Source organism: Campylobacter helveticus (assembly GCF_002080395.1).
Classification (GTDB): Bacteria; Campylobacterota; Campylobacteria; order Campylobacterales; family Campylobacteraceae; genus Campylobacter_D; species Campylobacter_D helveticus.
In genome coordinates, this window is record NZ_CP020478.1 from 739,079 (window position 1) to 794,169 (window position 55,091).

The following is a 55,091-nucleotide window of genomic DNA, read 5'->3' on the forward strand; positions in this document are numbered from 1 at the left end:
AGATTTTAAAAAAAGAAATTTTGCTTTTTAAAGCGAGAATTTCAAATCTTCAAAAGGATGATTTTTTGCAAAGTGAAGAAAATTTCGCCGACATTAGAGCTTTTGCTAGTGCGAGTGAAGAATATTTTTTACGCGATTTTGAAAATGCTTTGCTTAAAAATAATCTAGATTTAGAGCTTTTTTTTGAGAAATTAAATCTTAAAGCTTTTGCAAATTATGAAAATGCTTGTAAATTAAGTTTGAGTTTTTTTAGTCGTAAAATCAATGAGAGTCGCACATTTTACGAGCTTGATAGCTCTCAATTTTCTCTATACTATCCTAAAAAAAGTGAAATTTATGAGAGAGTTTTAAATGAGCTTAATGTTTATGAATTTGAAAATTTACTTATCGCAAAACCTGCAATTTTAAGAATCGTTAATACGCTTTTAGAGCAAAATTTAACTCTAATTTCACAAAAAAAAGTTTTGATTAGAGCTAAAAAAGAAGAAAATAATAAGCGTTTAAATTATATTTTAGCACTAGAAGAGAGGATTAAGGCTTTATGAAAAAATTAATTTTATTGATATTTTTAATATTTAATGGACTTTTGGCACAAGATATTGAAAAGGCTTTAAAGCTTTATGAGGGCAATAAATTCGCCAAAGCTTACGAGCTTTTTGAAAGTTTGTGCGAAAAAGATAGTCCAAGGGCTTGTTTTTCTTTAGGTTATATGAATGAAAAAGCCCAGGGCGTTCCAAGAGATATGAAAAAAGCGTATAAATTCTATGATAAGTCGTGTAAATTTGGATATGCGGTAGCTTGTTCAAATTTGGCTTTAAGTTTAGAGGAAAATGGATATAAAGATGAGGCAATTTTGGCTTACAATAGGGCTTGTAAGTTGGGTAATGCAAAGAGCTGTAATAATATCGCCTTGTTTTATGAGGAAGAAAGAGATAGTGAATTAAGCCTTTATTTTTACAAAAAATCTTGCGAATTAAAAGATGCTAATGCTTGTTATAAGCTTGGACTATTTTATGAGAAAGGCGAGTGGGTTAGACAGAATTTAAATACCGCTTTACATTTTTATTCTAAATCTTGCACTTTGGGTTTGGGTGAAAGTTGCTATATTTTAGGGAGATACAACCAGCTTGAAAAAAAAGATATGAAAAAGGCTAAGCGTTATTTTGGTATGGCTTGCGATAAAAAACATAAAGAAGCCTGTGTGGCATATAGGGAATTTAATGATAGGGGCATTGATATCCATTAAAATATAATTCCCAATTCCCTCCCTAATTTCATCTTCCCTTAAGTTTCTTTATGTATAATTTCAACTTTCACTTTCTAAATAGCATTACAACACTCTTAGAAAGGCGTTCTTTAACTTATCATTGTTAAGAGTCACAAGCAAGTTTTAATAAAAACAATTTTACTGAACTTGTTAAAGGGTAAAACAAATTTATCTTTTCTTTAGTGTTACTAATAAAAGAAATTAAAAATTATACTTTTTTAATTTTCCTAAGTTTATAAACTCATCTCTTAAATGATTTAAGGATTAGTTTAAAATAAAAGCTAAAGACAAGTTTCAAACTCACAGCTTAGTTTCTTTGATTAAGTGTTTGAATGCTTTCCGTCTTAAGATAAAGAGTTTTATCATTAAACTTTAGCAAGGAAGTGATGCGTTTTAGAATCAAACATAACACAATAAGTTTATTATGTTATAAAACTTTTTTAGTTTAAGGAAATAAGTTAAGGTAACTTCTAGTTAAGCTTAATATTTTATTAGGTTTGGCGGGGTAGGCCTTTAGCTTGCTTCTTAGTCAAGGCTTTGCCTTGACGCTAAAGAAGGTTAAAAGGTAAGCTACTAAGAGCGAATGGTGGATGCCTTGACTGGTAAAGGCGATGAAGGACGTACTAGACTGCGATAAGCTAGGTGGAGCTGTCAAGAAGCTTTGATGCCTAGATTTCCGAATGGGGCAACCCAATGTATAGAGATATACATTACCATAATGGAGCGAACGAGGGGAATTGAAACATCTTAGTACCCTCAGGAAAAGAAATCAAAAGAGATTGCGTCAGTAGCGGCGAGCGAAAGCGCAAGAGGGCAAACCCAGTGCTTGCACTGGGGGTTGTAGGACTGCAATGTGCAATAGGAAAGGTTAGCAGAACACTCTGGAAAGTGTAGCCATAGAGGGTGATAGTCCCGTATGCGAAAACCTAACCTTAGCTAGCAGTATCCTGAGTAGGGCGGAACACGAGAAATTCTGTCTGAAGCTGGGTAGACCACTATCCAACCCTAAATACTACTACCAGATCGATAGCGAACAAGTACCGTGAGGGAAAGGTGAAAAGAACGGCGGTGAGCCGAGTGAAATAGAACCTGAAACCATTTGCTTACAATCATTCAGAGCACTATGTAGCAATACAGTGTGATGGACTGCCTTTTGCATAATGAGCCTGCGAGTTGTGGTGTCTGGCGAGGTTAAGCACACGCGAAGCCGTAGCGAAAGCAAGTCTTAATAGGGCGCTTAGTCAGATGCTGCAGACCCGAAACGAAGTGATCTATCCATGAGCAGGTTGAAGCTAGTGTAAGAACTAGTGGAGGACCGAACCCGCTAGCGTTGAAAAGCTATGGGATGACTTGTGGATAGGGGTGAAAGGCCAATCAAACTTCGTGATAGCTGGTTCTCTCCGAAATATATTTAGGTATAGCGTTGTGTCGTAATATAAGGGGGTAGAGCACTGAATGGGCTAGGGCATACACCAATGTACCAAACCCTATCAAACTCCGAATACCTTATGTGTAATCACAGCAGTCAGGCGGCGAGTGATAAAATCCGTCGTCAAGAGGGAAACAACCCAGACTACCCGCTAAGGTCCCCAAATCTTACTTAAGTGGAAAACGATGTGAAGTTACTTAAACAACCAGGAGGTTGGCTTAGAAGCAGCCATCCTTTAAAGAAAGCGTAATAGCTCACTGGTCTAGTGATTTTGCGCGGAAAATATAACGGGGCTAAAGTAAGTACCGAAGCGGTAGGCTTGTGCTTAATCAAATTCTTTAAGATGAGGGCAAAAACCCTAACGAATTTAAGAAAGCTAAGAAGCTAGGAAGTTAAATGCAAATTTTTGTTTTAAATTTTAAGTTTTAACTTTTAAATTTGAATTGCAAAAAAACTTAACTTTGAAACTTAAATTTGAAAGAAAAATAATTTAAATTTGAAATTTCAAAAAAAATTTCAAAAACAAACTTAAATTCAAAGCTTCTTTCAAAAAAGTCAAGAAATGAAGAAGTCAAAAAGAAAAAATTCCACTAAAGAATTTGCTTAAGCGCAAGCGGTAGGAGAGCGTTCTATTTGCGTCGAAGGTATACCGGCAAGGAGTGCTGGAGCGGATAGAAGTGAGCATGCAGGCATGAGTAGCGATAATTAATGTGAGAATCATTAACGCCGTAAACCCAAGGTTTCCTACGCGATGCTCGTCATCGTAGGGTTAGTCGGGTCCTAAGCTGAGTCCGAAAGGGGTAAGCGATGGAAAATAGGTTAATATTCCTATACCAACATTAGTGTGCGATGGAAGGACGCTTAGGGCTAGGGGGGCTAGCGGATGGAAGTGCTAGTCTAAGGTTGTAGGTGCTTACACAGGCAAATCCGTGTGAGAATACACCGAGAACTCAAAGGCTTTTCAAAGTCTTCGGATAGCGAGAAGAACCCCTGATGCCGTCGAGCCAAGAAAAGTTTCTAAGTTTAGCTAATGTTGCCCGTACCGTAAACCGACACAGGTGGGTGGGATGAGTATTCTAAGGCGCGTGGAAGAACTCTCTTTAAGGAACTCTGCAAAATAGCACCGTATCTTCGGTATAAGGTGTGCCTCCCTTTGTATTAGAATTTACTTCGAAAGCAAAGAAGGTTACAACAAAGAGTCCCTCCCGACTGTTTACCAAAAACACAGCACTCTGCTAACTCGCAAGAGGATGTATAGGGTGTGACGCCTGCCCGGTGCTCGAAGGTTAATTGATGGGGTTAGCATTAGCGAAGCTCTTGATCGAAGCCCGAGTAAACGGCGGCCGTAACTATAACGGTCCTAAGGTAGCGAAATTCCTTGTCGGTTAAATACCGACCTGCATGAATGGCGTAACGAGATGGGAGCTGTCTCAAAGAGGGATCCAGTGAAATTGTAGTGGAGGTGAAAATTCCTCCTACCCGCGGCAAGACGGAAAGACCCCGTGGACCTTTACTACAGCTTGACACTGCTACTTGGATAAGAATGTGCAGGATAGGTGGGAGGCTTTGAGTATATGACGCCAGTTGTATATGAGCCATTGTTGAGATACCACTCTTTCTTATTTGGGTAGCTAACCAGCTTGAGTTATCCTCAAGTGGGACAATGTCTGGTGGGTAGTTTGACTGGGGCGGTCGCCTCCCAAATAATAACGGAGGCTTACAAAGGTTGGCTCAAAACGGTTGGAAATCGTTTGTAGAGTATAAAGGTATAAGCCAGCTTAACTGCAAGACATACAAGTCAAGCAGGGACGAAAGTCGGTCTTAGTGATCCGGTGGTTCTGTGTGGAAGGGCCATCGCTCAAAGGATAAAAGGTACCCCGGGGATAACAGGCTGATCTCCCCCAAGAGCTCACATCGACGGGGAGGTTTGGCACCTCGATGTCGGCTCATCGCATCCTGGGGCTGGAGCAGGTCCCAAGGGTATGGCTGTTCGCCATTTAAAGCGGTACGCGAGCTGGGTTCAGAACGTCGTGAGACAGTTCGGTCCCTATCTGCCGTGGGCGTAAGAAGATTGAAGAGATTTGACCCTAGTACGAGAGGACCGGGTTGAACAAACCACTGGTGTAGCTGTTGTTCTGCCAAGAGCATCGCAGCGTAGCTAAGTTTGGAAAGGATAAACGCTGAAAGCATCTAAGCGTGAAGCCAACTCTAAGATGAATCTTCTCTAAGCTCTCTAGAAGACGACTAGTTTGATAGGCTGGGTGTGTAATAGATGAAAGTCTTTTAGCTGACCAGTACTAATAGAGCGTTTGGCTTACTTTTATAAAGCATCACTTCCTTGTTAAGGTTTAAAGCCTTAAAGGGTAAAGAGTTTTATTAAAACTTGCTCTTAACATTGTTTTTTAAGTGTTTATCGCTTTGAAATGATTCTTGTTTGAAATTCTAAATTGAGTTTTTGCTTGGGTAAAGAATAAGGATTAAAATTGTAGAAGCTTTATTGTAATCTAAGCTAGGCAAAGACAGAAAAAATGAAGTCAAAGCTAAATGAAACTTGAGGCTTATAAACATTTAAATAACAATGTCCGTGATTATACAGATGTGGAAACGCCTTGCTCCATCCCGAACCAAGAAGCTAAGCACATCGTGGGTGATGATACTACGCCTTACTGGCAGGGGGAAAGTAGCTCATTGCGGACTTGTTGTTTAAAACTTACCGCGAATATTATGCTCTCTTTTTTTGAAAGGGATATGTCTTTACAAGCGCCAAAACACCGCTTAAACAACAACCTTTTTAACCAACTCAAAAATAAAACGCCGATATTTTAGATAAATTTATCTTAAATTATCCTTTATAAAATTTTTTAACATATTTTTTAAACTCCCATTTTAAAAGCATTTCAAGCACTTATTAGGGTGTTATCGCTTGGCTTTTCAAAAAAAGGGGGGGGGGGGGGTGTTAAAATCCGCCGATAAATTATAAGAATTTGCCCCAGCTATTTTTATCCAAATTCATTTTTTCATTTTACACCACTTTTAAATTTCTTAGCAAACTTGCCCTTTTGCAAGTCTTGCAAGGGTTTCACTTCTTATTTTCAAAGTTTTTAAACTGCCTTTCGTGTGGCGGAGGGGTGAGCAAACGAAGCGGGGCGAATTTGTAAAATGATTTCTCTTTCGTGTGTCGCGCGGAGGGTAAAATCACGAAGGGTAAATTCGCAAATGGCGTTAATCGCGTGTGCCGCTGAAGCTTGATTAAATACAAAGTTCAGTTTTGTGTGTAGGCAAAACGCAGATGAGAAAGCGAACTGCAAAGCATAAAGTATCACCACAGCCTTACGGACAAATTCAAAGCCTTAGCGAGTTCTTGCTTGTTTTTAAACCCAGCTTCCACAAAAAGCTTTTTAAAATTTTCTTTATCCATTTTTCACCCCTTTTTTTTAGTGAAGTAATGATAGCAAAATTACCTAATAAGTAAATAATAATAAAAGATTTTAAATTATGAAAGTTATTTAAAGTGTAATTTTATTTTAAATAAGTATAATTATACTATTAATTTACTTATTTTGTAAATTAATAAGGTGTCAGCAAGAGGTGCTTTAAGCTAACGCAAACTTTTTTAAATGAAAGGGCTTTTATGAAGTCAAAGAAGTTTAAAGGGTTTGTTTTATCGTTTAAAATGAAGCTCTTTAAAATCAAGCTTCAAATTAAACTTTACAAATAAACTCAGCCCCTATTATACAAGGGGCGAGTTTAATCCTCGCTTAATTTTTATTTCACTCCTCCAAAGCCCTCTTTAACGCCCTTTTCAAGTCCTCATAATTCTCAAGCTCCTCACGCATTTTAGCATTTTCAAGCCTTAGTCTTTCAAGCTCACTTTTTTCATCCCCAGCATTATCCTCCGCCACTTCTTTTAAGCTCTCAAAGCCCTTTTTTAAAGCCTCATCGTATTTTTTCGCCTTTATCGCCCATTCTAGCACGACCTTAAGATAAGGCGGAAATTTCACATCACCGCAGCCCCATTGCGTTACGCAAGAATACGACAAATTCAAAGCCTTAGCGAGTTCTTGCTTGTTTTTAAACCCAGCTTCCACAAAAAGCTTTTTAAAATTTTCTTTATCCATTTTTCACCCCTTTTTTTTAGTGAAGTAATGATAGCAAAATTACCTAATAAGTAAATAATAATAAAAGATTTTAAATTATGAAAGTTATTTAAAGTGTAATTTTAGTTATTGTTATAATCCCTTGTTTAAGCTGCTAGTTCTCGGTGGAGAAAGGTGGCTAAAATGCAGAGATGGATTAAGTTTATTCAGCTTTAATTGAAACATTAAGGCTCATTAAAGAGTTATTAAAGCTCTTTAAACCATTTTTGAAATTATAGAGTAGTCTTACTTAGCTCATTCTTAAACAATTTTACCGCCGAGTCTGTAAGACTACTCGGCTTCGCTTAATTCCTTAATTTTATTCATATTTATAACGCACCTTTGATAATGATAAAACAACATAGAATAAGCATTCAATATTTCAATTTCACTATTTACATAAGGCTTCGGTAAAGGCTTGATTTCCAAGAGTTCCTTAGGTATTTGCACCTTGACGAGCTCCACCTCTTTCACTACTTGCGTTTTGCTCGTTCCACAACCTATAAACCATAGTATTAAAAAGCTTAGTAAGATTATTCTCACCCTTTTCATACTCTTTATAAATATAGCGATTAACATATTCCACCCTTTCTTTAACCAGCTCTTTAGCCTCATTTGCACCTTTCACCGCTTCCATTTGTTTCCTATGCTCTAGCTTCATCGTTTCAATGCTTAGATAAAGCTTATTGTTCGCCTCTAAGCTTATGTTTAAATCACTTTCTGCCTTATCAAGTTTTGCATTTTGTGCGTCAAGTCTTAACCAAAGTCCTAAGATTATTGCCCCCGCTAAAGCCAAAGCAATATAAAAAGCCGTATTCCCTTTTAAAAAATTAAGTCCCGCATTAAGCCAAAACATCGCTAATTCTCTCTTTACACCATAAAAAAGTGCATTTTAAAGCGTGAAAACTAAGGCAAGAAGCATAAAAAAGCCAAGTTTTAAAGGCGTTACACTTTAATTCTTTCATCATCACCCTTAAAGCTTCATCGGCGATTTTATAATTTTGAAAATTAAAAGAATTTTTACATAAAAAGTCGTGCGTTAAAGCCGCACTAAAATACTCACTCTTAAAAGGGGGAAAAAAGCACCAAAAAAGGCGTGGAATACTTGCGCCGTCAGTTTTAAATCCCTTTTGTATGGTAAAGTTTAAGGTCGTGTTCTTAAGCCTTAAATCCTCGATTTTAAAGTCCTCGACCAGCTCAAACCTATCTTTTTCATAAGGCTTTACGATAACCCTTTTAAACGCATTCATTTTTCCCTTTCCTTAATCATTTGATTAACCCTTTCGCTTCTTGTGTGCGTTAAGTTTTCAAATTGCTTATTAAGTGCGGTTAAATCATTGTCTATTTTATCCAGCTTCCGATTTGCATTCGCACAATGCACCTCTATAAACTTCATCATTGAGCTATTATTGTCCTTTAAAGCCTTAGTCTGCTCTTTTGTAATTAAATTACTTTCATTTATAAGGCTTTTAGTTTCTTTAATGTTTTTAGTCTGCTCGTCAAGTTTAGCCAAATTTTGTCCTTGTTGCGTTTTAAACAAGTGCCAAGCTACATAACCAAGCGCCAAAACAACTAAGCCTAAAATAGCGCTCCCACTAAGGCTTCCTAAAATTTGCCCTTTTTCTATTGCTTCTAACGCTACATTATTCATCTATTAGCTCCTTATTCTAGTTCATCTTTTACAACTAATTCGACCATTTCTAAATTTACGCCTCGCATTAAGTGATAAAACTCTTTACACGCATCACGACTTCCACCTATGCTTTCATCACTTGCCTTAGTTCTGCCAAGTAGTATACACCCTTGCGTATCTTTGTCCGTATTGCCCCAGTGAATTAATATGTGTCTTTCATAAGGCACTAAATCATTATAAACATTTAGCATTTCATCGCTTTCATACCCAGTTATTTTTCTTAAAGTCGCCTCAAATCTACTTCCCGGGTGTCTTTTTAGCTTATAAACGCCCTCGGGTATCCTTAAATCTTTTCCACTTTCAAGCCCCGCTGTATCCTCTTGCAAACAAAAGCATTCAAAAATTAAGTCCCCACCCTCATCAAAACATTTAAACTTACCTATAACGCAAGTCTTACCTTGATACCGATTAATAATTTCTATTTTCATTTTTTATCCTTTTTAATTTAATTTTAAGTCCGCCCCAAAGTTAAAGCAAACTATGGATTTTCTCGCTATTTTCCCTTAAAGTCTCTAGCATTTCACCAAGCTCACCGTCAAACATATCCATTAATTCACCCTCACGCATTAAGCTTTCTACAATTTCCATATTTTCGGCGTTTAATTCGTAAATTTCGCTGATTATTCCTCTTGCTTTAACGATTTTATTTTTCATCATCGCCCTCACTTTCGCCCCTTAAAAAAATACTCTAAAAAAAGATAAACCACTGCAAAAGTAAAGCTGTAAGAAAACACGATAAGCCCAAATGCATAAACATCATTCATTTTAAGTCCATTGTATGCTTTCAAGCTCGTTTAAGTTTCTTGCTTTTTCGACTTTATCTTTTAAGGCTCTTGCTTTCATCGTGTTTAAATTAACACTTTCCGCCATTTTTGCGCCTAAAGCGATTAAATCTTGTAAAGTAAAATCCACCGCCTCATTATCCTTACTTATCCATTTAAAGCTTTGTGGAACTTGCTTAGTTATGCTAAAAAGTGAAGTCGTAGATGTTAAAAGGTTTCTATCCTTTTCCGCACTTTGAAACACCTTGCCTTTATACTCCACTCCACTTTCTATTGCCTCATCTCGTTTTTTGTCAATATCCGCTTTTTTATCCGCTTTTGCAAATAATAAAACTTCATCATTTGAAACCTTGCCACTTGTAGAAAATAGCCTAAAATAATCATTTAATAAAACTTCATTTTTACCCTTTAAAATGTTATAAACCGCCCTATAACCCTCTTTGTATTCATCACTTGTGAAAGTATTGTCCTCAATTTCATTTTGATTTAAAACCTTATTGCTTATCACTATAAGGCTATTAAGCTCTTTAATATGAAACCTAATGATTTCCTCGTTTAAAGTGTAATAAACGACCCCATTTTTAGCACTAACATAATTCATTTTGTCCCCTTAATTTGTGATTTCATAGCATATTCCCTGATTTGTAAGGGTATTTTTTGCAATATTAACACTTATAGTTAAGGCTGTATTTGCTTTTTCTTGTAAAAGCATAGTTCCCCCTTGATTAATGCTTATTTCAACATTTCCGCTTTTATTGTTAAGCATATTGCCATAACCCGAGCTTGCTATATTCATAAGCTTATTATTGCTCCCCTCAAAAACGCAATTATAAAAGGATATGTAACCAATATTAGAATAAAAGGTGTATTGATAATCGGCATTTTTGTTATTGATAATCTTACAACTATCAATCGAAAGCATTTTATAGCTTATCATTAAGTTTTCACCAGTGATTTCTAAGGCTAGATTTTTAAAAATAACTTGATTAACAACACAACCTTTAGAAAATGTTATTTTGTGCCTATAAGTATCCTCAGCCCCGTCTCCCGTAAAAACGCACAAAAAAGGAAAATTAAAAAATCCGCCCTCAAAAGTTAAGTCTTTTTTAATCCTAACCCTCACTTCATTAGAATTATAAGCGCCCACTTTTCTACTAAAAAACTTTAAAAACTCGGTTAAGTTCCTAAAATCATCATCGACCCCATCGCCAATAATGTATTCTTTATTTGCTTGTAGCTGGGAAACTGCTACATTTTTAAGCGTGTTATCATAGGGCGAGGACGGAGGGGCGGCGAGGGGCTTTTCCACGCGGGGTGAAAGTAGATAAAAATTAAAAAAGGATAAAAATGGGCTTAACAGGTAGAAGTAAAAAAAGAAGGAAAAGGTATTTTAACGAGGCGATGGCGAATTTTAATGCTATCAATGAAAAATACGCTCTAGGTATGAAACCACAAAGTTACGAATATATCGCTTGGGCAATTGCCGATGCAAAAACGGAGGCAAAAAAGGGGGTGTTTGGGGGAGGGGGGTTAATATTTTTTTAATTATTGCGAAATTAAGCTCCGTATAGTGCCACACAAACGCCCTCCCTCAAACCTTCATCAATAATAATAAGTTCCTCTTTATCAAAAAGGGCAAAAAGCAAAAGTGCACCACCAATTAAGTAATTTTTACGCATTTTACCCACCCAAAACTCAGCTTCATCCTCTCTCATATACCAAAGTCTAAGAGCAAATTTTAAAAAATCCCAAGTAAAAATTCGCATTCCATTAACTTTTTTGGCATCATAATTTTTATAAGCCAAACCAAGCTTAAAAGCTCCCAAAGTAGTTGGAACGCCGGAATTTAAAACGACGCGTTTTATCCTTTGCGCTTTTAAAGCCCTTTTTATATCTTTAACTTCCTCAAATGCTTTAAAGGCAAGAGACCTTAATTTTTCATCTTTTATTAGGGTTTGGATTTGCAGTTTTTTATCTTTTGTTTTAAAATGTGGCAGGGTTTTTAAACATTTACCTTTTTTTTGATATTTAAATTTTTCATAAAAACTAATAATACCAAAGTCAAAACTTAGAAAATTCTTCCTAAAAGAAAGCTCACAACTTGCACCACCCAAATCGCAAAATCCAAATTCCTTATGCAAATTTAAAGCCAAAAGTCCGCTTTTCATACCTAAAACACTAAGCTTTGCCTCAGTTTGTGGCGAAATCAAAATAAATCTTATGTCAAATTCTTCCTCTAGTTCATTGAAAATTAAATTTGTATTACTTGCTTTCCTAAAAGCAGCAGTGGCTACGGCTTTTGCTTGACTTAAATCGTGCTTTTTGCCAAGTTCTTTTAAAGCATTTTTAAGTCTTTCTATCGCCTCTTTTCCTATCATTCCACTTTGTGTTAAATTTCTTGCTGCACCTATGACAAATTCATACTCTTCTAATTTTTCTAAATTTTCACTCATCTTTACAGCTCTTAAAGTATTCGAGCCTAAATCAATCCCTAACATCAATTTTCCTTAACAAAATTTCTAAGTTATGATAAACAAAAATTTTTAATGAATTATGGTTTAAATTATCAAACATCATTTTATCTTAAATAAAACTTTCGAGTGTTTTGAAAATTCAAAAAGTGTAATTTAGAAAGCATACCCCCACCTTGAAAAGGTGGGTAAGATATTATTCTTGCGGTTGCTGGTAAGTGTTTTGATGCGATTCTGCTATCATAGACTTGAAAACATCAAACAATTTTAACGAGGCAAGTTCAGCAGTTTTACATTTTTCAGCGATTTTATGCTGTGTTGCCTTGCTTGTCGTTTCCTCTGTGCTAGCGATATGGATAGCCGAGTTCATATTTTCATGCACAGCTTGATGTGGCTCGTTAAGGCTTAGGAAGCTTTTGTTATGTCCAAATCTTTCTTTCCCTGTGCTAGCGACCCATTTTCCAAGACGACAGCTAAAGTGGTCGGCAAGAGCTTTATTTGACTTGGCAAAAATTTCTTTATAGCCGTTAAGCTTAAAGGCTATATGGTCAAGTTTAGCAAGAGACACAAAAGCTTCAGACGCTATACCTACGGCGTTAGCGTTGGTTGATTGTGCTTCATTAACAAGATTACCAAATTTATCAGAGAAATTCATAATGTGCGTATTTGAATCCATAGAAATTTTTTCCACTTGCTCACTTTGAGAATACATCTCATTAGCATTTTGTTTAAGTAGGTTAATATTCATCTCTACTTCAGCCGTAGCTTTTTGAGTTTTTTCAGCAAGCTTTCTTACTTCATCAGCCACAACGGCAAAGCCGCGTCCGTGTTCCCCTGCTCTAGCTGCTTCTATGGCGGCATTTAGAGCCAAAAGATTTGTCTGGTCTGAAACATCTTTGATGAGATTAATGACATTAGAAATTTCATCAACGCTTCTATGGAGCGTCCCAGCCGTATCTCTTGACTTATTTGCAGACTCTATAATATCACTCAGCGAAGCATTAATAGAATGCGTAATGCTATTAAGCTCGTCCATAGCACCAAGTGAAGTTTGAGAATAAGTAGAAATAATCTCGGCTTTATTAACATTTTCAAGCATATCATTTTGAACTATGGTGATATTATCCAAAACACCCTTGAGTAAAATTTCCAAAAGGTCTGTTTTTAAAGTGGATTCCGAATCGGCTTTTTCCAAACTAGAAATTTTATTTTTAAGTTCCAAATTTTCAACCTGCAAATTTGAAATTTGGTTAAGTAATTTTTGATTTTCATCTTTTAAAGATTGTAAATCGGCTGTATTGGCTTTTGAACTAAACATAATTTTTTTCCCCTTATTTTTTGTAATTTGCAAGATATTGAGCTAACTCATCTTTAACATGGAGTTTTTCTTTTTTTAGTGCAGAGATTTCTGCATCGCTTAAAAAAGTCCTACCTTCTTCCGCATCTTTGATTTTGTCATCAAGCTCATTATGACGCTCAAAAAGCTTATCAAAATGGGCATCCTTTCCTTTGAGTTCTGACATTAAGTCTCTAAATTCGTGTAGCATACAAACTCCTTGTTTTGATTAGTAAAGTGAAAATTGTAACATAAAAAAGATACTTTTTGTTTAAATTGTTAAAAATTGTTTATTTTTTTTGTAAAGAAAAAATGGGAAATTTTGAAAATAATTTTGAGGAATAAATCCTCAAAATTATTTAGAATTTTGTTTTTTAAGTGTTCTTAAAGTCGAAGCAGCAATTCTTACTTTTCTTGTTGTGCCATCTTCTAAAGTAATGCGAACTGTGCGAAGATTAGGTAAAAAGCGTCTTTTGGTTTTATTGTTAGCGTGGCTGACATTATTACCTACCATAGGTCCTTTTCCTGTAATTTGACAGATTCTTGCCATTTTTTGTCCTTTTAAATTTTTTAAAACGCAAATTGTAGCAATTTTAAGCTTAAAATTTATCTAAAATTATAGTTAAAAACAAGATTTTATCTCATTTTTTAACTCTAGAATTTTTTATAAAACCTAAATGCAGTTTTTGTAGTTTAAGAATAGTTTTTTGCTTTTTTGATAATAATAAATTATATTTTTGATATTCAGTAATCTTATGGTATTAAATTCTCATATTTTAATGAAATGTTAGGGTGTATTCATTAATGCTTTTAAGAATATTGGTGTAAGTTGTAATAATATGTTTGCACTTTAGTTATTTTTAATTTTTATTAAATTAATGTAATTTTCTTTCAAATTGCAATCTTTTCCTTTTCTTTTTGTAATTTTATGTTCATATTCAAGGAAAGACTTAAAAGAAGTGTTAAAGATATTCTTGCAAGTGGAGTAAAGAAAGATTTAAAAACGAAAGACATTGCTGAAAAATAGGTATTTGCCCTGATATTTTTATTCTATGAAATTAAAACTCTATCTCTTATCCGCAATTAAACAAAATGGAAAGATTGGTATTAATTATTCCTTTTATGGAAGTTCTCCTAAAGGCAATTAGAATGTAAGAATATTTATAAGATTTTAAAACTTTATCAAACGAATTATGACTTTGATTTGTCTTTCGCCACCGAGTTTAATTTGCTTAAAATATGGTTGTTTGAGTAATTTGTCGATCTGAATTTTATCATTGCTTATTTTGGTGTTGTATTGATATTTTGGACTTAATAGTTATCTTTCTTATTACTTTCTTTATTTCTGCGAAAACTCAAAATACTCTTTGTATTTGAAGCACAATTCAATGTATTTATCTTTTATTTTTTCAAGTTTGTTAATGCATATTTAACACACTTCTACCCAAGTAGCTAAAATAATGATAAGTAAAAATTAAAATCTATTTTTATTTTTTCTACAATTCGCCTCAAAAATGAAACGCACTACCATATTACATCTCATGTAAGTTTTATTCGTATTCCAAAAGTTGCACCCATTGCACTTGCTATTTCTTCTTTTGGGGAAAGTTCAAATCCTCCTCATTCTGCGACAACATTTGCTTTCTTCAGCAGACATAGGAGGTTTTTAGATAGATAAAATATTTTGTCAATCTCTCAACATGTGCCTTTTATTAAGTTCTATCTTTTTTAACATGGGTTATAATACTTTCAAAGCCAATTCCAATCTTTATATTTTTGTCCAATATTCCACTATTGATTTAATCCCCCCCCCCCAATAAAAAAATTTATCTCGTAAGCTTTTTCTTTATAATATTAAGCTCATCAAGCTTTAAGAAATTTTTAATTAGAAAAATATTTTTGTTCACAAAAGTGTCTATATCAAACTCATTTTTATCATTATGGATAAAATACCCAAAATAAGTTCATTAGTATTCACATCGTTTTTGATGTATTCAGACTTTCTTTGTGATTTAAGCTTTTTTTAATCGCTTCCTCTAGCTTTTAAAAGTGTTTCGTAAATCTTGCTTGATTTACTTTGAATATCTTTTAAGCACTTTTTCTTCATTTTCATAACCTTTTTAAGCATTTTTAGGATTTATTTGCTTAGTTTTGCAACTTTCATTATGGTAAAGTAAGGGAAAACCGCTTAGATTTTCCTTAGTATTTTACATACATTTTTAACGCTTGGAGTTGAAGTGCTTTGATGCGGTTCCGTCCTCAAAAGAACAACTTTTGTTAATTGTTGGAAGTTTTTTGTATCCTGTATAAAACAAAAACTCTTCATAAGGTATTTTCATCACGAAAACTCCATAATTTAAGTGAGGTTTAATACCTTTTAACAACATATTCCATATTGAGTACTTTTGCTTCTGAAAGCTTACAAGCTCTTCGCTAAAAGCATGAGTTTTTTGATTGAAAGACATATCTATCTTTAGTTTTTTTTGGGGGGGGAGGGGAGTTCTTTACTCATTCATCTTTCTCCGAACGAGGTTTTGCTGATGTATTGCGAAAGATCTGCGTGAGCGTGTACTAAAGTATCTTTCGATTGAACTTTTTTCTCCAGTATAAGTAAATACCTAAACCATCTGGAAAATCTCAAAAATCTTTTGAAAGATAATTCTTGTTATCGTCTTTCTACATTATCATATTGGACTTACTAAAAGCGCTCAATGGGATTGGTTGAACTTATGGTATTCGATTTTTTCGGTACTAAGCTTGAAACATATTTACAATGAGCAATGTTTGGTCTAAAAGTTCTAAAGCCATATTGTCTTTTGCGATAAAATCCATTGTTAAAAAATGAATAATGATTTGACTGTTTTAAAATTAAAGTTTGAAAATTAAGTAATGAATTTAAAGAAGAGGTTAAAATTACTTAAGTAGATTAAAAAATATGTTGACATTGTAAGGTTAAAACAAAAGAAGACTTTAGAAATATTAATGTTTTTTATGAAATGGCAACAGTCTTTTAAAGTTCAAGACATCCTAATCGCAAAGTAACATAGGTTTAACTTTGAATACAAGAAACATACCTCTTTATAGCATCCTTTGTAGCGGGAAACTTTAATTAATGGAGCTTTGGTGGTAAATACATAAAGTTGCTGTATAAAAAATTACGATTTTATCGGCTTTGATTTATAAGAACTTAAGCCTCTCTTTATGTAAAGTCTTATGCAATTTCATTAAAAATTTCTGATAAATATTGAGTATTTGGTCGCGTAAAAATTATATTTTAAGTTTAAGGTTTGGAGGGAAATGGAATGGTTGCAAAAATGAACATTTCATTTTTCTGTCGACAGAAGCTCAGTGATATTGGATTTTATATTCAAAGATTCCGATTTTTTCAACTTTTTTGCATAGGTATCATTCCATATTTTAAAGACTTCTTTATTGGAATTATCGTCCCCATAGTTTCTTGCATATTGATAATGCAAAGTGTCAAATTTTAAATCGCTGGTGTAAAGGCATAGGAATTTTGTAGATTTTTCTTGTTGAAAATGGTTAAAAAGCTGTCCGACATCAATTTGCATTGTGCGTATTCTTTATCAAATTTGTTTTTATTTTTACTATTTTTTGCAGTTTTACACTCTATGAGCAAGTAGGGTTTTATTCTCTCTATATTTGACAAAAATATCCGTTTTGTCGCCCTTTACCTACCATCCAAGCTCCATCTTCTAGCTCTAGCTCAATGGATTTGGCTTGTAGCCCTGCTCTAATAATCTATGCACACATTCAAACACGACAAAATTTTCATTTCTTGCTTTGCCATCTTTGGTGGTAAAGCCTGTAACAGATTCACTTTCTGTAAGCAAATTTTTAGGATATATAAGTTTTTGATTGGCGAAATCCACTTGCATAGTGTAAGAATTTATGCTTTTGCTCCAAATCCCTTTAGAATCGGGCTTAAAATTTAAAATTTCTAAGACTTCTTTAAGATTATCCTTAGTTATCATTATATACCTTTACGCTTTTTGGGTGTATGAAGCTACCTTTTTGGTAGCTTATTTGGTATTTTTGAGGTTTTTGACAAGTTTATCTATCTCTTTACTCGCTTTTTTATAGTCTCCGTCCTTTAGCTCCTCTAAAGCTTTCACGGCGAAGTCAAAATCAACCATTTCTTCATCTTCTTCATCTTGGTTTGATTCTTTGAGGTTTTTGACAAGTTTATCTATCTCTTTACTCGCTTTTTTATAGTCTCCGTCCTTTAGCTCCTCTAAGGCATTAACAGCACTAGAAAAGTCTTCGATTTCATTTAAATAAGCCTCGATAGCTTCACGCACTATGGCAGATTTTGGCTTAGAGAGATTTTTGCTAAGAGCGTCTAGTCTTTTTTTAAGTGTAGAGGGAAGTTTAAGAGAGTAATTTTTCATTTCGGTTTTCATCTTTAGCCTTTCTTTTAAGATTGTGTTTTATGGAAGCGAATTGCTTGTTTGCAGTTTTTGCAAATAAATTTTTTACCTTGAAGTTCTATTTTTTGGTGGATAGCATAAGGCACATCGTGAACCTTACCCGGACAATCGCAAATATAAAGATAAAATTGCTCTTTATCCTCATCATCTTCGCTTAACTCAAAGCTTACGCTACCGCCACTATCATCGGATAAACCTGCACTTCTCCACTTTTCAACCTTCATATCCTCATAAAGAATATGCTCTAAAAGCCATTTCTTAGCGATTACATAAAGCTTTTCTTTAAGGTCGTTAGTGGATTTGATATCTTTGATGAGATTTATCATTGTTTGAATGATTTCTTTATGAATCTTGCGGTGGGCTTCAAGGTCTGGATAATTGATGAGATGCATATATTTTTCCTCATCGTTAAAATGGTCTTTCATATAGTTGAAAAATTCTGCTAATAAATCCTTAACATCATTTTTGCTTACAGCTCTATCTGATACCATTTCTACTTTTGCTGCGAGTTCAAAAAGCTTTTTGTGTTGCTTATCTATTTTGGCGTTATGAACACTAAAGCTATCATCCCATTTTGGAAGCATAATAACTCCTTAAATAAATTTGCTAGATTATAAATTTATTTAAATAAAAATGAATTTAAAATGATTAGATTTTGTTAAAATAAGTTTTTTGAAAGGAAAATTGTGGCGGTTAAGATTTTATTGTTAGAAGATGATTTAAGTTTGAGCGAGATTATAGAGGAGCATTTGAGTGATGAGGGGTATGAAATTACGCTTTGTGATAATGCCAAAGACGCACTTGATTTAGCCTATGAGAAAAATTATGAACTTTGGATTTTGGATGTAAAAGTGCCTTTGGGAGATGGCTTTTCTTTGCTAAAAGAATTAAGGGAGGCAAATAAGCAAACTCCCTGTATTTTTATGACTTCTTTAAACACTACGGCGGATTTAAAACAAGGTTTTAATGCTGGATGTGATGATTATATCAAAAAGCCTTTTGAATTAGCCGAGCTTTCTTTGCGTGTGGAGGCTTTGCTTAAACGCTCTTTTTCTCATAAAAATGAAGATTATGAGGATTTGGGCGAGGGTTTTAAATTTAGCCTGAAGAGTCAAATTTTGTATCAAAATGACAAACCTTTAGCTTTACCAAGTAAGGAAGTGAAGCTTTTGGCTTTGCTTTTGCAAAACAAAAATAATTTTTTAAGTGCGGAGGAAATTTTTGAAAAACTTTGGGAGTATGACGAGGAGCCAAGCGAACTTAGTCTTAGAGCTTATATAAAAAATTTACGCAAAATTTTAGGCAAAGATAAAATCATCAATCAACGCGGCAGAGGATATTGCTATGGCTAAAAAGGTTGTATGGCAAATTTTACTCATTTACCTTACGACTACGGGCGTGTTTTTGACGATATTTTTTAGCATTTGGTTTGAGAAACTTTATGAGGATTTGATTGTTGTCAAGGGAGAGAATTTAAGAGAAATTCGCCATACCATCATCACAAATATTGTCAATAATCGCTTCGTTCCTTTAGCGGAAAATGCTAAAAATATCGCTTCAAGTGCGAGGGTTAAATTTGCCATTTTTGACAAGCAAAATGTATTTTTTAATAATTTGGACTTAAATTATACTAAGGCAAAGGTTAGGCTTAAGGGTAGGGGTGTGAGTGAGGGCAAAGTATTTTTTATGGCGCCGATGAGTTTAAATGATTATTATTTAAGGCACGGCAGAGAGCGAGAAGAAAATAATGAGGGGCTTAAAATTCTCATACAGGGCGAAGATATAAGTAAGGATTTGCTTTTTATTAAGTTTAAACTTTTGAGTTTTGCTTTGTTTGCTTTTGGAGTTTTGGGGCTAATCGCTTATATTTTGGTTAAAATTTCTCTTAAGCCTATGGATGAGAAAATTGAAACGCTCAATCGTTTCATTAAAGATTCTACGCATGAGATTAATACACCTTTAAGTGTGATTTTGATGAGTATAGAGCAGCTTGAAAGGCAAAATTTAGAACAAGGAGCGAAATTTCTACGCATAAAACTAGCGGCTAAAACCTTACACCAAATTTATTCTGATTTGGTTTTTTGTAATTTTTCCCATACGCTTTCAAATGAAAAGGAAAAATTTGATTTGACGATTTTGATAAAAGAGAGGGTGGAGTATTTTAAATTATTTTTCGAGCAAAAAAAGATAAGCGTGGAGTTGGATTTAGCTTCAAATTCCTATTTTTATGCAAATAAAAGTCAAATTTCTAAGCTTATCGATAATCTTTTAAGTAATGCCATTAAATACAATAAAAAAGGCGGAGAAATTAAAATTATGCTTAGGCAAAACTCACTTGTCATTGAGGATAGTGGTTGTGGAATTTCTAAGGAGCATTTAACACACATTTTTGAGCGTTACACGCGTTTTAATAGCGACCAAGGAGGCTTTGGCATAGGACTTTCTTTAGTGAAAAGGATTTGCGAGGAAAATGGCATTATAATCACTTGCGAGTCAAAAGAAAATGAGGGTAGTGCTTTTAAGCTTGAGTGGGGGTTACTTGCTTAAAAGAGCAGCTTCTTTGCTTGAAATAAGTGTATTTAAAAATTGTGTTAAATCCTTTTTTTCTTCCGCACTTGGCGTGTTAAGTGGGGCGTTGATGAGCTGAGACACTAAAGCTTCATTAATTAAATCACCATCGCCAAATTCTCTTGCCTTTTGAGCGATGTTAAGTGCCATTAAATCTTTTTTTTCATACATTGTCATTATCCTTTAAAATAATAACGCTTACAAAGCGATTTTTAGTTTTATCACGGCGGTAAGAAAACAAATTTGCATCTTCAAAACTACAAATTCCCACATCTTTAATTTCTTTTATCCCTAAATCTTTTGCTTGTTTTTTGACAAGAGCTTTTAAATCAAGCTTATTATCCTTTAAAAAGAGGGTAAAATGTGTTTTAGCATAGCTTAAAATTTCTCCGTCAAGTTCATAATTTTTCTGGCAAATGGAGGGCAGGATAAAAAGGCTAAATTCCTCATTTTTAAGTGTCAAATCAAGCGTTTTAAACTGCACTAGGGCTTCCTTTAAAATATTATTAAAGCAACCCTCACGCCCAGAATGCAAAGCACCTATGAGGCCATTTTTGTGATATAAAATCAAAGGCAAACAATCCGCACTTAAAACACAAAGGGCGGTATTTTTTTCCTTACTTATCAAACCATCGCAAGAAAAATTGCAAAAATTGCTACCATAAATTTCAACTTTATTTGAATGAATTTGGTTCATAAAAACGCATTTTTTGACATTTTCAATGCCTAAATGTTTAAATAGGTTTTCTTGCCAAATTTCTGCTCTAAATCCGTTATAATCTTTATCGTAAGCACAAAAAATGCTGACCTTTTCATCGTCTAATATAGATAAGAAATTCTTTCTACTTCCTCCCACGAAAGCCTCCTTTGTCCTTGAAGTTGCGCTCTAATATAACGCGCGAGCAAATCGCTTTCTATATGAATGCGTCTGCCTATTTTATATTCTTTAAAAAGTGTATCTTTAAGACTTAGCGGTATGAGGGTAAGGCGAATTTGTGAGCTAAAAACTTCATTGATGGTAAGGCTCACTCCATCCACGCCTATACTGCCCTTATTTGCCATAAGTGGCATAAGTTGAGCGGGTAAGGAAAGGTAAAAATCAAGCCCATTTTCATTTGGGACGATTTTTTCAAGCACCCCAAGTCCATCGATATGCCCCTGCATTAGATGCCCGTCAATTCTATCTTTATAGCGCAAAGCAGGTTCGATATGCACCCTATCTTTCAAATTTTCTAAGGCTAGGTGTGTTCTGCTTTCTTTAGAAAGCTCTAATTCAAAGCCGTCTTTTTGCAGACTTATCACGCTTAAACACGCACCATTAACTGCTATGCTATCGCCAATTTTAGGGCGATATTTAGCCTTTAGACTTAAGATGTTGTTTTGGTAGGATTTTACCTTAGCGATTTCTCGAATGAGTCCATTAAACATCTTATGCCTCTTAAAAAATTTTATTAAAAAGCTTATCAAGCCCCTCGCCCGCTTTTTTGGCTGGTTTTGTCGCTTCATTTCCTAAAACATTGCCTAAAGATTTAATAACGCTTCCTGCGTTGAGTTTGATTTTAGGATTTTCACTTGTGCCTGTGATAGAGCCTTTAAAATTTGCCTTATCAATTTTTGCGTCAAAAGGCACATCTAAAGCTCCGCTTTTGGAATTTAAAGCCGCTTTTTCTATGATGATGTGCGAATTTGGTGCTTGCATATTAAGATTAAAATTTATATGCTCTTTGTTAATGTATGCATTGGCGGTGGCGGTGTTAAAGACTTCTTTTGTTACATCTCTTAGGGTAAGAATTTGTAACGCTTTTGTAATGGCGTTTGCTTTTAAGCGTCCTTCGCTCATATTAAGCTTAATGTCGCCTTTTTCACTTAAAAGATTATAATTTACACTAGCATTTGCTTTTCCTTGATAAATATCCATTATATCCACACCTTTAGCAAGAGATGAGAGGTTGAGATGATTAAGCGTAGCTTGAAGTTGATTATTTTTAAGAGCGGCGTTTAATTTAGCCTCAAATAAATTTTCACTTGTAATTAAAGCGTCAATTCCTTTTGCATTAAAATTAAATTTGCCATCAAAATCCGCCTTTCCACTTAATTTTCTATCAAGTAAAAAACCAAGCTTAGAAAAATCACTTAAATTGAGTTTAAAAGTAGAATTTAAGGCATTATTATTTAAATCAAAATTTCCTTTTAAGCTCGGGATATTTGCAAGGGCTGAGTGTAAATTTGCGTCAAAATTTACAAGAGAATTTGTAATGTGCGCTTTAGCGTTTAAGTCGTAGTTGGCATTGCTTGGGAATTTTGCCTCTAAGAGTTTGGAAAGCGTGGTGTGATTTAGCACGCCTTTGGCATTAAGATTAATGTCGCCATTAAGCTTTTTTAAATCAAGACTTGTTAGCACACCTTTAGCATTAAGCACTCCACTTGCGTAGTTTGGCTGTCCTGCGATGATGAAAAGTTTAGCTAAATCAAGCTTGTCGATATCTAAATTAAGATTTTTGCCGTTCGAATTTGCCTTGATAGTGCCTCCAGCTAAATTGACATTTGCGTCCAAGCTTTGGATATTTGAACCCTCCAACTGGGCTTTAGTGTTTAATGTAGCCTCGCCTTGTAATTTTTGTCCTGCTATGCTGTTAAATTGAGACAAATCTTCGATGAAAGCTTCAGCGTTAAGTGCGAGTTTGGCATTATTTAAGTCATAATTTCCATTAAGTTTTTTGATGTTAAGCAGGGTTGAAGCTAAAATGGCGTTATAGTCTATTTTGCCATTTTTAGCGTTGGCTGTAGCATTTAGCTTGAAATTTGTCTGCGGAAATTCTAAATTTGTGAGTTTTTTAAGCTCTTTTGAGTCGATTTTGCCATTATCGACATTTGCTTTAAGATTGAAATTTTTAAAGTCTAAACCCTTGCTATTTAAATTCGCATTTAAATTTCCATTTGCTAAAGAACCATAACCTGCAAGAGCGAGAATTTTTTCAAGTTTTACAGAGTTTAAAAGAACGGATAAATCATTATCTTTAAGCTTGGCACTAAATTCCCCTCCAAGTCCGTCAAGATTGGCATTAAGGCTACTTAGGGCATTATTGGCAAAAGTTAAATCACCGCGTAAATTTAAAGAGCCTTGAAGTTTAGTTTTTGTGAGGCTTTCAAGCTTGGCTAAATCATCGATTTTAAGATTAAAATCCGTGCTAAGTGCGTTAGATGCTATATCGTAGAGCGTTTTTTGGCTCGTGAGGACTAAATAACCATTTTGTGTTTGGCTTGTGGCGTAAATTTTATTATCTTTAATGGTGGCTAAGATTTCTGTTTTTAAATTGGAGTTTTGTGGTAAATTTAAGTCAAAATCTTTTTCTATTTGTTTATAGTTGATAGATTTCATATTAAGTTGTATGATAGCATTACCCTCAGGTTTTAAATCTTTGGCATTGATTTTTGCTAGAGCATCTAATTCTCCACTAGCATATGGAGCTTGATTTAAAAAGCTTAAAAGTTCTTCTATCTTTAGATTTTTAGCGTCTAAATTTAAACTGATAGGAAAGAAATCATAAATTCTTGTATCAAAGGCTAAATTTGAGCCAAAAATCTCCCCTTTACCTCTCGCATTAAAGTCTCCAACAGAGCCTATTATATCGCCGTTAAGTTCTAAATTTTGTTTTAGATTTAGATTGAGTGTTTTGGCGAGATTTTTATTTAAAGCAAGAGCATAGTCAAGCTCAAAACCAAGACTCAAAAGACTTAAATTTCCCTCAACTTTAAGCTGGGCAATTTGATTTAAACTAGCTTCCAAATTCAAGGAAGAGGGGCTTAAGTCAAATCGAGAGATATTTAAATCAAGTCCGGCAAGTTCCTTAACTTTACTTTGGGCAATGTTGGCGATAAGATTATTGCCGAAAGAACTAAAAATCAAGCCATAAATGGCGATGAAAAGCACCAATACAAAGGCTAAAAGTGCGTAAAGAATTTTTTTCATTTCTTATCCTTTAGTTTATTTTATAAATTAACTTTAGTCAATTTAACTAAAGTTTTATAAATATTTTTACTTAAAGTATTGACAAAATTCATTTTTTTTAGTATGATTTCATCACTCAAAATTAAAGAGTGCTAAAATTCAATTTTTAAGGATGGACAAAATGAACTTTCAACCTTTAGGAAAACGCGTTCTAGTTAAACGAGTTGAAGAAACTAAAACTACGGCTTCAGGTATTATTATACCAGATAATGCTAAAGAAAAACCTTTGATGGGTGAAGTTGTAGCAGTGAGTAAAGAAGTCAGTGATGTAACAAGTGGTGATAAAATCATATTTGCCAAGTATGGTGGCACAGAGATTAAGCTAGATAATGGCGAATATTTGGTTTTGAATTTAGATGATGTTTTGGGAATTTTAAAATAAGGAGTAAAAAATGGCAAAAGAAATTATTTTTTCAGATGAAGCAAGAAACAAGCTTTATGAGGGCGTTAAAAAACTAAATGACGCAGTAAAAGTTACTATGGGACCAAGAGGTAGGAATGTACTAATTCAAAAAAGTTTTGGTGCGCCAAGCATCACAAAAGACGGCGTGAGTGTGGCTAAGGAAGTCGAGCTTAAAGATAGTCTTGAAAATATGGGTGCTTCTTTGGTGCGTGAAGTAGCAAGTAAAACAGCCGACCAAGCAGGCGATGGAACGACTACTGCGACCGTTTTAGCTCACGCTATTTTTAAAGAGGGCTTAAGAAATATCACAGCTGGAGCAAATCCTATCGAGGTTAAAAGAGGTATGGATAAGGCTTGTGAAGCGATTGTTGATGAGCTTAAAAAACTTTCAAGAGAAGTTAAAGATAAAAAAGAAATTGCTCAAGTTGCGACAATTTCAGCAAATTCTGATGAAAAAATCGGTGCTTTAATCGCTGATGCTATGGAGAGAGTTGGAAAAGATGGCGTTATCACTGTGGAAGAGGCTAAATCTATTAATGATGAATTAAATGTTGTTGAGGGTATGCAGTTTGATAGAGGTTATTTAAGCCCTTATTTTATCACTAATGCTGATAAAATGATAGTCGAGCTTTCTAATCCTTACATTTTGCTTTTTGATAAGAAAATTACAAATTTAAAAGACTTATTGCCTATTTTAGAGCAAATTCAAAAAACAGGAAAGCCACTTTTAATCATCGCTGAAGACATTGAAGGTGAGGCTTTGGCAACTTTAGTTGTTAATAAATTAAGAGGCGTTTTAAATATTAGTGCTGTTAAGGCTCCTGGTTTTGGCGATAGAAGAAAAGCTATGCTTGAAGACATTGCTATTTTAACAGGGGGCGAGGTGATAGCAGAAGAGCTTGGAAGAACACTTGAAAGTGCAAGTATAGAAGATTTGGGACAAGCTTCTAGCGTGATTATCGATAAAGATAACACAACTATCGTTAATGGTGCTGGAGATAAGGCAAACATTGACGCAAGGGTTAATCAAATCAAAGCACAAATTGCTGAAACTACAAGTGATTATGATAGAGAAAAACTTCAAGAAAGACTTGCTAAATTAAGTGGCGGTGTGGCTCTTATTAAAGTAGGTGCAGCGACTGAAACTGAAATGAAAGAGAAAAAAGACCGCGTTGATGATGCTTTAAGTGCGACTAAAGCAGCTGTTGAAGAAGGCATTGTCATAGGTGGTGGAGCTGCTCTTATCAAAGCTAAGTCTAAAATCAAACTTAATTTAGAGGGTGATGAAGCTATAGGTGCGGCTATCGTTGAGAGAGCATTAAGAGCGCCTTTAAGACAAATCGCAGAAAACGCAGGTTTTGACGCTGGTGTGGTTGTTAATAGCGTAGAAAGCTCAAGCGATGAAAACGCAGGTTTTGACGCTGCTAAGGGTGAGTATGTCGATATGTTTAAAGCTGGGATTATCGACCCTGTAAAAGTTGAAAGAATTGCCTTGCTTAACGCTGTTTCGGTAGCCTCTATGCTTTTAACGACTGAAGCAACTATCAGTGAGATTAAAGAAGATAAACCTGCAATGCCTGATATGGGTGCGATGGGCGGTATGGGAGGAATGGGCGGTATGATGTAAGCCTCCCCATTTTAGCTTTTTGCCCTCTTTTTAGGGGGCAAATTCTCTTATTTAAATTCTACTAACTCTTCTTTGTTAAAATCCTTAAAAATCAAAAGGAATTTTATGGATTATCTTCCCCATATGCAAATGATTCAAAGCGATATTTTAGATAAAATTTCACAGGAATTACACTCTTATGATGCGACGAAATATAAAGCAAGTGATGTGAAAGAGGCTTTAAATTCTTCTCATCTTAGTATAGAGCATTTAAAAGCACTTTTAAGCACGGCTGCGGAGGAATTTATAGAGGATTTGGCATATAAGGCTTCGAAGATAAAATTAAAATATTTTGGCAATAATATCGCTTTATTTACCCCCCTTTATCTATCAAATTTTTGTAATTCAAAATGCGTTTATTGTGGTTTTCAAAAGGGAAATAAAATTGCAAGGGCGAAGTTGAGTGAAGATGAAATTCGTGCCGAAATGCAAGCGATAGCTAAGAGTGGTTTGCAAGAGATTTTAATGCTAACGGGTGAGGGAAGAGAATTTGCAAGTGTGGAATACATCGCTAAGGCGTGTGAAATGGCAAGGGAATATTTTAAGGTTGTGGGGGTTGAAATTTACCCTATGAATGTTGATGAATATGCCATTTTGCATAAGAGCGGATGTGATTATGTAACGATTTTTCAAGAAACCTATAATGAACTTAAATATTCTAAAATTCATTTAGCTGGAGAAAAAAGCGTTTTTAAATACCGATTTTTCGGGCAAGAAAGAGCCTTAATGGCTGGTATGAGGGGGGTAGCTTTTGGTGCTTTACTTGGGATTGATGATTTTAGAAAAGACGCTTTAGCTTGTGCGCTTCACGCTTATTTTTTACAGCAAAAATACCCTCACGCAGAATTTTCTCTTTCTATCCCGCGTTTAAGACCTATCATTAACAATGCTAAAATCAGCCCAAAAGATGTGAGCGAGAAAAGACTTTTGCAGGTTTTGTGTGCTTATAGACTTTTTTTGCCTTTTGCTCACATTAGCCTTTCAAGTCGCGAAAGAAAAGGTTTTAGAGATGAGGCTGTTAAGCTTGGTGTGAGTAAAATGAGTGCGGGTGTGAGTGTGGGTATAGGTGAACATTCTGGCGCAAAAAAAGGCGATGAGCAGTTTGAAATTTCGGATGGTAGAAGTGTGGAGATGATTATGCTTAAGCTTAAAGAATTAAAACTTCAGCCCGTGATGAGCGATAGCATTTATGTGGGATAAAAAAATTATCGCTATAAGCGATAGGACCTTGGTGCAAGATGATTTTTTGATACAAGTTGAAAAATTAGCAAAAGCGGGTATCGATGCTTTTGTGCTTAGGGAGAAGGATTTAAGTGAGTATGAGTATTATGATTTGGCCAAGGAGGTTTTAAACATTTGTGCAAGATATAAAACGATTTGTTTTTTGCATTATTATGAAAAACAGGCTTTAAAGCTTGGACACAAATATTTTCAAGCCCCCATTGCCCTACTTAGAAAAGAGCCTAATTTATCAAAGTATTTTCACATTTTAGGCACTTCTATCCATAGCAAGGAGGAGCTTTTAGAAGCGATAAATTATAAGGCAAATCACGCTTTTGTGGGGCATATTTTTAACACTTCTTGCAAGACAAATTTAGGACCTCGTGGGATTGAATTTTTAAAAAATGTTTTGCAATTTAGTCGAATTCCGCTTTATGCCATAGGTGGGATAAATGCTGAAAATATCGCTTCTTTTAAGGGTATTAATGTGGCTGGGGTGTGTATGCGGGAGGCATTGATGTGCGAGAAAAATCCTAAAAAATATTTAACTTTATGCAAAAAGGAATTAGTGTGAAAATAAGGGTTTATTATGAGGATACGGATGCTGGTGGAGTAGTGTATCATAGCAATTATTTGAAATTTTGTGAAAGGGCTAGAAGTGAGCTTTTTTTTAGAAAAAATGCGGAGATTTTTGACGCGAAAAAAGGGCATTTTTTACTCACTCGTGCAAATTGTGCTTTTTTAAAACCTGCCAAACTTGGGGATATGGTGGAGGTTAAAACTAAGGTTTTAAATTTCAAAAAGGCCTCACTTGTGATAGAGCAAGAAATTTTGAAAGAAAATGAACTTTTATTTAGGGGAGAATTTACCCTTGCTTTTGTGAAAGATTTAAAACCAGCAAGGATTAGCGAAGAGCTTAAAGGGCTTTTTGAAGAATTATTCTAATTCTTCAAAATTTCCCGCTTTGCCTTGCATTAGGCGGATGTTGTAGATAAATTGTGAATTTTCTAAATTTTCTTCAAAAATTCTTTCACTTTTTGTGTTTAAAAAACTTGTATAAAAATAATCAAGCCCAACGCTAGTCGCATACGCAACCCAGTTATAATCTAAATTTTGCGCAAACATTTCATTAAGATAGCTCAAATCCTCATCATTTTTATCGATAGAATTTGCAATGATAAATTTTTGCCTATCGCCTTCTTGAGTGAGGCTTAAAAAGGCTGGATTATAATTAAGTTGCGTGGAAAGTAGGGTGTGAGCGCGGATATTATGCGCACGAATTTGAGAGCTTAAAAGAGCGGTTTTGATAAGAGATGTGTTAAAGAAAATGGAAGCACCTCTCAACCCCCTTAAAGTCCTCGCAAAATCAACTTTTTCATCGGCTATTTTATAAATTATAGCATTAGAATCTTGAGCTTTTATTTTGGCATTTAGCTCGTTTGAAAGCGCACCGCTATCGCTTAAGATAGCGTTTAAGCCGTTAGATTTTTCAAGTAGTTTTTGAATTTGTGCGTCATAATCTATACTGCCAAAATAAATATTTTCGTTATTAACTTGAGAGTTATTTTTATGTGCGGTTGGGATAAAAATTTTCACATCGCCTTGATAATTTTCCAAAGCTTTTACGCCTTTGTTGGTAAAGCCCGCGATAGCGAATTTATAGCCTTGTGAGCTGATTTTATGCAGTGCTTCTTCTATTTTCTGCGCTTCTTCTGTGCCGATTAAAAAAACTTCGACCTTAATTTCCGCCCTTTGTTTTAAAAGATAGGCTATGCTTGAGTTGATGATGATGTTAGAATAATTTTTGATGGTTTTTTCAGGTATGATAAGAGCGAGTTTTACGGAAATAGCGTTCTTGTCATCAACTTTTTGAAGATTTTTTTCAAAATCCGTAATGGAATTTAAAAGCTTAGCGTAAATGTTGGATAAGACTTGGTTTTTATTTTCTACGAATTCGCTTAAAAAACTAAGATACATTTTTTCTTCTAAAAGTTTTAACAAACAAGTTTCGTTACAGGTTTTATTTTCTAAATTTACATAACTTTCCTCAGGGGGAGTAAAGTCTAAAAGCTCTTGTTTTTTCGCTTGCGCTAGACTAAAAAGTAAAGCGAGGCATAAAAATATTTTTTTCATAAAAGTCCTTTTATCTTCTTTAAATCTTTGAAAAATTCCTCTTTGAAACTAGGGTTTCTCTCTAAAAATTCTCCATCAAAACTTGCCAAAATGAAAAAATTTTCATAAGCAAAAAGCTCACCTCTAAGGGTTTTAAAATCCTTAAAACCCAAAGATTTTAAGGCGTATTCTCCCAAACAAAGAAGAATTTTTGGCTTGATGAGTTTGATTTCATTTAGCAAAAAAGGCAAACAAGAATGCAAAGCAAAGTCATCATTTTTATTTGCACTAAAACATTTGAAAATATAAGAAAAATAAAATTCATCTCTGCTTAAATTGAGAATTTTTTCTATGGAATTGACTAAAAATTCTCCCTTTTTTGATTGCAGTAAAATTCCATTTTCATTTTCATTTTTTGATGCGTGAGTATCTAAAATAAAGAGTTTGCAAGACTTTAGCCTTTCTTCCATTAGGATTTTTCTACGCGTTTTGGAAAAATTACAAAGTGTGCAAACGCTAACTTTGTTTCTTAGAGTTTTAAAGTCGTCTATGGTGTTTATTTTGGAGATATTTTGAGGGCTGAAATGATAGCCCATAGCCTTAAGATAATGCAAAGAGCGTATCATAAATCGTTAAGTTTAGTTAAATTTTGTCCATCTAAGCGGTAGGTGCGTATGCTTTTTAGATGTGTTGCGCCAAGCTTTTCATAAAAGGATATGCCCGGTAGATTGTCATTAAGGCAAACCCAAGAAAGCATAGGAATTTTTTCTTTTTGAGAAAGTTCTCCAATGAATTTAAAAACTTTGCTTCCGTAACCTTTTTTACGAAATTTTTCTCTTATATAAATGTCTTCTATATAAATTCCTCTTTCGCCCAAGAAAGAAGAGATGGTGTAAAAAAATATCAAGTAGCCTATAATTTTTTCATCTTCTCTTAAAATAAAAGCTTTTGCGTGTTCATTTTCTAAGAATAAATTTGAAAGTTTCAACTCATCACACTTAAGATAGTCTAGTTTTTTTTCATACTCTGCAAATTCTTTCAGCATAGTTAAAAGTTCGCTCAAATCTTCTTTTTTAAGAGCTTTGATTGTGAAATGGTGCATTTTTAACCTCTTTTTTGGAATTTTGAAAAGGCTAAATTTAGCAAAAGAACTTAAAAATTACTCTTAATTAAAAGATTTTATAAGTAAATTTAGATTATAATTCACGCTCAAAATTTATTTCTTGAAGGAAAAGTGATGAAAAGAACTTATCAACCACATAAAACTCCTAAAAAACGCACTCACGGCTTTCGTGTGCGTATGAAAACAAAAAACGGACGCAAAGTAATCAACGCAAGACGCGCTAAGGGAAGAAAAAGACTTGCTGTGTGAAATTTTCTAAATTTGAAAATACTGCGGAATTTACAGCAGTTTATAAGTCTGGCAAAAAGTGGTTTTGCGATGGACTTATCCTTTTTTATCTTCCAGCAAGTGAGAGAAAAAGGGCTGTTGTTGCAAGTAAGAAAGTTGGGAAAGCGGTAGTGAGAAATCGAGCCAAGCGTGTTTTAAGAGCTTTATTTGCAAGGGTTGAAAATGAGCTTGAGAGCGGTAAGTATGTGCTTGTGGCGAAAACGGATTTTGAAGAGTTTTCCTTTTTAAAATTAGAAAAAAGTCTCAAATGGGGTTTAAAAAAAATACAATGTTTAAGATAGCATTTTTGACTTCCTTACGCTTTTATCAAAGGTTTTTAAGTCCCCTAAAACCCCCTGTTTGTAGGTATTATCCAAGTTGCTCGGAGTATGCTTTTTGGCAGTTTGAAAAAAATAATGCTTTTTTTGCCTTTTTTTTAACTTCTTTTAGAATTTTAAGGTGCAATCCTCTTTTTCGAGGTGGTTTTGACTATCCTAGAGTTTTTAAGGTTTTTAAAGGTGGCACTTTATGCTTCAAACCCAAATTTTTGGCACAAAAAAAACTAAATTTTTTATACATACCTTGTGAGGATAAAGGCTTTTATCTTGTAAAAATCATTTTTAAAGGAAATTAAGTGAATCACTCAAATAACAATAATATTTTTCAGCAAAAACGCATTTTGTTGGCGGTTGTGCTTTCTTTTATCTTTTTTGTAGCTTATGATTATTTTTTCTTACCAAAGCCAAATTTAAGCGAACAAAATACTACGCAAAATAATATAACAACAGCTCAAAATTTAAGTGCTAATGCTGCACCAGAGCTTAAAACAAATTCGCTCAATCCTACACAAACAAATGTAGAAATAAGTAGTTTAAAGAGTGGAGTTTTAGCAAGTGTAGAAAGTAAGCACTTTAAAGCGGAAATTGATTCTCTTGGACGCGTTTTTAGTTTTTATCTTAAGGATAAAAAGTATCAAAATGAGGATAAAACCCCTATCAATCTCATTAGCAAAGAGCAAAATCCTCGCCCTTTAGAACTGCGTTTTTCAAATAATACTATCAACGAAGAGGCTTTTAAGACAAATTATAATGCCAACACAAACGAGCTTATCCTTGATACAAATGAGAGTAAAAAACTTGTTTTAACACAAAATTTATCAAATTTAAAAGTGGAAAAAATTATTACTTTCCATCCAGAAGGGCATTATGAGGTCGAAGTTAAATTAAGTCAAAATACTCCATTTTTTATTACTCCCGGTTTTAGACCTAGTATAGCCGTTGATTCTTATACGGTGCACGGAGCTTTAGTTTTGGATACTGAGGATACTATCCATACCTTTGAAGATGGGGACATGGATATGGAGGAGCGTATAGATAAGGCTTTTATCGCTTCGGCTTTTGATAGGTATTATGCAAACTTTTTTTACAATTTTGACAAGCCTTTAAATATCACAATTTCAAAAGATGCTAAGGATAATCCTATTGTATTTGCCTATGCAGATAAGGAATTTAAAGCGGGTGGTTATATAGGGGCTAAGGAACACGAAGCTTTAAGGGCTATCGATGAGAGACTTGAAAATGTCGTAGAATTTGGCTGGTTTACTTTCGTCGCTAAACCTATGTATCAAGGACTTGATTTTTTATTTAAGCACATTGGAAATTGGGGGTGGGCTATTGTGGTTTTGACTTTGATAGTGCGGGTGATTTTATTCCCTCTTACTTATAAGTCTATGATTTCTATGAATAAGCTTAAAGATTTGGCACCTAAGATGAAGGATATTAAGGAGCGTTACAAGGGCGACCCTCAAAAGATGAATATACATATGATGGAGCTTTATAAAAAGCACGGTGCGAATCCTATGAGCGGGTGTTTGCCTATACTTTTACAAATTCCTATTTTCTTTGCGATTTACCGCGTTTTGTTTAATGCGATTGAATTAAAAGACGCGCCTTGGGCATTTTGGATACACGATTTATCGGCGATGGACCCTTATTTTATTTTGCCGATTTTAATGGGTGCAACGATGTTTTTACAGCAACTCATCACCCCTATGACGATACAAGACCCATTGCAAGCTAAGATTATGAAATTTTTACCTGTGATATTTACGATATTTTTTATCACTTTCCCTGCGGGACTTACGCTTTATTGGTTTGTCAATAATGTTTGTTCTTTAATCCAACAATGGATAATTAATAAAATGTTTGAAAAAGAACACCACAAAAGAGAAAGTGAGAAAGCAAAATGAGGGTAGAAGCTAAAGATTTGCAAAGTGCTTTAACTGAAGCTTCAATTAAGCTTGAATGCTCTGTTGTGGATTTAGAATATACCATTTTGCAACATCATAAAAACGGCTTTTTGGGTTTTGGGCGTAAGAGTGCTATTATAGAGGTTGAGGCGAAAAGATATAAGAAAAAAGCTTTTAAGAAAGAAAATAAGTCGTATTTTAAAACCGAAGAAAAGCCTAAAACCGATAAATTTGAAAAAATGGAATTTGAAAATAGGCAAAGTGAGCTTAAGTCTAGCAAAAAAATAAGCGAGGAAAATGCTCTTAAAAGCGAGATGAAAGCCGAACCGATTAAGAAAGAAAAATATGTCGTAAAAAGTGATGCGATTTTTGATAGTTTTCATAAAGAGGTTGATACAAATCGCGATAGTCAAGATATTTTAGATGAGATAAAAATTCAGTTAGAAAGGCTTTTAAAAGCTTCTTGTTTTAAAATTTCTGTGAGTGAAATTAAAATGTATGATGAAAATTGCATTTTTATCCGTTTAGATGGTGAGGATGCTGCTTTAATGATAGGCAAAGAGGCGCACCGCTATAAGGCGATTTCTTATCTTTTGCATAATTGGATTAATCTAAAATATAATCTTTTGGTGCGTCTTGAAATTGCGCAGTTTTTAGAAAAGCAAATTCAAGGAATGCAGTTTTATTTACAAGGTGTAGCGGAAAAAATTAAACAAAGTGGAAGAGGGCAAACGAAGCCACTTGATGGGGTTTTAATTAAAATTGCTTTGGAAGAATTGAGAGTGATGTTTCCTAACAAATATGTAGGCATTAAACAAAATGGCGAACAGCGTTTTGTTGTGGTTAATGATTTTGTGAAAAAAGATGAATGAAACCATAGCTGCTATTGCAACAGCTTACGGCACAGGCTCTATTTCTATTGTGAGAGTGAGCGGAGATAGGGCTTTAGAGCTTGGTTTAAAATTATCTCGTAAAAAAGAGTTAAGTCCGCGTTATGCGTATTTTGTCAAGCTTTTTAATGGCGAAAATGAGTTTATCGATGAGGCGATTATGCTCTATTTTAAGGCGCCTTTTAGTTTTACGGGTGAAGATGTGGTGGAATTTCAAATTCACGGCGGTTTTAGCGTGAGTGAAATTTTGCTAGAAGAATTGCTAAAAAATGGCGTCAAATTAGCTAAAGCTGGGGAATTTAGCAAAAGAGCCTGTTTAAATGGTAAAATGAGTGCGTTAAAGGCTTTAAACATACAGGATTTAATCAATGCAAAATCCGCAAGAGCTGCTAAAATCATCGCTAGAAATATGCAAGGAAGTTTGGCAGAACTCATAGAAAAAATTCGGCTTGATTTGGTTAAAAGCTTGGCTTTTGTTGAGACGAGTATCGATTATGCAGACGATGATTTACCAAGTGATTTAATGGCACAAATTAACACGATGTGTGAGGAAAATGCGAGAATTTTGGAAGAAATTTATACTCTTTCTCAAAGCAAAAAAGCCCTTTTAGAGGGCTTTAAAATCGCCATTGTAGGAAAGCCAAATGCGGGTAAATCTTCACTTTTAAACGCTCTTTTGGCTTATGAAAGAGCCATAGTTTCGCCTTTGGCGGGAACAACAAGGGATTTTATAGAAGAAAGCTTTAAAATAGGCACTCATTTAGTTAGAATTATCGATACTGCTGGCATTAGGAAAAGTGAAGAGGAAATCGAAAAAATAGGCATAGAATTAAGTAAAAAAAGTTTGAATGAGGCTGACATTATCCTTGCGGTTTTCGATTCTTCCAAAGAATTTAATGAAGAAGATGAAGAGATTTTGAAGCTTTTGAAAAATTGTGATAAGAAAATTTTTTATCTTTTAAATAAATGTGATTTGGAGTTTAAATTTAAAGAGCCTCAGGGGATTGATTTTTTAAAAATTAGTGCAAAAGAGGACATTACTCTTTTAAAAAAGACTTTAGAGACTTATTTAAATAGCCTAGATAGCGAGGGTTTTTTGGTAAGCTCACTTGATTTTATCCACTCTTGTAAAAAGGCTAGTGAAGCCATACAAAGGGCAAAAACGCTTTTAGATGAGAGAGTTTTGGAGCTTTTTGCTTTTGAGCTTAATGTAGCCATAGAAGAACTTGCAAAATTTACCAAAGATTTCAAAAGAGAAGAAATTTTAGATGAAATGTTTGGTAATTTTTGCTTAGGAAAATAAAGGATACAAAATGGATAAAGAAACGATAAAAGCACATAAAATCAGCGATGAAGAGTATGCTGAAATTTTAAATATCTTGGGTAGGGAGCCAAATTTACTTGAGCTTGGTGTAATTTCTGCGATGTGGAGTGAGCATTGCTCTTATAAGTCAAGTAAAAAATACCTTAATGGCTTTCCCACAAAAGCACCTTGGGTGATACAGGGACCGGGAGAAAATGCAGGTGTGATTGACATAGGCGGTGGTATGGCTGCTGTTTTTAAGGTAGAAAGTCATAATCACCCAAGTTTTATCGAGCCTTTTGCTGGTGCTGCAACAGGTGTGGGGGGGATATTAAGAGATGTTTTTACTATGGGAGCTAGGGTTGTTGCGGGGCTAAATTCTTTAAAATTTGGCGATATTAGAGATGAAAAGGTTGCCAAACATCAAAAATATCTTGTAAAAGGTGTGGTGAGTGGAATTTCTCATTATGGAAATTGTATGGGTGTGCCAACAATCGGTGGAGAATGTGCTTTTGAACCTTGCTTTAATGGTAATATTTTAGTCAATGCCTTTGCGCTTGGAATTTGTAAAATAGAGGATATTTTTTACGCTAAAGCGGAGGGCGTGGGAAATCCTGTCATTTATGTGGGCTCAAAAACGGGACGCGATGGACTTGGTGGAGCGGTGATGAGTTCTTCTGGTTTTAGTGAAGAGAGTAAAAAGCTACGCCCAACTGTGCAAATTGGCGACCCTTTCAGTGAAAAACTTTTAATGGAAGCTTGTTTGGAGCTTTTTAAAGAGGATTATATCGTAGGCATACAGGATATGGGTGCAGCAGGGCTTACTTCAAGTAGCTTTGAAATGGCTGGGCGTAGTAGAAGTGGAATGAGGCTTTATTTAGACAAAACGCCTATGCGTGAAGAAGGTATGAATCCTTATGAATTAATGCTAAGTGAAAGTCAAGAAAGAATGCTTATTTGTGCCAAGAAAGGCTATGAGGATAAGGTTATAGAAATTTTTAAAAAATGGGAACTTGACGCTGTGGTGATGGGCGAGGTTACAGATACTGGTTTGATGGAGCTTTTTTGGCATAATGAAAGAGTGGGGCTTATCCCTATCGAGCCTTTGAGTGAGAAAGCTCCTATTTTAGATAGGGCTGTGAGAAAGCCTTACTATTTGGAGGAGATTAAAGAGTATCGGTTTAAATTAAAGCTTTCCGCAAATGCGCTTTTTAAGCAAATGCTAAGTAATGAATGTGTGAATGATAAGGCTTTCATTTACGAGCAATTTGACTCAAGTGTAGGGACAAATACCCTAAAAACTGACGGCGCTTTGGGTGCGAGTGTGCTAAGAGTTAAAGAAAATGGTGCGGCTTTAGCTATGGCTATGGAATGTAATTCTAGGCTTAATTATATTAATCCCAAAGAGGGTGCGGCTATGGCTGTGGCAACTGTGGGGAGAAAGATAGCTTGTGCTGGGGCTAGGGCTTTGGCGGTAAGTGATTGTCTAAATTATGGTAATCCGCAAAATCCCGAAGTAATGTGGCAGTTTGCACAGGGTTGCGAGGGGATAAAAGAAGCTTGTAGGGCTTTAAATACACCTGTGGTAAGTGGTAATGTTTCTTTATATAATGAAACGGACGGCGTTAGCATTTATCCAAGTCCTACCATAGTGGGCGTGGGACTACAAAAGGACGCAAATTTAACCCTTAAAGCTAGGATAGAAAAAGAAAATACCGCTCTTTATCTTTTAGGTGAGAGTTTTGGAGAATTTGGGGCGTCTTTGGCGATGAAAGTGCAAGATGAAAAAGTAGCTGGAAATATGAGAGGGGTGGATTATGAAGCAGAGCTTGCGCTTTGGAATTTGCTTTTAAGTGCAAATAAAAAGGGGCTTTTAGAGTGTGCAAACAGCGTGGGCGTTGGTGGCGTGGCTTTGAGTGTAGCGAAAATGGTCGCTATTTCTTGTGTGGGTGTTGATTTAAAAAGCGAATTTAAAGATGAAGCGTGGCTTTTTGATGAGAGTGCTTCAAGGGCTATTGTGGGTGTAAGTGATGAAGAAGCATTTTTAAATTTAGCAAAAGAATGTGGCGTGAAAGCTTTTAGATTAGGGTTTAGCACGAAAGAGGAGCGTTTTATTTTAGATTCCATTAATTTAAGCTGTGAAGAGCTTAAAAAATTGTATTTTGAGAGTTTTAAAGAGCAAATGTTATGAGTGGAATTCTTCTTGTTGTTTTAGTGGCTTTGGTTTTTTATTTGTATTATAAAAAATGGGGCAAAAGCGAATTTTTAAATTCGGCAAGTCGTGGAGCTAAAGGTTTTGCAAGAGGATTTGCAAGTGGAGTAATGCAAGAGAGGGCTGAAGAGCTTAAAAGGCGTATGAACTACTATGTTATCGCTCTTTTGGCAAAGATTGCTAAAAGCGATGGTAGGGTCAGCCAAAAAGAAGCCGAGATGATAAGTGAGCTTTTGGACGCAAATGCAAAAGGTGAAAAAGAAAGAGCCTTTTTAAAGGCAAGTTTTAATGAGCATAAGGAAAATTTAGACGATGTTTTTGAAGTGGCGAAAGATTTTTTAAAAGAAGTTCCGCTTCCTAAAAATGAGCGGTTAAATGTGCTTAGAGTGCTTGTTTTTATGGCTTTGATTGACGGGGAATTTAATGCTAAAAAAAGAGAGCTTTTAGAGCAAATCGCAAGAGCTTTTAATATAGCAAAAATGGAGCTTGACGCTTTTATAGAAAATCTTTCACGTCTTAAAAGTCCTAAAAAAGAGCTAAGTGAAAATGAGGCTTATGAGCTTTTGGGATTAAGCATTGGGGCGAATTTGAGCGAGGTAAAAAAACAATATAGAATCCTAGCTAAAAAATATCACCCAGATATCCTAAACGCTAATAATGTCAGCGAAGAAGAGCTTAAAATGGGCGTAGAGAAGTTTCAAAAGATTAATGAGGCTTATGAGCTTTTGAAAAAGAAATTAAATAAGGAGTAAAAATGAAAATCGTATGTTTAGACTCTGCGACTTTGGGCGGGGCGGATTTAAGTCAGTTTAATGAATTTGGAGAATTTATAAGCTATGAAACCACGCCAAAAGACAAGGTGGTCGAAAGGCTTAAGGGTGCAGATGTGGCTATGGTGAATAAGGTCGTTTTAGATGAAAATGTACTTCAAAATACAAATTTAAAACTCATTTTAGAAACTGCCACTGGGGTTAATAATATCGCTGTTGAGTATGCCAAAGAAAAAAACATTATCGTTAAAAATGTCGCTGGATATTCGACTAAGAGCGTGGTGCAGCATACTTTTGCATTGATGTTTGCTTTTTTAAACCAAACGACATTTTATAATGGCTGGGTAAAAAATGGCAAGTGGTGTGAGAGTGAAATTTTCACAGATTTTACGCAAATGCTTAGCGATTTAAATGGTAAAAAACACGGCATTATAGGGCTTGGAACGATAGGTAAAGAAGTGGCTAGAATTTCTAGTGCTTTTGGCTCAAAGGTATGTTATTACTCTACAAGTGGGGCAAATAATGACGCAAGTTATGAAAAAATAAGCCTTGAAGAGCTTTTGAAAACTTGTGATATTATCAGCATTCACGCACCTTTAAATGAAAAAACGAAAAATTTAATTTCTTATAAAGAGCTTACTTTGCTTAAAGATGAGGCGATTTTGATTAATGTAGGGCGTGGAGGAATTATTAATGAGCAAGATTTGGCAAAAGTTTTAGATGAGAGGAATTTTAGGGTTGGGCTTGATGTTTTAGAAAATGAACCTATGCTTAAAAATCATCCTCTTTTAAGTGTGAAAAATAAAAATAATCTTTTAATCACTCCGCACATCGCTTGGGCGAGTAAAGAGAGCTTAAAGACTTTGGTGCAAAAGGTTTATGAAAATTTGAAAGAGTGGGTGGAAAATGGCAAGTGAGCATAGTTTTGATATTAGTGGGGCGGTTGATTGTGGAGAGCTAAAAAATGCTCTAGAGCAAGCAAAAAAAGAGCTTGAAAGCAGGTATGATTTAAAGGGCGTGAAGAGTGAGCTGGAATTTAATGAAAAAGAAAGCGTGTTTAAACTTCTATGCTCAAGTGAGGCAAAACTCGATGTTTTAAAGGACATTGTCATTTCAAAGCTGATAAAAAGGGGGATAAATCCTAAAGGCATTAAGGAGCTTTCGCGTGAGAGCGGGGCTGTTTTTAAGCTAAATTTAAAGGTAAATGATACCATAGATAGTGAAAATGCAAAGAAGATTAATAAGGCGATTAAGGATAGTAAGCTTAAGGTTAGCTCTCAAATTAGAGGCGAGGAAGTGCGTGTGAGCGCAAAGCAAATCGATGATTTGCAAGCGGTAATGAAGCTTGTAAAAGAGCTTGATTTAGAGCTTAATCTTAGTTTTAAAAATTTAAAATGAAATATTTTTTTAGCCTTTTGTGTGCGTTGTTTTTGTGTGCTTGTGCTGTGAAAAATGAAAGTCAAAAAGCACAAAGTATGCAGGTTTTAATCACTTCTTCTAGCTTTAAAATCAATGAGGTTGGCTTTTTAAAAAGTGAAAACTCCACACTTTCTTTAGAGCTTTACAAATTTGCAAAGCCCTTTTTTAAGCTCAATATTAAGAAAAAAATTTGTCTTAATGGGGTTTGCTATGCAAAAAAAGAGTTTAATCAAAAATATTTGCAAAATGTTTATTATGATGATTTTTTGCGAGATATTTTGGAGGCAAAACCACTTTTTAAAGCTAAAAATTTAACACATAATTCCTGCGGTTTCACTCAAGAATTACACCATAAAGATAGCGTGATAAAATATGAAGTGTGTGAAGGAAAGCTTCATTTTAAGGACGAAATTTCCGGTCTTAAGATAATAATAAGACGTTTTTAGGGGACGATATGCTTGAGCTTAAAGAATTTTTAAATCATAATGAAATTGAACAAAGCAAACTTTACCAAAGGCTTAAATGCTCTAAAAATGAGGCTTTAATTTTAAAAGAGCTTTGTAAAAATTATGTCAATGCAAATGCTTCTGTGAGCGCCTTTAGTTTGCTTGTGGGGATTTTTGGAGAGAGGCATTATGTTTATTTGGATTATTTGGGGGATTTAAAAAATTTAATTAAGCGTGGTTTTGTAACGAGTAGTTTGGGATTTTTAAAAAATATAGATTCTAATAAATTAAGTAATTCTAAGCTTGTTTTGTTGCAGAGTGAGCTTAGTCTTAGTCAGTATTTTTTAGATTTTTTAGATAGTAATGTCGATTTTAAAGTGCCTAAAATTAGAGCTTATGGCGATTATTTAGAATATTTAAAAGATGAGTTTTTAAGAGTGGAGCTTTATGAAAGACTTTCTTTTGTGAGGCAGAGCGAGTATTGTGCGGTGCTAAAAAAGCATATTAAGGATTTTGAAAAATATATTAAAGAGCGTTTAAGGCTTAGTAAATTTTATAATGTCTTAAATGCCATTTTTAAAGAACACGCCCTAAACGCTAAAGAGCAAATTCTCTTTTTAGCACTTTTAAAAGAGGAATACACCCCAAACAACGAAAATCAACGAAGAGAGCAAAATGCCTTGCTAAATTTGATTAGTGAGAATGAGCTTGAAATGCGGCAAAATAAAAAGCTTTTGGAAGATGATTCCAAGCTTTTATCTTCTTTTTTGGTGGAGTATGATGAGTATTTAAATGTTTTTGGAGAGCTTTCTAAGAGCTTTTTTATTAGCGATGGGGTTTTGGAAAGAGTGATAAATTCTCCCACAAAGCAAAATCAAAAAATCAAGCTTGAAAGCCTTGTCAAAGAGCAAGAAATTTTTGAGCTTATTGAGCCAAATATCGACATTAATGACATTATAATGCCTCAAAATACTAAGGAACTTTTAAGTAATGTTTTAAGACAGCAGGATAAAAAGGTGCTTGAAAGGTTGAGTTTGTGGGGGATAAAAAGCTCTAAAAATATAGAAGCGAAAATCATCTTTTATGGACCGCCCGGCACGGGTAAAACGATGTCCGCTCTTGGCGTAGCAAAATCGATGAAAAAAGCTGTTTTGAGTTTTGACTGCTCGAAAATTTTAAGCAAATGGGTGGGAGAGAGTGAGCAAAATGTGCGTAAAATTTTTGATACTTATAAAAACATCTCTAATTCTTGCAAACAAAGTCCCATTTTGCTACTTAATGAAGCCGACCAGTTTTTAAGCACCCGCGTGGAGGGAGGTAGCGGAAGCGATAAAATGCACAATCAAATGCAAAATATTTTTTTGGAGCAAATTGAAAGATTTAGTGGCGTTTTAATCGCCACAACAAATTTTTTAGAAAGTCTTGATAGTGCGTTTTCTAGGCGTTTTGACTTAAAGATAGAATTTAAAAAGCCTGATTTTAAAGATAGGCTTAAGATGTGGGAAAAATTCTTACCTAAAAATGCGGAATTTGAAAAAGCTTTTGAGCTTGAAACTTTAGCCAAATATGAGCTAAGTGGAGCGCAAATTTTAATGGTGGTAAAAAATACAGCATTAAAAACAGCTGTGTCAAAGGACGGGGTGTTTATGATGAGCGATTTTTTAGAAAGCATTAAAAAAGAGCTTGATGGAAGTTTTGATAAAAATAAAATTGTGGGATTTTGAGTAAATTTTGTTATGTGAAAAAGTAGAAGTTTTTATGCTTTCTACTTTTTTGTTTTTAATTTTCTTTATTAAATTCCCCACACATCCTCTCAAATTCCCCATAATACTTCCACGAAGCAACAATGTCAGGGCGATTTTCTTTAATGTGGGTAAATTCTTTATCCAAAACTTTTTTAAGAGTTAGGGCTTCGTATTTGTATGTTTTAAGATATTCTAATACATCTTTTTTTTCACATAAGTTTCAACATATTTTTGCCTTAAATTATCTAATTTTTTAACAAATTCATTAAGATAAATTTTTGTTTCATTAAGATAAATTTTTGTTTCATTAAATAATTTTTCATCTTCTTTTAAAGCTTTAAAGTCTTCCTCACTCATTGCTAAAGCGATGATGTCAAATACCTTTAAATTCTCTAAATCTTTATCAACGAGTTCTTTAGCATAATCCTTAAGATTCCCCTTTCTTCCTTTAAGGCAAATTTCTAAATTTAAAGAACGGATTTTTAGAGTGAGTGGGATAATGTATCTTAGTTCCGTCATTTTCTTTTGTTTTAAAAATTCCTCCAAGCCTTTTAATCTCTCTTCATCCAAATCTTTTCCAAAAAACTTAGCATATTTTCTCATACTATCCATTACCTTATCAGGATTGACTTCACTCGCATCGATATAATACACTTCTTTATTGCAAATTTTAGCTGTGCTTGTGTAAGAAAAATTGACAAGTTGGGATTGTTTGATTAAAGAGGGTATAGCGCCTAAGGTTGGATAGGGGCTTTGTTGATAAAATCTTTTTCTATCCAAAACTTCGTCAATGTTATCATTAAGATGAAAGGAAGTATTGTGGCTTTTACCTCTCTTTATCCCTCCGTGATTTGCCCTATGTTTTATCCTGCCAATAGGGTCTCTTACTAAAATGATAAAAGGTAAATCAGCACTTAAATAAACCCCTTTTTCATCAAATTTTTTATATATCCAATACCATCTAGTAAAGGCTGCAACATCTTTAAATTCTGTGGAGTAGAAATCTTGAGGATTAATTTCATTTAAACCATCTGTTATGGGATGAAAAATTAAATTAAAACTCGCTTGAAAAAAATCCATCATCGCTTCGTGTGCAGAACTTCCGTAAATAAAAAATGCAAATTTATAATTTTTCGGCAAAGGTAAATTCATCTCCCAAGCTTTTTCAGCAGGAATTTTCTCATAATTTAAAATATAATTTTCATCATTAAGCTTGTCAGGGTCTAACAAAGGAGGATAAGGGTGGTTTTCCCTTTCATATTTGTCTTTAAATTCTTTAGAATTGAGCCATAAATTGACTTCATCAAAATGTTGTGAGACAAAAGATAAATTTTGTAAAAGTAAAATTTTTAAAGGAATATAAGATGTTTTTAAAAGAGGTTTGACTTCTTTATAGGCTTTTAAATTTGAAGATTTAAGTAAGGTTTTTATGAGTAAGAAAGAAAATTGAAATTTTAAAGTGCAGAGCTTACTACCCCCCCCCCCCCCCACAAGTGTTTCAACTTGGTAAGAACAATAATTGATAAATCTTTTTCTCGTTGCAATCAATGCGAGAGTTGGCTGGTTCATTTTTTCCTCGTGTTAAATGCAATAAGCTCTTGTCCTAATTTATAAGAGAGATGATTTTTCATTCTTTGTATGGCTGAGTTGGGATTGTTTATCATAGCGTTTTCCTTTATTGGTGGTTTAATGTTTTGGTTTTTGGAATTTTGTTGATTGAGGGGATTATATCAAAAAAAATGGAGTCTAGATTAAATAATTAGCATCGCATCCCCGTAAGAATAAAAACGATAGTTTAATTCAATCGCTTCTTTATAGAGGGCTAGAGTTTTTTCACGCCCTATAAAAGCGGATACTAGCATAATGAGAGTGGATTTTGGCAAGTGGAAATTTGTGAGTAAAAAATTTTGTCTTATGGGTCTATTTAAGGGGTGTAAAAATAAATCACATTTTCCGCTACAAATTCCGCTTCTAGCGTAATGCTCAATGCTTCTAGTCGCAGTCGTCCCCACGCCTAAAATAGCTTTTTTACTATCGATACAAGCTTTTGCATTTTCATCAATGTGAAAAATTTCGCTGTGCATTTTATGCTCTCTTATGTCCTCACATTCTACGCTTTTAAATGTCCCAGCACCGATGTGTAGGGTTAGGGTGTGAATTTCGTGGCGTTTTTTTAACTCTTCTAACATCATCTTGCTAAAATGCAAACTTGCCGTAGGGGCTGCCACAGCACCCAAATTTTTAGCGAAAATGCTTTGATAATCGCTTTCATCTTTAAGCGTATCAGCTCTTTTGATGTAGGGGGGTAGGGGGATATGCCCTATCTTTTCTAAAAGGGCGTAAAGTGCTGGGGTGCTAAGTGTCGTTTCATTTTGCCTAAAGCAGACTTTTCTCAAGCCATCATCGTAAAGCTCCAAAATTTCAGCACTTAGCCCCTTTTCAAAATATAAAATTTCATCTTTTTTAACTTTGCCTTTAATTTGTGCGATAAATTCAAACTCACCCACGCTAGAATGGAGAAAAAGCTCAATCTTCCCTCCGCTTTCTTTTTTTCCATAAATTCTAGCTTTAATGACTTTAGTATCGTTAAAAAATATCGCACAATCTGGCAAAAAATGCATTAAATTTGCAAAATGAGAATGTGTAACTTTGTCTTTTTCCCTCTCGTAAATCAAAAGCTTCGCAGCTTCTTTTGGGTAGATAGGGTGGGAGGCGATTTGCTCTTTTGGTAGGAAATAATCATAATTGCAGAGTTTTAAATCTTCGTGCATTTTGGCTCTTATTGTGCGTCATCTTTTGGAGCGGGATTGACTTTTTTGGCGATTAAAATGGAAATTCCATAAAGCCCACAAAGTGGGATAGCGAGTAAAAATTGCGAAAAAACATCAGGTGGGGTCATCATCGCAGAAAAGATAAAGATGACTAAAACGGCGATTCTAAATTGCCTTTTTAAAAAAGCATCATCAACTAAGCCTAGTTTAGCGAAAAAATAAGTCAAAACAGGCATTTCAAAAGCCAAGCCAAAAGCTACCATTAATTTTGTAAAAAAGCCTACATAAGCCCCTATGCTAATGATAGGCTTGAAATTTTGCACACTTGCACCAAAATCAATGAGAAATTTAAAAGTAAAAGGCACAACGACAAAATAGCAAAACACGCACCCAAGAATAAACATCAAACTCGCAAAAAGCACAAAAGGCACAACGAGGCGTTTTTCATTATCGTAAAGCCCCGGTGCGACAAAACTCCAAAACTGCCAAAAAATCACAGGTAAAGAAAATAAAAAAGCCGCAAAAAATGCCACCTTCATCGCTGTAAATAAAGGCTCTGCCATTTCGATAAAATTAATTTGCTTAGAAATTTCAGGCAAAACGGCTTCAAGAGGCATAGTAAGGATATCTAGGATATATTTATTAAAAGCGAAGCAAACAAAAAATAGCACGATAACGCATAACACGCTTATAAGCAATCTTTTCCTAAGTTCGATTAAATGTGGTTTTAATTCTTCAAACATTTGTTTTTTCCGTAGGAGTTTTTGGCGTTAAATTTTCTTTTTCTCTGCTGTCAAAGGTCAAATCAACTTTGGCTTTATCTAAAATATCTCTTTTTAAATCGTCAAATTCTTCAAAGCTGAGCTTTTTGCGTATATTTTCGTTGCTTATGGAAAATTCATCTTGGTATTTTTTCGCTTCGTCTTTTAGCTCTTTAATGCGAATTTCTTTTTCAATACCAGCCTTTGCGTCATTGATATTGCGTTTAATGGCTTTGATGATTTTAGCCATTTGAACGATGGCATCGGGAAGCTTGTCAGGTCCCAACACCAAAATAGCGACAATTAAAATAACGATAATTTCACCCATACTCATAAAAAAACCTTAAAAAGATAGCATTTTATCTAAAAATACTTATTTAGGATTTAAGACTTTGCATTAAAAAATTATCTATGAGCCTCGTTTTTCCTATATAAACGGCTAAAGCACCCAAAACACTATCTTCGATGCGTTCTAAATTTTCCATAGTTTTGGGATTGACAAGCTCGATATAATCAATCCTAGCAAGCTTTTCTTTTTCTAATTCTTCACGCATTGCTTTAAGGATAATTTTACCCTCTCTTTCGCCTTTTTGGATTAAATTTTGTGCTAAAAAAACAGCTCTTGAAAGCACTAAAGCTGCCTTTCTTTCATCTTCGTTTAGATAAACATTGCGAGAGCTTTTTGCAAGTCCATCTTCCTCCCTTACGATAGGGCAAATTTCTATGTTAAGATTTAAATTCAAGTCTTCAACCATATGTTTTACCACAGCACACTGCTGGGCGTCTTTTTGTCCAAAATACGCCGTGTTAGGCTCGATAAGATGAAAAAATTTCATCAAAACGGTGCAAACGCCACGAAAATGCCCCTCTCTTTTCGCTCCGCATAGTTTATCAGTCAGCGAGTTCATATCCACATAAGTGCTAAAGCCTTTAGGATACATTTCTAAAACGCTTGGCGCAAATAGCACCGCCACGCCCTCATTTTCACAAAGTTTTGCGTCTCTTTGCAAGTCTCTTGGGTAGCTTTCTAAATCCTCATTGACGCCAAATTGCATAGGATTGACAAAAATGCTAACGACAACTTTATCATTGCTAGACGCTTTTTTAATTAGGCTTAAATGTCCCTCGTGTAAGTAGCCCATAGTTGGCACATAGCCTATGCTTAAACCTTGACTTTTCCACTCTTTGATAATTTTTTTTAAATCCGCGATATTTTCTATTATTTGCATTTTTTTCCTTAATATAATTGCTCTATCCATTCATCATTTTCCAAAGAAAAGCTATGTGCATCACTTGGAAATTCGCCGCTTTTTACGGCATTAATGTAGGCTTTTATGCCCTCATTTGGGTTTAAATCGGCAAATTTTCTTACAAATTTAGGCTTAAAACCCTGATGAAGTCCTAAAAAATCGTGATAAACTAAAACCTGCCCATCGCAGTGCTTCCCAGCCCCTATACCTATGGTAGGCACTTGTAAAATTTCTGTGATTTTTTTGGCTAGTTTGCTTGGCACACACTCCATTAAAACCATACTAGCACCCGCATCTTCCACAGCTTTAGCGTCATCGATGAGTTTTTGCGCGGCTTCTTTACTTTTGCCTTGCACTTTATATCCTCCCATAGCATTGATTGCTTGTGGAGTGAGACCTATGTGAGCGACTACCGGGATAGAGGCACGGCTCAAGGCTTTTATACACTCGCTAAATTCTCTTCCGCCCTCAAGTTTTACGCCATTTGCTCTACCAATTTTAATAAATTTAGCGGCATTTTGCAAAGCATCGTAAGTCGAGCTTTGGTAAGACATAAAAGGCATATCAGCTAAGACAAAGGCGTTTTGAGAGGCTCTTGAGACGGCTTTATTGAAGATAAGCATTTCCTCCACGCTGACACTTAGCGTATCCTCGTGTCCTAAAAGCACCATTGCCACAGAATCGCCGACTAAAATAATATCCACTCCAGCCTCATCTAAAGCCTTAGCGCTAGGATAATCATACGCTGCAACCATAGTGATTTTATCTTGAGTTTCTTTTTGTTTTTTGAAATCAACTATACTTTTTCTCATCATTTTTCCTTAAATTTGTTTTTATTATATTTTTCAAATCTTTTTTCTTTTTCTTTATTTTTCTCTTGGATTTGCCTATTAAAACCTATAATTAAAAATGTCATCATTAAAACAAAAATGAAGATTAAAATAAATTCTAAAATTGCCATTTTAGCTCCTTAAATTTTGAAAATTTTAACACATTTTTTTAAATCTTTAAAGAAAAATAAAAGATTATTTTTTTAAAATTTGGACTTTAAAATTTCAACGATAAGGCTTCATTTTGACTCAAAAAGGAATGCAAACTTTTGTATTTTTTACCATAATTATTTTGTGGGGATATTTTTCTTTCCCTTATGAAATTTTACAAGTAAATGGCGAAAATGGGACGCATTATGCCTTTACGCCAAATGCTAGGGCTTATGTATTGAGCTATGGCGTAACCATTTTGCTCACTTTTTGTGCGGTTTTAATCGGCGTTGTTTTTGGCTTTATTTTGGCTCTTGCGCGCTTTTCTCCTTTTAAGGTTTTAAATTTCTTAATCGATGAATTTATTGATATTATCCGTGGCACTCCTGTGATTTTGCAACTGATGATTTTTGCCTTTGTGATTTTCACTTTTTTTGACAATCTTTATGCGGCGATTTTGGCACTTGGGCTTAATAGCTCCGCTTATATCGCTGAGATTGTAAGAAGTGGGATTAATAGCGTTGATAGGGGGCAAATGGAGGCAGCTAGGGCTATGGGGCTTGATTATCAAAGCACGATGAAAGAGATTATTTTGCCTCAAGCGGTTAAAAACATCCTTCCAGCCCTTGCAAATGAGTTTATTTCTCTTTTTAAAGAAACTTCTGTGGTAGGGTTTATTAGCGTGGTGGATATCACAATGCAAAGTAAGAGTTTGCAGGCTGTACTTTATAATCCTAAGCCTATTATTTTTACCGGTCTTGTGTATTATGTAAGTGTGAAAATTTTTAGTTTGGGCGTGAGAATACTTGAAAAAAGGCTAAATAAGAATGATTAAAACTGAAAATTTGTGTAAAAGATATGGGGATTTGGAGGTTTTAAAAAATATAAATACCCAAATTCAAAAAGGCGATGTGGTCGCTTTGATAGGACCAAGCGGTGGGGGAAAAAGCACTTTTTTAAGATGTTTAAATAAACTTGAACTTGCGGATAGTGGTAAAATTTTCATACAAGGGGAAAATATCTTAGATAAGGAAGTTGATATTAATAAAATTCGCCAAAAGGTAAGTATGGTTTTCCAGCACTTTAATCTTTTTGCTAATAAAAATGTCCTTGAAAATTTAACTTTAACACCCATTAAAACAGGAATTTTAAGTCAAGATGAGGCGATAAGTAGGGCGGAAATTTTACTTTCCAAAGTCGGTTTAGCAGATAAAAAAGCCTATATGCCACATAAGCTTTCTGGCGGACAAAAGCAACGCATAGCCATAGCTAGAAGCTTGATGATGAATCCTGATGTGATATTATTTGATGAGCCGACTTCCGCACTTGATCCTGAAATGATAGGCGAGGTTTTAAACATAATGAAAGATTTGGCAAAAGAGGGTTTAACAATGCTTGTTGTTACGCACGAAATGGGTTTTGCCAAAAATGTGGCAAATCGCATCTTTTTTATGGATAAGGGGCAAATCGCAGTCGATGAAAGTCCTATGAGCGTCTTTTCTAATCCAAAAAATGAAAGGCTTAGAGAATTTTTAAATAAGGTTTTAAATCACTAAGCCTTGTAAATTTAAGCTTTTTTAATCAGCTCTTCTGTGATTTTGGCGATTTCAAGTTCCTCGTCCGTTGGGATAATGAAAATTTTGACTTTAGAATTTGGAGTGCTAATTTCCCTTTCTCCACTCTCATTTTTTTTATTTAATTCTTCGTCAAGCTCAAAGCCTAAATGTCTTAGTCTTTCACAGGTCATTTTACGCACAACAGAGGCATTTTCCCCCACTCCAGCAGTAAAAATTAAAGCCTCCGTGTGTGGCAAAATGGCAAAATAAGAACCGATGTATTTTGCCAAGCGGTAGCAATACATATCAAGGGCAAGACGAGCGAGATTATTGCCATTTTGAATTTCGCTAATGATATCACGAAAATCATTATAACCACAAACTCCATAAAGCCCACTTTGTTTATTCATCATAGTATCAAGCTCATCAGCGTTTAAATTTTTTGCCTTAGCGATGAAAGGTAGGGTTGCTGGGTCGATGTCTCCACATCTTGTTCCCATCATCAAGCCCTCAAGTGGCGTAAAACCCATAGAAGTGTCGATACTTTTACCATTTTCTATGGCGCAAACACTTGCACCATTTCCAAGATGTGCGCTTATGGCATTAATTTTTTCTTTATTCATTAAGGCTGCCGCCCTTGAGCTAACATAAGAATGCGAAGTGCCGTGAAAGCCATATTTTCTAATATTATATTCCGTATAATAATCATAAGGAAGCGCATACATATAGGCATAATCGGGCATACTTTTATGAAAAGCCGTATCAAAAATGGTCGCATTTGGCACTCTTGGAGCAGCTTTAAGCATTGTTTTAATCCCCGCTAGGTGGGCTGGGTTGTGAAGTGGGGCTATGGCGCTAACGCGGTCGATTTCTTCTAATACAAAATCATTTACCAAGCAATGCTCCGTTAAATTTTTCCCTCCGTGAACTATCCTATGTCCGCAGCCATCAAGCTCACTTAAATCTTTTAAAATCCCACTTTCGCTAAAAAGTTCCTCGACTAATTGCAAACCTTTTTCGTGATTTCCTATGTGCGTATCACGGCGCATTTTTGTGCCTGTTTTGGCGTTTTTTAGTTCGATTTTGGATTGATTATTACCTATCTTTTCCACTAAACCGCTTGCCAAAACAACCCTATTGTCAAAAAGCTTAAATTTGATAGAGGAAGAGCCTGAATTTAGAACTAAAATTTTCATTTTCTATCCTTCATTGTGCTTGTATTGCACTTAAGATTACTGTATCTACGATGTCTTCCACTAAACACCCCCTACTTAAATCATTAACAGGTTTTTTAAGTCCTTGCAAAATAGGACCTATGGCAAGGGCATTTGCCGTTCTTTGCACGGCTTTATAGCAGATATTTGCTGCGTCAAGGTCTGGGAAAATATAAACATTTGCTTTACCTGCGATTGTAGAATTTGGCATTTTTTTTGCGGCTGTTTTTGCATCATAAGCGCAGTCAAATTGCATAGGACCATCGATTTGTAATTCTGGGTAATTTTTCTTAGCGATTTTTAAAGCTTCATTGACTAAATCTACACTTTCACCTTTACCGCTATCTCCACTAGAATAAGAAAGCATTGCAATGCGAGGCTCAAGTCCAAAAGCTTTCGCACTTAAAGCACTTACATAAGCACTTTGAGCGAGTTGCTCGGCTGTTGGGTTGGGATTCACCGCACAATCTGCAAAAGCTAAAACCTTATCTTCAAGCCCCATAAAAAAGATACCCGAGACAGAATTTACCCCCTCTTTGGTTTTGATGATTTGAAGGGCTGGGCGTATTGTTTCGGCTGTGGTGGTTGAAGCACCACTTACCATAGCGTCAGCTTTTTTACTATGCACGAGTATTGTGCCAAAATAAGTTCTATCTTTAACTAGTTTTGTGGCTTCTTCTAAACTCATCCCCTTAGCCTTTCTTGCTTCATAAAGCATAGCGGCAAATTCTTCATTTAAGGGAGAATTCGCGGGGTTTAACACCTCGACACCTTTAATGTCTAAGCCAAGCTTAGCGGCGTCTTGTTTGATTTTAGCTTCATCTCCAAGTAAGATGAGATTGACCACATTGCTTTTAAGTAAAATTTCACTTGCTTTTAAGATTCTTTCATCATCGCTTTCAGGCAAGACAACGACTTTTTTATTTTTTACGCTTTTTTTAATGAGTTCAAATTTAAAGCGATTAGGCGTGATGAAGTCATATTCTTTTAAATTAATGATTTGATTAAAATCAAAATTCTCGTCTATAAGTGCATAATCTTTCCCCTTAAGACTTGTGTCAAAAATTTTCTTAGCGATGTTTTTGTCGGCGTTGTCTATGATTGCTGCGACTGGGGTGTTGAGATTTTTAGCGAGTTTTACACTTAGTTCAAAACCATCTAAAATGCCAAATTCTGAAAAACTTGTAACTAAAACAAAATCATATCTTGCTTTCAAATTCTCATATTCTTCTAAAATTTTGTTAAAAAAATCGTGAGGGTTATGACTAAAGGCGTTCATCGCGTCGCGTAGGGTAAAACCATAGCTTTCTTTTGAGTTTTGTTTGAGATTAAATTCTTCAAGCCACTCTTGCACTACGGCTATTCTATGTTCATAAATGACGGGGCAGTAAATCGCTATGTTTTTGTAATGCTTCGTGTAATTTGCTAGAAGTTTTTTTGTAATAAGAGTATTTAAATCATCACTTTTTGACCGCATAAGGTAAAGATTTGCCATTGTTTTTCTCCTTTTAAGTTAAACTTGGAACGCTCTTTGCTTTCAAGTGTTTGAAATTATTGTAACGAAAAAATACAAAAAAATTCATATCAAAGGACAGAAATGAAAAAAGTTTTCGTATATGTGTTACCATTTGCATTTTTTGGATGTAGTGCGGTGGTAGATCCTGAAATATCTATGAAGCCACCAACTTATGTTGAAGAGCTTGCTCCAAAGCAGAGTAATAATGTAGAATCAGCACCTGGTTCTCTTTTTGGCAAGGGGGATAATCCTTTATTTTCCGATAAAAAAGCGATGAATGTTAATGATTTGGTAACGGTTGTTATTCAAGAAAGCACAACTCAAAGCACACAGGCGAACAAAACCACAAGCAGAACAAATAATGCAAATTTGGGTGGTGGTGCTTTAACGGGTAGCACGGGTGCGGCGAATAAGGTTTTAAATAGAATTAACGCATATTCTAATATAGGCTTTCGAACTAATAGCACGAACAACTACACAGGCACAGGCACACAAAGTAGAAATGAAAGTTTTAATACAACTATTTCAACAAGGGTGATTAAAATTCTTTCTAATGGGAATTATTTTATCGAGGGCTCAAGAGAACTTTTGATAAACGGCGAGAAGCAAATTATCCAGCTTAGCGGTGTGATTCGTCCTTATGATATAGGACAGGATAACACGATAGATAGTAAATATATAGCCGATGCGAAGATACTTTATAAAACTGAGGGTGAAGTGGATAGAAGCACCAGAAAACCTTGGGGAAGTAAGTTTATCGAGGCGGTGTGGCCGTTCTAAAATTTCTACGAGCCTTCTAGCTCGTAGAATTTCTTTCTATCTGTTGAGCTTGCGATGTTGAGCTGTTTGCGGTATTTAGTAATCGTTCTTCTTCCTATATCGACTTTAAATTCTGCTAGGATAAGTTCTAAAATTTTGCTATCGCTCAAAGGTTTTTGCTTGTTTTCGTTTTTTACTAAATTTGCTACAAAATCTTTAACGCTAGTGTTTGAGGTTTCGCCCTCTCCATCAAGTGCAAAGGCAAAAAAGTCTTTGAGGGGAACAAGCCCTCTATCGCAACTTAGATATTTATTTGCAATGGCTCTTGAGATGGTGGAGGCGTTGCGTTCTAAATCATCAGCCAAATCTTTTAAAGTCATAGGTTTGATTTCTTTTCCTAAGAAAAATTCATATTGATGCTCAACTATCATTAGTCCTATTTTATACAAGGTCGCTTTACGCATAGAAAGCGCATCAACCAAATTTCTCGCCTCTTTTAGATAGCTACTTAAAAATTCGTGTTCTAATCCGTCTGTTTCTATGCAAATTTCTGGGTAGTATTCATCGTTGATTTTAACTTTTATCTCGCCATTTTCTTTAAAAATAAAAATATCAGGCACTATAACCCTGCTTTCTTCAAAATACTCCAAAAAAGGCGGAATGGAAAATTTTTTAATGACTTCAATGGCTTCTTTATAGAGCTTTTCTTTTGTATATTTTTGGATATTTTCAAAATCTAAAATGAGCATTTGGATAAATTCATAAAGCTCGCCTTCAAGTTCTTCATTTTCTAAGGCAAATAAAAAAGCCTCTTTAAAATCCACAGCTCCAACGCCCACAGGCTCTAAGAATTTAAAGCGTTTGCGAATTTTTTCTACTTCTTCCTTAGAAAAAGGACTTAAAATTTCTTCATCATATTCAAAATAGCCCTCGTGATTAAGACATTCTATGATTTTATAGGCGATATTTTGAGATTTACTTGTAGGAAAAAGGGGAGGGGAAATTTGCTCGTTTAGTAGCTCCCATACGCTTTTTTGTGTGATAGCTTTTTGCTCCAAAAGCTCACTTTGGGCGTTGTTTTTAAAAAAGCCATCGTAATAATTTTTGCCATTTTGATGTGTTTGCGTCTTTTCTTGTATGGTTAAAAATGGGTTGTCCTCTGCGAATTTATCTAAGCTTTCTTTTAAATCTTCAATATTAGCTTGTAAAATGGGAAGCCAAGAGCGTAGAGTGTTAGAAAGCTTTGTTTTGGGACTTTGGACTAATTTTTGCTTTAACATTAATCAAGGAGTTTAAACTCCGCTCCTAGGTAATATTTTTTCACATCTTTATTATGTGCGATTTCTTTTGCATCTCCACTTGCTAAAAGCGAACCTTGTCTAATCACATAAGCTCTATCGCATATCGCTAAAGTCTCGCGGACATTGTGGTCGGTGATTAAAATTCCAATGCCAAGTTTTTTAAGCTCTTTGATGAGATTTTGAATTTCGGCCACAGCGATAGGGTCAACCCCAGCAAAAGGCTCGTCTAAAAGTAGAAATTTAGGCTCACACATTAGGCTTCTTGCGATTTCACAACGCCTTCTTTCTCCCCCACTTAAGCTTAATCCTTTTCTTAAGCGTATAGGCTCTATGCTTAAAAGCTCTAGCATTTTTTCGACTTTTTCATTTAAGAGTTTTTTATCTTTATAGAAAATTTCTGCAGCTAAAAGCAGATTATCCTCTACGCTTAAATCCTTAAAAACGCTACTTTCTTGTGGTAAATAGCCTATGCCTTGCCTTGCTCTTTTATTAAGCGGTTCTTTTGTGATGTCTGTGCCATCTAGTATTACCTTGCCTCCACTTGGTGTGATAAGCCCGCAAATCATATAAAAAGTTGTCGTTTTACCCGCTCCATTGGGACCTAAAAGTCCTACAACTTCTCCACTTTGAATTTCAAGTGAAATGTCGTGTATAATTTTTGTTTTTTTGATAATTTTTTCTAAATGCAAAACTTCTAATTTACTCATAAATCACATACTTTCTTTTGGAATTTAAAGGAAAAATTTCTATAATACAAGGCTTGATTTTCATTTTCCTTAATGCTTTTTCTAATGCTTCATCGCCCCATTCTACCAAGTGCAGACCCTCTTCGAACAAATTTTCAAATAAGCCATTTTGCAAAATGCCACTAAGTCCCACTTGATAAATATCGTAATGATAAATTTTTTTTCCATTTTTTTCGTAGCTTTGCATTAAGGAAAATGTGGGGGAATTTGGATTTTCATCAAATTTAAGCATTTTAAGTAAAGCTTGAATTAAGCTTGTTTTTCCACTAG

Annotated in this window: 60 protein-coding genes, 2 rRNA genes and 2 pseudogenes (2 of these 64 running past the window's edge); 27 read left to right on the forward strand and 37 right to left on the reverse strand. The window is 34.8% G+C overall.

The window, feature by feature from the left end; translation table 11 throughout:
- The 4 genes from CHELV3228_RS03840 to rrf form a co-directional block, all read left to right on the forward strand.
- Positions 1 to 545, forward strand: the final stretch of a protein-coding gene (locus tag CHELV3228_RS03840; RefSeq protein ID WP_082199606.1) for a dynamin family protein. 1,285 nt of this gene lie to the left of the window's left edge; the window shows 545 of its 1,830 coding nt (coding positions 1,286-1,830); its start codon lies beyond the left edge, outside the window; its stop codon occupies positions 543 to 545.
- Positions 542 to 1,246 (forward strand): tetratricopeptide repeat protein, encoded by a 705-nt coding sequence (locus CHELV3228_RS03845; protein ID WP_082199607.1) that lies wholly within the window; start codon positions 542 to 544, stop codon positions 1,244 to 1,246. The genes CHELV3228_RS03840 and CHELV3228_RS03845 overlap by 4 nt, the downstream gene beginning before the upstream one ends.
- 584 nt (positions 1,247 to 1,830) lie before the next feature.
- Positions 1,831 to 5,018, forward strand: a 23S ribosomal RNA gene (locus CHELV3228_RS03850).
- Between the two features lie 258 nt (positions 5,019 to 5,276).
- A 5S ribosomal RNA gene (rrf, locus tag CHELV3228_RS03855) occupies positions 5,277 to 5,393 on the forward strand.
- Positions 5,394 to 5,797: 404 nt separating this feature from the next.
- Here the strand turns inward: rrf and CHELV3228_RS10070 are convergent.
- From CHELV3228_RS10070 to CHELV3228_RS03900, 9 genes are all read right to left on the reverse strand, one after another.
- Positions 5,798 to 6,019, reverse strand: coding sequence for a hypothetical protein (locus CHELV3228_RS10070; RefSeq protein ID WP_139026912.1), 222 nt, complete (start codon positions 6,017 to 6,019; stop codon positions 5,798 to 5,800).
- Positions 6,020 to 6,466: 447 nt separating this feature from the next.
- A complete protein-coding gene (locus tag CHELV3228_RS03860) occupies positions 6,467 to 6,814 on the reverse strand; it encodes a hypothetical protein (RefSeq protein ID WP_082199608.1) in 348 nt (115 codons plus the stop codon).
- A gap of 454 nt (positions 6,815 to 7,268) precedes the next feature.
- Positions 7,269 to 7,688, reverse strand: coding sequence for a hypothetical protein (locus tag CHELV3228_RS03870; protein ID WP_082199609.1), 420 nt, complete (start codon positions 7,686 to 7,688; stop codon positions 7,269 to 7,271).
- Positions 7,675 to 8,082 (reverse strand): DUF1353 domain-containing protein, encoded by a 408-nt coding sequence (locus tag CHELV3228_RS03875; RefSeq protein ID WP_082199610.1) that lies wholly within the window; start codon positions 8,080 to 8,082, stop codon positions 7,675 to 7,677. Before CHELV3228_RS03875 ends, CHELV3228_RS03870 begins: the two co-directional genes overlap by 14 nt.
- The gene (locus CHELV3228_RS03880) at positions 8,079 to 8,483 is read right to left on the reverse strand and encodes a hypothetical protein (RefSeq protein ID WP_082199611.1); all 405 of its coding nucleotides are present in this window, start codon (positions 8,481 to 8,483) and stop codon (positions 8,079 to 8,081) included. The genes CHELV3228_RS03875 and CHELV3228_RS03880 overlap by 4 nt, the downstream gene beginning before the upstream one ends.
- Positions 8,484 to 8,494: 11 nt before the next feature.
- Entirely contained in the window at positions 8,495 to 8,953 is a 459-nt protein-coding gene (locus CHELV3228_RS03885) for a DUF5675 family protein (RefSeq protein ID WP_082199612.1), read from the reverse strand.
- A gap of 40 nt (positions 8,954 to 8,993) precedes the next feature.
- Entirely contained in the window at positions 8,994 to 9,182 is a 189-nt protein-coding gene (locus CHELV3228_RS03890; RefSeq protein WP_156890190.1) for a hypothetical protein, read from the reverse strand.
- Between the two features lie 108 nt (positions 9,183 to 9,290).
- Positions 9,291 to 9,908: a DUF4376 domain-containing protein gene (locus CHELV3228_RS03895; protein ID WP_082199614.1), complete on the reverse strand. Its 618-nt coding sequence runs from the start codon at positions 9,906 to 9,908 to the stop codon at positions 9,291 to 9,293.
- 9 nt (positions 9,909 to 9,917) lie between these two features.
- Positions 9,918 to 10,616: a hypothetical protein gene (locus tag CHELV3228_RS03900; RefSeq protein ID WP_082199615.1), complete on the reverse strand. Its 699-nt coding sequence runs from the start codon at positions 10,614 to 10,616 to the stop codon at positions 9,918 to 9,920.
- A 38-nt stretch (positions 10,617 to 10,654) separates the two neighbouring features.
- Between CHELV3228_RS03900 and CHELV3228_RS03905 the strand changes: the two genes are divergently transcribed.
- A complete protein-coding gene (locus CHELV3228_RS03905; RefSeq protein ID WP_082199616.1) occupies positions 10,655 to 10,852 on the forward strand; it encodes a hypothetical protein in 198 nt (65 codons plus the stop codon).
- A gap of 11 nt (positions 10,853 to 10,863) precedes the next feature.
- Here the strand turns inward: CHELV3228_RS03905 and CHELV3228_RS03910 are convergent, their stop codons facing one another.
- The 8 genes and pseudogenes from CHELV3228_RS03910 to CHELV3228_RS03950 all read right to left on the reverse strand — a co-directional run bounded on the left by CHELV3228_RS03910 (position 10,864) and on the right by CHELV3228_RS03950 (position 18,149).
- Positions 10,864 to 11,805 (reverse strand): Ppx/GppA phosphatase family protein, encoded by a 942-nt coding sequence (locus CHELV3228_RS03910; protein ID WP_082199617.1) that lies wholly within the window; start codon positions 11,803 to 11,805, stop codon positions 10,864 to 10,866.
- A gap of 169 nt (positions 11,806 to 11,974) precedes the next feature.
- Positions 11,975 to 13,096, reverse strand: coding sequence for a methyl-accepting chemotaxis protein (locus CHELV3228_RS03915; protein ID WP_082200744.1), 1,122 nt, complete (start codon positions 13,094 to 13,096; stop codon positions 11,975 to 11,977).
- A 13-nt stretch (positions 13,097 to 13,109) separates the two neighbouring features.
- Complete coding sequence (locus CHELV3228_RS03920) at positions 13,110 to 13,325, reverse strand: HP1242/YdcH family protein (protein WP_082199618.1); 216 nt, start codon at positions 13,323 to 13,325, stop codon at positions 13,110 to 13,112.
- Positions 13,326 to 13,469: 144 nt separating this feature from the next.
- Positions 13,470 to 13,664, reverse strand: coding sequence for a 50S ribosomal protein L28 (gene rpmB / locus CHELV3228_RS03925; RefSeq protein WP_004277192.1), 195 nt, complete (start codon positions 13,662 to 13,664; stop codon positions 13,470 to 13,472).
- A 2,773-nt stretch (positions 13,665 to 16,437) separates the two neighbouring features.
- The gene (locus CHELV3228_RS03935; RefSeq protein WP_082199619.1) at positions 16,438 to 16,686 is read right to left on the reverse strand and encodes a hypothetical protein; all 249 of its coding nucleotides are present in this window, start codon (positions 16,684 to 16,686) and stop codon (positions 16,438 to 16,440) included.
- A gap of 150 nt (positions 16,687 to 16,836) precedes the next feature.
- A complete protein-coding gene (locus CHELV3228_RS03940) occupies positions 16,837 to 17,109 on the reverse strand; it encodes a hypothetical protein (RefSeq protein ID WP_082199620.1) in 273 nt (90 codons plus the stop codon).
- A 186-nt stretch (positions 17,110 to 17,295) separates the two neighbouring features.
- Positions 17,296 to 17,538 (reverse strand): annotated as a pseudogene (locus CHELV3228_RS10560) (ribbon-helix-helix protein, CopG family); the annotation flags it as partial.
- A gap of 14 nt (positions 17,539 to 17,552) precedes the next feature.
- Complete coding sequence (locus CHELV3228_RS03950; RefSeq protein ID WP_082199622.1) at positions 17,553 to 18,149, reverse strand: bacteriohemerythrin; 597 nt, start codon at positions 18,147 to 18,149, stop codon at positions 17,553 to 17,555.
- 102 nt (positions 18,150 to 18,251) lie between these two features.
- On the opposite strand from CHELV3228_RS03950, the gene dccR reads away from it, so the two are divergent.
- Both dccR and CHELV3228_RS03960 read left to right on the forward strand, forming a co-directional pair.
- Positions 18,252 to 18,917, forward strand: coding sequence for a two-component system response regulator DccR (gene dccR, locus CHELV3228_RS03955; protein WP_082199623.1), 666 nt, complete (start codon positions 18,252 to 18,254; stop codon positions 18,915 to 18,917).
- Positions 18,910 to 20,112: a sensor histidine kinase gene (locus CHELV3228_RS03960; RefSeq protein WP_082199624.1), complete on the forward strand. Its 1,203-nt coding sequence runs from the start codon at positions 18,910 to 18,912 to the stop codon at positions 20,110 to 20,112. The genes dccR and CHELV3228_RS03960 overlap by 8 nt, the downstream gene beginning before the upstream one ends.
- Here the strand turns inward: CHELV3228_RS03960 and CHELV3228_RS03965 are convergent.
- From CHELV3228_RS03965 to CHELV3228_RS03980, 4 genes are read right to left on the reverse strand one after another with little or no spacing between them, the layout of a single operon-like run.
- Positions 20,101 to 20,304: a hypothetical protein gene (locus tag CHELV3228_RS03965; RefSeq protein WP_082199625.1), complete on the reverse strand. Its 204-nt coding sequence runs from the start codon at positions 20,302 to 20,304 to the stop codon at positions 20,101 to 20,103. The genes CHELV3228_RS03960 and CHELV3228_RS03965 overlap by 12 nt on opposite strands.
- Positions 20,297 to 20,989, reverse strand: a complete 693-nt coding sequence (locus CHELV3228_RS03970; protein ID WP_082199626.1) for a purine nucleoside phosphorylase YfiH/LACC1 family protein — start codon at positions 20,987 to 20,989, stop codon at positions 20,297 to 20,299. The genes CHELV3228_RS03965 and CHELV3228_RS03970 overlap by 8 nt, the downstream gene beginning before the upstream one ends.
- Complete coding sequence (gene ribE / locus CHELV3228_RS03975; RefSeq protein ID WP_082200745.1) at positions 20,953 to 21,561, reverse strand: riboflavin synthase; 609 nt, start codon at positions 21,559 to 21,561, stop codon at positions 20,953 to 20,955. The genes CHELV3228_RS03970 and ribE overlap by 37 nt, the downstream gene beginning before the upstream one ends.
- Positions 21,562 to 21,571: 10 nt before the next feature.
- Positions 21,572 to 24,103, reverse strand: a complete 2,532-nt coding sequence (locus tag CHELV3228_RS03980; RefSeq protein ID WP_082199627.1) for a translocation/assembly module TamB domain-containing protein — start codon at positions 24,101 to 24,103, stop codon at positions 21,572 to 21,574.
- Positions 24,104 to 24,263: 160 nt separating this feature from the next.
- Between CHELV3228_RS03980 and groES the strand changes: the two genes are divergently transcribed.
- From groES to CHELV3228_RS04005, 5 genes are all read left to right on the forward strand, one after another.
- Complete coding sequence (gene groES / locus CHELV3228_RS03985; RefSeq protein ID WP_082199628.1) at positions 24,264 to 24,524, forward strand: co-chaperone GroES; 261 nt, start codon at positions 24,264 to 24,266, stop codon at positions 24,522 to 24,524.
- 10 nt (positions 24,525 to 24,534) lie between these two features.
- A complete protein-coding gene (groL, locus tag CHELV3228_RS03990) occupies positions 24,535 to 26,172 on the forward strand; it encodes a chaperonin GroEL (RefSeq protein WP_082199629.1) in 1,638 nt (545 codons plus the stop codon).
- 105 nt (positions 26,173 to 26,277) lie between these two features.
- On the forward strand, positions 26,278 to 27,411 hold the full coding sequence (gene thiH, locus CHELV3228_RS03995) for a 2-iminoacetate synthase ThiH (RefSeq protein ID WP_082199630.1): 1,134 nt from the start codon (positions 26,278 to 26,280) through the stop codon (positions 27,409 to 27,411).
- Complete coding sequence (locus CHELV3228_RS04000) at positions 27,401 to 28,006, forward strand: thiamine phosphate synthase (protein ID WP_082199631.1); 606 nt, start codon at positions 27,401 to 27,403, stop codon at positions 28,004 to 28,006. The genes thiH and CHELV3228_RS04000 overlap by 11 nt, the downstream gene beginning before the upstream one ends.
- A complete protein-coding gene (locus CHELV3228_RS04005; RefSeq protein WP_082199632.1) occupies positions 28,003 to 28,377 on the forward strand; it encodes a YbgC/FadM family acyl-CoA thioesterase in 375 nt (124 codons plus the stop codon). The genes CHELV3228_RS04000 and CHELV3228_RS04005 overlap by 4 nt, the downstream gene beginning before the upstream one ends.
- On the opposite strand, the gene CHELV3228_RS04010 is transcribed toward CHELV3228_RS04005, so the two are convergent.
- Genes CHELV3228_RS04010 through CHELV3228_RS04020 form a run of 3 tightly spaced genes read right to left on the reverse strand, consistent with a single transcriptional unit; the run spans position 28,369 to position 30,646 of the window.
- On the reverse strand, positions 28,369 to 29,565 hold the full coding sequence (locus CHELV3228_RS04010; RefSeq protein WP_082199633.1) for a hypothetical protein: 1,197 nt from the start codon (positions 29,563 to 29,565) through the stop codon (positions 28,369 to 28,371). The genes CHELV3228_RS04005 and CHELV3228_RS04010 overlap by 9 nt on opposite strands.
- A complete protein-coding gene (locus CHELV3228_RS04015; protein ID WP_082199634.1) occupies positions 29,562 to 30,170 on the reverse strand; it encodes a uracil-DNA glycosylase family protein in 609 nt (202 codons plus the stop codon). The genes CHELV3228_RS04010 and CHELV3228_RS04015 overlap by 4 nt, the downstream gene beginning before the upstream one ends.
- Positions 30,167 to 30,646 carry a GNAT family N-acetyltransferase gene (locus tag CHELV3228_RS04020; protein WP_082199635.1) on the reverse strand — a complete coding sequence of 160 codons (480 nt, stop codon included), beginning with the start codon at positions 30,644 to 30,646 and terminating at the stop codon, positions 30,167 to 30,169. Before CHELV3228_RS04020 ends, CHELV3228_RS04015 begins: the two co-directional genes overlap by 4 nt.
- A gap of 135 nt (positions 30,647 to 30,781) precedes the next feature.
- On the opposite strand from CHELV3228_RS04020, the gene rpmH reads away from it, so the two are divergent.
- The 12 genes from rpmH to CHELV3228_RS04080 are packed head-to-tail and all read left to right on the forward strand — an operon-like array spanning position 30,782 to position 41,946.
- The gene (gene rpmH / locus CHELV3228_RS04025) at positions 30,782 to 30,916 is read left to right on the forward strand and encodes a 50S ribosomal protein L34 (protein ID WP_004277342.1); all 135 of its coding nucleotides are present in this window, start codon (positions 30,782 to 30,784) and stop codon (positions 30,914 to 30,916) included.
- Complete coding sequence (gene rnpA / locus CHELV3228_RS04030; protein ID WP_082199636.1) at positions 30,913 to 31,236, forward strand: ribonuclease P protein component; 324 nt, start codon at positions 30,913 to 30,915, stop codon at positions 31,234 to 31,236. Before rpmH ends, rnpA begins: the two co-directional genes overlap by 4 nt.
- Complete coding sequence (yidD, locus tag CHELV3228_RS04035) at positions 31,224 to 31,568, forward strand: membrane protein insertion efficiency factor YidD (protein WP_082200746.1); 345 nt, start codon at positions 31,224 to 31,226, stop codon at positions 31,566 to 31,568. The genes rnpA and yidD overlap by 13 nt, the downstream gene beginning before the upstream one ends.
- A complete protein-coding gene (yidC, locus tag CHELV3228_RS04040) occupies positions 31,569 to 33,182 on the forward strand; it encodes a membrane protein insertase YidC (RefSeq protein WP_082199637.1) in 1,614 nt (537 codons plus the stop codon).
- A complete protein-coding gene (locus CHELV3228_RS04045; protein ID WP_082199638.1) occupies positions 33,179 to 34,054 on the forward strand; it encodes a Jag N-terminal domain-containing protein in 876 nt (291 codons plus the stop codon). The genes yidC and CHELV3228_RS04045 overlap by 4 nt, the downstream gene beginning before the upstream one ends.
- Positions 34,047 to 35,375, forward strand: a complete 1,329-nt coding sequence (mnmE, locus tag CHELV3228_RS04050; protein ID WP_082199639.1) for a tRNA uridine-5-carboxymethylaminomethyl(34) synthesis GTPase MnmE — start codon at positions 34,047 to 34,049, stop codon at positions 35,373 to 35,375. Before CHELV3228_RS04045 ends, mnmE begins: the two co-directional genes overlap by 8 nt.
- Positions 35,376 to 35,385: 10 nt before the next feature.
- Positions 35,386 to 37,566, forward strand: coding sequence for a phosphoribosylformylglycinamidine synthase subunit PurL (gene purL / locus CHELV3228_RS04055; protein WP_082199640.1), 2,181 nt, complete (start codon positions 35,386 to 35,388; stop codon positions 37,564 to 37,566).
- A complete protein-coding gene (locus tag CHELV3228_RS04060) occupies positions 37,563 to 38,339 on the forward strand; it encodes a tellurite resistance TerB family protein (RefSeq protein WP_082199641.1) in 777 nt (258 codons plus the stop codon). The genes purL and CHELV3228_RS04060 overlap by 4 nt, the downstream gene beginning before the upstream one ends.
- A 2-nt stretch (positions 38,340 to 38,341) precedes the next feature.
- Complete coding sequence (locus CHELV3228_RS04065; RefSeq protein ID WP_082199642.1) at positions 38,342 to 39,274, forward strand: D-2-hydroxyacid dehydrogenase; 933 nt, start codon at positions 38,342 to 38,344, stop codon at positions 39,272 to 39,274.
- Positions 39,264 to 39,755 (forward strand): YajQ family cyclic di-GMP-binding protein, encoded by a 492-nt coding sequence (locus CHELV3228_RS04070; RefSeq protein ID WP_082199643.1) that lies wholly within the window; start codon positions 39,264 to 39,266, stop codon positions 39,753 to 39,755. Before CHELV3228_RS04065 ends, CHELV3228_RS04070 begins: the two co-directional genes overlap by 11 nt.
- Positions 39,752 to 40,222, forward strand: a complete 471-nt coding sequence (locus tag CHELV3228_RS04075; RefSeq protein ID WP_082199644.1) for a hypothetical protein — start codon at positions 39,752 to 39,754, stop codon at positions 40,220 to 40,222. Before CHELV3228_RS04070 ends, CHELV3228_RS04075 begins: the two co-directional genes overlap by 4 nt.
- Positions 40,223 to 40,230: 8 nt before the next feature.
- Positions 40,231 to 41,946: an AAA family ATPase gene (locus CHELV3228_RS04080; RefSeq protein WP_082199645.1), complete on the forward strand. Its 1,716-nt coding sequence runs from the start codon at positions 40,231 to 40,233 to the stop codon at positions 41,944 to 41,946.
- Between the two features lie 55 nt (positions 41,947 to 42,001).
- On the opposite strand, the pseudogene CHELV3228_RS10270 reads toward CHELV3228_RS04080, so the two are convergent.
- The 8 genes and pseudogenes from CHELV3228_RS10270 to CHELV3228_RS10275 form a co-directional block, all read right to left on the reverse strand.
- A pseudogene (locus tag CHELV3228_RS10270) lies at positions 42,002 to 42,130 on the reverse strand (DUF2972 domain-containing protein); the annotation flags it as partial.
- A gap of 29 nt (positions 42,131 to 42,159) precedes the next feature.
- Positions 42,160 to 43,536 carry a DUF2972 domain-containing protein gene (locus CHELV3228_RS04090; RefSeq protein WP_082199647.1) on the reverse strand — a complete coding sequence of 459 codons (1,377 nt, stop codon included), beginning with the start codon at positions 43,534 to 43,536 and terminating at the stop codon, positions 42,160 to 42,162.
- A 182-nt stretch (positions 43,537 to 43,718) separates the two neighbouring features.
- Positions 43,719 to 44,738 carry a tRNA preQ1(34) S-adenosylmethionine ribosyltransferase-isomerase QueA gene (gene queA, locus CHELV3228_RS04100; protein ID WP_082199649.1) on the reverse strand — a complete coding sequence of 340 codons (1,020 nt, stop codon included), beginning with the start codon at positions 44,736 to 44,738 and terminating at the stop codon, positions 43,719 to 43,721.
- A gap of 8 nt (positions 44,739 to 44,746) precedes the next feature.
- A complete protein-coding gene (tatC, locus tag CHELV3228_RS04105) occupies positions 44,747 to 45,481 on the reverse strand; it encodes a twin-arginine translocase subunit TatC (protein WP_082199650.1) in 735 nt (244 codons plus the stop codon).
- Positions 45,474 to 45,833: a Sec-independent protein translocase protein TatB gene (tatB, locus tag CHELV3228_RS04110; RefSeq protein WP_082199651.1), complete on the reverse strand. Its 360-nt coding sequence runs from the start codon at positions 45,831 to 45,833 to the stop codon at positions 45,474 to 45,476. Before tatB ends, tatC begins: the two co-directional genes overlap by 8 nt.
- 43 nt (positions 45,834 to 45,876) lie before the next feature.
- Positions 45,877 to 46,728, reverse strand: a complete 852-nt coding sequence (gene panC, locus CHELV3228_RS04115) for a pantoate--beta-alanine ligase (RefSeq protein ID WP_082199652.1) — start codon at positions 46,726 to 46,728, stop codon at positions 45,877 to 45,879.
- An 8-nt stretch (positions 46,729 to 46,736) separates the two neighbouring features.
- Positions 46,737 to 47,561, reverse strand: coding sequence for a 3-methyl-2-oxobutanoate hydroxymethyltransferase (gene panB, locus CHELV3228_RS04120; protein WP_082199653.1), 825 nt, complete (start codon positions 47,559 to 47,561; stop codon positions 46,737 to 46,739).
- Positions 47,561 to 47,710 carry a hypothetical protein gene (locus CHELV3228_RS10275; RefSeq protein ID WP_167562795.1) on the reverse strand — a complete coding sequence of 50 codons (150 nt, stop codon included), beginning with the start codon at positions 47,708 to 47,710 and terminating at the stop codon, positions 47,561 to 47,563. Before CHELV3228_RS10275 ends, panB begins: the two co-directional genes overlap by 1 nt.
- A 128-nt stretch (positions 47,711 to 47,838) precedes the next feature.
- Between CHELV3228_RS10275 and CHELV3228_RS04125 the strand changes: the two genes are divergently transcribed.
- Together CHELV3228_RS04125 and CHELV3228_RS04130 are read left to right on the forward strand one after the other, a co-directional pair.
- Positions 47,839 to 48,564, forward strand: a complete 726-nt coding sequence (locus CHELV3228_RS04125) for an amino acid ABC transporter permease (RefSeq protein ID WP_370445652.1) — start codon at positions 47,839 to 47,841, stop codon at positions 48,562 to 48,564.
- Positions 48,557 to 49,285: an amino acid ABC transporter ATP-binding protein gene (locus CHELV3228_RS04130; protein WP_082199655.1), complete on the forward strand. Its 729-nt coding sequence runs from the start codon at positions 48,557 to 48,559 to the stop codon at positions 49,283 to 49,285. Before CHELV3228_RS04125 ends, CHELV3228_RS04130 begins: the two co-directional genes overlap by 8 nt.
- An 11-nt stretch (positions 49,286 to 49,296) precedes the next feature.
- On the opposite strand, the gene CHELV3228_RS04135 is transcribed toward CHELV3228_RS04130, so the two are convergent.
- Together CHELV3228_RS04135 and pta are read right to left on the reverse strand one after the other, a co-directional pair.
- Complete coding sequence (locus CHELV3228_RS04135) at positions 49,297 to 50,481, reverse strand: acetate kinase (RefSeq protein WP_082199656.1); 1,185 nt, start codon at positions 50,479 to 50,481, stop codon at positions 49,297 to 49,299.
- A gap of 10 nt (positions 50,482 to 50,491) precedes the next feature.
- The gene (gene pta, locus CHELV3228_RS04140; protein ID WP_082199657.1) at positions 50,492 to 51,994 is read right to left on the reverse strand and encodes a phosphate acetyltransferase; all 1,503 of its coding nucleotides are present in this window, start codon (positions 51,992 to 51,994) and stop codon (positions 50,492 to 50,494) included.
- A 102-nt stretch (positions 51,995 to 52,096) separates the two neighbouring features.
- On the opposite strand from pta, the gene flgH reads away from it, so the two are divergent.
- Positions 52,097 to 52,795 carry a flagellar basal body L-ring protein FlgH gene (gene flgH, locus CHELV3228_RS04145; protein WP_082199658.1) on the forward strand — a complete coding sequence of 233 codons (699 nt, stop codon included), beginning with the start codon at positions 52,097 to 52,099 and terminating at the stop codon, positions 52,793 to 52,795.
- A gap of 5 nt (positions 52,796 to 52,800) precedes the next feature.
- Here the strand turns inward: flgH and CHELV3228_RS04150 are convergent, their stop codons facing one another.
- The 3 genes in view from CHELV3228_RS04150 to tsaE are tightly spaced (each overlapping or abutting the next) and all read right to left on the reverse strand, a layout consistent with a single transcriptional unit that may run on beyond the window.
- On the reverse strand, positions 52,801 to 54,054 hold the full coding sequence (locus CHELV3228_RS04150) for an RNA polymerase factor sigma-54 (RefSeq protein WP_082199659.1): 1,254 nt from the start codon (positions 54,052 to 54,054) through the stop codon (positions 52,801 to 52,803).
- Positions 54,054 to 54,782, reverse strand: a complete 729-nt coding sequence (lptB, locus tag CHELV3228_RS04155; RefSeq protein ID WP_082199660.1) for an LPS export ABC transporter ATP-binding protein — start codon at positions 54,780 to 54,782, stop codon at positions 54,054 to 54,056. The genes CHELV3228_RS04150 and lptB overlap by 1 nt, the downstream gene beginning before the upstream one ends.
- Positions 54,775 to 55,091, reverse strand: the 3' portion of a protein-coding gene (gene tsaE / locus CHELV3228_RS04160) for a tRNA (adenosine(37)-N6)-threonylcarbamoyltransferase complex ATPase subunit type 1 TsaE (protein ID WP_082199661.1). The gene runs 91 nt beyond the window's last position; the window shows 317 of its 408 coding nt (coding positions 92-408); the start codon falls outside the window, past its right edge; its stop codon occupies positions 54,775 to 54,777. The genes lptB and tsaE overlap by 8 nt, the downstream gene beginning before the upstream one ends.

Excerpts from the sequence above, each read along its gene's own strand:
- CHELV3228_RS03845 (WP_082199607.1), top strand. The coding sequence starts at position 542 with ATGAAAAAATTAATTTTATTGATATTTTTAATATTTAATGGACTTTTG.
- CHELV3228_RS03860 (WP_082199608.1), bottom strand. The coding sequence starts at position 6,814 with ATGGATAAAGAAAATTTTAAAAAGCTTTTTGTGGAAGCTGGGTTTAAA.
- CHELV3228_RS03870 (WP_082199609.1), bottom strand. The coding sequence starts at position 7,688 with ATGTTTTGGCTTAATGCGGGACTTAATTTTTTAAAAGGGAATACGGCT.
- CHELV3228_RS03875 (WP_082199610.1), bottom strand. The coding sequence starts at position 8,082 with ATGAATGCGTTTAAAAGGGTTATCGTAAAGCCTTATGAAAAAGATAGG.
- CHELV3228_RS03880 (WP_082199611.1), bottom strand. The coding sequence starts at position 8,483 with ATGAATAATGTAGCGTTAGAAGCAATAGAAAAAGGGCAAATTTTAGGA.
- CHELV3228_RS03885 (WP_082199612.1), bottom strand. The coding sequence starts at position 8,953 with ATGAAAATAGAAATTATTAATCGGTATCAAGGTAAGACTTGCGTTATA.
- CHELV3228_RS03890 (WP_156890190.1), bottom strand. The coding sequence starts at position 9,182 with ATGATGAAAAATAAAATCGTTAAAGCAAGAGGAATAATCAGCGAAATT.
- CHELV3228_RS03895 (WP_082199614.1), bottom strand. The coding sequence starts at position 9,908 with ATGAATTATGTTAGTGCTAAAAATGGGGTCGTTTATTACACTTTAAAC.
- CHELV3228_RS03905 (WP_082199616.1), top strand. The coding sequence starts at position 10,655 with ATGGGCTTAACAGGTAGAAGTAAAAAAAGAAGGAAAAGGTATTTTAAC.
- CHELV3228_RS03910 (WP_082199617.1), bottom strand. The coding sequence starts at position 11,805 with ATGTTAGGGATTGATTTAGGCTCGAATACTTTAAGAGCTGTAAAGATG.
- CHELV3228_RS03915 (WP_082200744.1), bottom strand. The coding sequence starts at position 13,096 with ATGTTTAGTTCAAAAGCCAATACAGCCGATTTACAATCTTTAAAAGAT.
- CHELV3228_RS03920 (WP_082199618.1), bottom strand. The coding sequence starts at position 13,325 with ATGCTACACGAATTTAGAGACTTAATGTCAGAACTCAAAGGAAAGGAT.
- rpmB (WP_004277192.1), bottom strand. The coding sequence starts at position 13,664 with ATGGCAAGAATCTGTCAAATTACAGGAAAAGGACCTATGGTAGGTAAT.
- CHELV3228_RS03935 (WP_082199619.1), bottom strand. The coding sequence starts at position 16,686 with ATGCAAATTGATGTCGGACAGCTTTTTAACCATTTTCAACAAGAAAAA.
- CHELV3228_RS03940 (WP_082199620.1), bottom strand. The coding sequence starts at position 17,109 with ATGATAACTAAGGATAATCTTAAAGAAGTCTTAGAAATTTTAAATTTT.
- CHELV3228_RS03950 (WP_082199622.1), bottom strand. The coding sequence starts at position 18,149 with ATGCTTCCAAAATGGGATGATAGCTTTAGTGTTCATAACGCCAAAATA.
- CHELV3228_RS03960 (WP_082199624.1), top strand. The coding sequence starts at position 18,910 with ATGGCTAAAAAGGTTGTATGGCAAATTTTACTCATTTACCTTACGACT.
- CHELV3228_RS03965 (WP_082199625.1), bottom strand. The coding sequence starts at position 20,304 with ATGTATGAAAAAAAAGATTTAATGGCACTTAACATCGCTCAAAAGGCA.
- ribE (WP_082200745.1), bottom strand. The coding sequence starts at position 21,561 with ATGTTTAATGGACTCATTCGAGAAATCGCTAAGGTAAAATCCTACCAA.
- CHELV3228_RS03980 (WP_082199627.1), bottom strand. The coding sequence starts at position 24,103 with ATGAAAAAAATTCTTTACGCACTTTTAGCCTTTGTATTGGTGCTTTTC.
- groES (WP_082199628.1), top strand. The coding sequence starts at position 24,264 with ATGAACTTTCAACCTTTAGGAAAACGCGTTCTAGTTAAACGAGTTGAA.
- groL (WP_082199629.1), top strand. The coding sequence starts at position 24,535 with ATGGCAAAAGAAATTATTTTTTCAGATGAAGCAAGAAACAAGCTTTAT.
- thiH (WP_082199630.1), top strand. The coding sequence starts at position 26,278 with ATGGATTATCTTCCCCATATGCAAATGATTCAAAGCGATATTTTAGAT.
- CHELV3228_RS04000 (WP_082199631.1), top strand. The coding sequence starts at position 27,401 with ATGTGGGATAAAAAAATTATCGCTATAAGCGATAGGACCTTGGTGCAA.
- CHELV3228_RS04010 (WP_082199633.1), bottom strand. The coding sequence starts at position 29,565 with ATGAAAAAAATATTTTTATGCCTCGCTTTACTTTTTAGTCTAGCGCAA.
- CHELV3228_RS04015 (WP_082199634.1), bottom strand. The coding sequence starts at position 30,170 with ATGATACGCTCTTTGCATTATCTTAAGGCTATGGGCTATCATTTCAGC.
- CHELV3228_RS04020 (WP_082199635.1), bottom strand. The coding sequence starts at position 30,646 with ATGCACCATTTCACAATCAAAGCTCTTAAAAAAGAAGATTTGAGCGAA.
- rpmH (WP_004277342.1), top strand. The coding sequence starts at position 30,782 with ATGAAAAGAACTTATCAACCACATAAAACTCCTAAAAAACGCACTCAC.
- yidD (WP_082200746.1), top strand. The coding sequence starts at position 31,224 with ATGTTTAAGATAGCATTTTTGACTTCCTTACGCTTTTATCAAAGGTTT.
- CHELV3228_RS04045 (WP_082199638.1), top strand. The coding sequence starts at position 33,179 with ATGAGGGTAGAAGCTAAAGATTTGCAAAGTGCTTTAACTGAAGCTTCA.
- mnmE (WP_082199639.1), top strand. The coding sequence starts at position 34,047 with ATGAATGAAACCATAGCTGCTATTGCAACAGCTTACGGCACAGGCTCT.
- purL (WP_082199640.1), top strand. The coding sequence starts at position 35,386 with ATGGATAAAGAAACGATAAAAGCACATAAAATCAGCGATGAAGAGTAT.
- CHELV3228_RS04060 (WP_082199641.1), top strand. The coding sequence starts at position 37,563 with ATGAGTGGAATTCTTCTTGTTGTTTTAGTGGCTTTGGTTTTTTATTTG.
- CHELV3228_RS04065 (WP_082199642.1), top strand. The coding sequence starts at position 38,342 with ATGAAAATCGTATGTTTAGACTCTGCGACTTTGGGCGGGGCGGATTTA.
- CHELV3228_RS04070 (WP_082199643.1), top strand. The coding sequence starts at position 39,264 with ATGGCAAGTGAGCATAGTTTTGATATTAGTGGGGCGGTTGATTGTGGA.
- CHELV3228_RS04075 (WP_082199644.1), top strand. The coding sequence starts at position 39,752 with ATGAAATATTTTTTTAGCCTTTTGTGTGCGTTGTTTTTGTGTGCTTGT.
- CHELV3228_RS04080 (WP_082199645.1), top strand. The coding sequence starts at position 40,231 with ATGCTTGAGCTTAAAGAATTTTTAAATCATAATGAAATTGAACAAAGC.
- CHELV3228_RS04090 (WP_082199647.1), bottom strand. The coding sequence starts at position 43,536 with ATGAACCAGCCAACTCTCGCATTGATTGCAACGAGAAAAAGATTTATC.
- queA (WP_082199649.1), bottom strand. The coding sequence starts at position 44,738 with ATGCACGAAGATTTAAAACTCTGCAATTATGATTATTTCCTACCAAAA.
- tatC (WP_082199650.1), bottom strand. The coding sequence starts at position 45,481 with ATGTTTGAAGAATTAAAACCACATTTAATCGAACTTAGGAAAAGATTG.
- tatB (WP_082199651.1), bottom strand. The coding sequence starts at position 45,833 with ATGAGTATGGGTGAAATTATCGTTATTTTAATTGTCGCTATTTTGGTG.
- panC (WP_082199652.1), bottom strand. The coding sequence starts at position 46,728 with ATGCAAATAATAGAAAATATCGCGGATTTAAAAAAAATTATCAAAGAG.
- panB (WP_082199653.1), bottom strand. The coding sequence starts at position 47,561 with ATGAGAAAAAGTATAGTTGATTTCAAAAAACAAAAAGAAACTCAAGAT.
- CHELV3228_RS10275 (WP_167562795.1), bottom strand. The coding sequence starts at position 47,710 with ATGGCAATTTTAGAATTTATTTTAATCTTCATTTTTGTTTTAATGATG.
- CHELV3228_RS04125 (WP_370445652.1), top strand. The coding sequence starts at position 47,839 with ATGCAAACTTTTGTATTTTTTACCATAATTATTTTGTGGGGATATTTT.
- CHELV3228_RS04130 (WP_082199655.1), top strand. The coding sequence starts at position 48,557 with ATGATTAAAACTGAAAATTTGTGTAAAAGATATGGGGATTTGGAGGTT.
- CHELV3228_RS04135 (WP_082199656.1), bottom strand. The coding sequence starts at position 50,481 with ATGAAAATTTTAGTTCTAAATTCAGGCTCTTCCTCTATCAAATTTAAG.
- pta (WP_082199657.1), bottom strand. The coding sequence starts at position 51,994 with ATGGCAAATCTTTACCTTATGCGGTCAAAAAGTGATGATTTAAATACT.
- flgH (WP_082199658.1), top strand. The coding sequence starts at position 52,097 with ATGAAAAAAGTTTTCGTATATGTGTTACCATTTGCATTTTTTGGATGT.
- CHELV3228_RS04150 (WP_082199659.1), bottom strand. The coding sequence starts at position 54,054 with ATGTTAAAGCAAAAATTAGTCCAAAGTCCCAAAACAAAGCTTTCTAAC.
- lptB (WP_082199660.1), bottom strand. The coding sequence starts at position 54,782 with ATGAGTAAATTAGAAGTTTTGCATTTAGAAAAAATTATCAAAAAAACA.